This is a genomic window from Micromonospora sp. CNZ296 (genome assembly GCF_007827635.1).
Window position 1 is genome coordinate 337,212 of the sequence record NZ_VISW01000004.1, and the last position, 56,219, is coordinate 393,430.

General features: G+C 73.5%; 58 protein-coding genes (2 of these 58 cut by a window edge). 28 read left to right on the top strand and 30 right to left on the bottom strand.

Annotated elements, in window-relative coordinates:
• The 5 genes from FB455_RS09595 to FB455_RS09615 all read right to left on the bottom strand — a co-directional run.
• Positions 1-376: the 5' portion of a response regulator transcription factor gene (locus FB455_RS09595; RefSeq protein WP_030271847.1), read on the bottom strand. It extends 326 nt beyond the left edge of the window; 376 of the gene's 702 nt are visible here — the first part of the coding sequence; it begins with the start codon at positions 374-376; its stop codon lies off the left edge, out of view.
• A 64-nt stretch (positions 377-440) separates the two neighbouring features.
• Entirely contained in the window at positions 441-1,061 is a 621-nt protein-coding gene (locus tag FB455_RS09600) for a PadR family transcriptional regulator (RefSeq protein WP_114918753.1), read from the bottom strand.
• Positions 1,058-1,888 carry a DUF4097 family beta strand repeat-containing protein gene (locus FB455_RS09605; RefSeq protein WP_013475290.1) on the bottom strand — a complete coding sequence of 277 codons (831 nt, stop codon included), beginning with the start codon at positions 1,886-1,888 and terminating at the stop codon, positions 1,058-1,060. Before FB455_RS09605 ends, FB455_RS09600 begins: the two co-directional genes overlap by 4 nt.
• Before the next feature lie 124 nt (positions 1,889-2,012).
• Positions 2,013-2,897, bottom strand: coding sequence for a lysophospholipid acyltransferase family protein (locus FB455_RS09610; RefSeq protein ID WP_145753003.1), 885 nt, complete (start codon positions 2,895-2,897; stop codon positions 2,013-2,015).
• Positions 2,894-3,670, bottom strand: coding sequence for a GNAT family N-acyltransferase (locus FB455_RS09615; protein WP_145753005.1), 777 nt, complete (start codon positions 3,668-3,670; stop codon positions 2,894-2,896). The genes FB455_RS09610 and FB455_RS09615 overlap by 4 nt, the downstream gene beginning before the upstream one ends.
• A 173-nt stretch (positions 3,671-3,843) precedes the next feature.
• Between FB455_RS09615 and FB455_RS09620 the strand changes: the two genes are divergently transcribed.
• The 5 genes from FB455_RS09620 (at position 3,844) to FB455_RS09640 (ending at position 10,652) form a co-directional block, all read left to right on the top strand.
• Positions 3,844-4,500 (top strand): hypothetical protein, encoded by a 657-nt coding sequence (locus tag FB455_RS09620; RefSeq protein WP_145753070.1) that lies wholly within the window; start codon positions 3,844-3,846, stop codon positions 4,498-4,500.
• Positions 4,501-4,638: 138 nt separating this feature from the next.
• Positions 4,639-5,580 (top strand): ABC transporter ATP-binding protein, encoded by a 942-nt coding sequence (locus FB455_RS09625; RefSeq protein WP_013288338.1) that lies wholly within the window; start codon positions 4,639-4,641, stop codon positions 5,578-5,580.
• The gene (locus FB455_RS09630) at positions 5,577-6,404 is read left to right on the top strand and encodes an ABC transporter permease (protein ID WP_013288339.1); all 828 of its coding nucleotides are present in this window, start codon (positions 5,577-5,579) and stop codon (positions 6,402-6,404) included. Before FB455_RS09625 ends, FB455_RS09630 begins: the two co-directional genes overlap by 4 nt.
• A 258-nt stretch (positions 6,405-6,662) precedes the next feature.
• Positions 6,663-10,406 carry a multifunctional oxoglutarate decarboxylase/oxoglutarate dehydrogenase thiamine pyrophosphate-binding subunit/dihydrolipoyllysine-residue succinyltransferase subunit gene (locus FB455_RS09635; protein WP_145753007.1) on the top strand — a complete coding sequence of 1,248 codons (3,744 nt, stop codon included), beginning with the start codon at positions 6,663-6,665 and terminating at the stop codon, positions 10,404-10,406.
• Between the two features lie 66 nt (positions 10,407-10,472).
• Positions 10,473-10,652, top strand: coding sequence for a DUF6104 family protein (locus tag FB455_RS09640; protein WP_013288341.1), 180 nt, complete (start codon positions 10,473-10,475; stop codon positions 10,650-10,652).
• Between the two features lie 36 nt (positions 10,653-10,688).
• Here FB455_RS09640 and FB455_RS09645 read toward each other — a convergent pair whose 3' ends face one another.
• The gene (locus FB455_RS09645; protein WP_013288342.1) at positions 10,689-13,019 is read right to left on the bottom strand and encodes a bifunctional polysaccharide deacetylase/glycosyltransferase family 2 protein; all 2,331 of its coding nucleotides are present in this window, start codon (positions 13,017-13,019) and stop codon (positions 10,689-10,691) included.
• The gene (locus FB455_RS34230; RefSeq protein WP_176921721.1) at positions 13,012-13,545 is read right to left on the bottom strand and encodes a hypothetical protein; all 534 of its coding nucleotides are present in this window, start codon (positions 13,543-13,545) and stop codon (positions 13,012-13,014) included. Before FB455_RS34230 ends, FB455_RS09645 begins: the two co-directional genes overlap by 8 nt.
• A gap of 93 nt (positions 13,546-13,638) precedes the next feature.
• On the opposite strand from FB455_RS34230, the gene pta reads away from it, so the two are divergent.
• Both pta and FB455_RS09660 read left to right on the top strand, forming a co-directional pair.
• Positions 13,639-15,714: a phosphate acetyltransferase gene (pta, locus tag FB455_RS09655; protein ID WP_085985949.1), complete on the top strand. Its 2,076-nt coding sequence runs from the start codon at positions 13,639-13,641 to the stop codon at positions 15,712-15,714.
• A complete protein-coding gene (locus tag FB455_RS09660) occupies positions 15,711-16,823 on the top strand; it encodes an acetate/propionate family kinase (RefSeq protein ID WP_013288345.1) in 1,113 nt (370 codons plus the stop codon). The genes pta and FB455_RS09660 overlap by 4 nt, the downstream gene beginning before the upstream one ends.
• 60 nt (positions 16,824-16,883) lie before the next feature.
• Here the strand turns inward: FB455_RS09660 and FB455_RS34235 are convergent, their stop codons facing one another.
• Positions 16,884-17,057 carry a hypothetical protein gene (locus FB455_RS34235; RefSeq protein WP_013288346.1) on the bottom strand — a complete coding sequence of 58 codons (174 nt, stop codon included), beginning with the start codon at positions 17,055-17,057 and terminating at the stop codon, positions 16,884-16,886.
• A gap of 181 nt (positions 17,058-17,238) precedes the next feature.
• Between FB455_RS34235 and FB455_RS09665 the strand changes: the two genes are divergently transcribed.
• The 3 genes from FB455_RS09665 (at position 17,239) to FB455_RS09675 (ending at position 20,044) form a co-directional block, all read left to right on the top strand.
• Positions 17,239-18,321 carry an alpha/beta hydrolase family protein gene (locus FB455_RS09665; protein ID WP_145753010.1) on the top strand — a complete coding sequence of 361 codons (1,083 nt, stop codon included), beginning with the start codon at positions 17,239-17,241 and terminating at the stop codon, positions 18,319-18,321.
• 174 nt (positions 18,322-18,495) lie between these two features.
• Complete coding sequence (locus tag FB455_RS09670; RefSeq protein ID WP_013475281.1) at positions 18,496-19,038, top strand: nucleotidyltransferase domain-containing protein; 543 nt, start codon at positions 18,496-18,498, stop codon at positions 19,036-19,038.
• 40 nt (positions 19,039-19,078) lie between these two features.
• The gene (locus FB455_RS09675; protein WP_013475280.1) at positions 19,079-20,044 is read left to right on the top strand and encodes an alpha/beta hydrolase family protein; all 966 of its coding nucleotides are present in this window, start codon (positions 19,079-19,081) and stop codon (positions 20,042-20,044) included.
• A 73-nt stretch (positions 20,045-20,117) separates the two neighbouring features.
• Here FB455_RS09675 and FB455_RS09680 read toward each other — a convergent pair whose 3' ends face one another.
• From FB455_RS09680 to FB455_RS09690, 3 genes are all read right to left on the bottom strand, one after another.
• Complete coding sequence (locus tag FB455_RS09680) at positions 20,118-21,080, bottom strand: zinc-binding dehydrogenase (RefSeq protein WP_030271865.1); 963 nt, start codon at positions 21,078-21,080, stop codon at positions 20,118-20,120.
• Positions 21,081-21,156: 76 nt separating this feature from the next.
• Complete coding sequence (locus FB455_RS09685) at positions 21,157-22,332, bottom strand: NAD(P)-dependent malic enzyme (RefSeq protein WP_013288351.1); 1,176 nt, start codon at positions 22,330-22,332, stop codon at positions 21,157-21,159.
• A 157-nt stretch (positions 22,333-22,489) separates the two neighbouring features.
• Positions 22,490-22,828: a S26 family signal peptidase gene (locus tag FB455_RS09690; protein ID WP_145753012.1), complete on the bottom strand. Its 339-nt coding sequence runs from the start codon at positions 22,826-22,828 to the stop codon at positions 22,490-22,492.
• Between the two features lie 78 nt (positions 22,829-22,906).
• Between FB455_RS09690 and sodN the strand changes: the two genes are divergently transcribed.
• The 3 genes from sodN to FB455_RS09705 are packed head-to-tail and all read left to right on the top strand — an operon-like array spanning position 22,907 to position 24,272.
• Positions 22,907-23,311: a superoxide dismutase, Ni gene (sodN, locus tag FB455_RS09695; protein WP_013288353.1), complete on the top strand. Its 405-nt coding sequence runs from the start codon at positions 22,907-22,909 to the stop codon at positions 23,309-23,311.
• Complete coding sequence (locus tag FB455_RS09700; protein WP_013288354.1) at positions 23,308-23,832, top strand: GNAT family N-acetyltransferase; 525 nt, start codon at positions 23,308-23,310, stop codon at positions 23,830-23,832. The genes sodN and FB455_RS09700 overlap by 4 nt, the downstream gene beginning before the upstream one ends.
• A 32-nt stretch (positions 23,833-23,864) precedes the next feature.
• On the top strand, positions 23,865-24,272 hold the full coding sequence (locus tag FB455_RS09705; protein WP_013288355.1) for an ATP-binding protein: 408 nt from the start codon (positions 23,865-23,867) through the stop codon (positions 24,270-24,272).
• A 111-nt stretch (positions 24,273-24,383) separates the two neighbouring features.
• Here the strand turns inward: FB455_RS09705 and FB455_RS09710 are convergent, their stop codons facing one another.
• Positions 24,384-24,785 (bottom strand): hypothetical protein, encoded by a 402-nt coding sequence (locus tag FB455_RS09710; protein WP_041784529.1) that lies wholly within the window; start codon positions 24,783-24,785, stop codon positions 24,384-24,386.
• Positions 24,786-24,828: 43 nt separating this feature from the next.
• Between FB455_RS09710 and FB455_RS09715 the strand changes: the two genes are divergently transcribed.
• Positions 24,829-25,779 (top strand): diacylglycerol/lipid kinase family protein, encoded by a 951-nt coding sequence (locus FB455_RS09715; protein WP_145753014.1) that lies wholly within the window; start codon positions 24,829-24,831, stop codon positions 25,777-25,779.
• A gap of 447 nt (positions 25,780-26,226) precedes the next feature.
• Positions 26,227-26,484 carry a WhiB family transcriptional regulator gene (locus tag FB455_RS09720; RefSeq protein WP_013288358.1) on the top strand — a complete coding sequence of 86 codons (258 nt, stop codon included), beginning with the start codon at positions 26,227-26,229 and terminating at the stop codon, positions 26,482-26,484.
• Positions 26,485-26,546: 62 nt separating this feature from the next.
• Here the strand turns inward: FB455_RS09720 and FB455_RS09725 are convergent, their stop codons facing one another.
• From FB455_RS09725 to FB455_RS09740, 4 genes are read right to left on the bottom strand one after another with little or no spacing between them, the layout of a single operon-like run.
• Complete coding sequence (locus tag FB455_RS09725; RefSeq protein ID WP_186466387.1) at positions 26,547-27,296, bottom strand: CbiX/SirB N-terminal domain-containing protein; 750 nt, start codon at positions 27,294-27,296, stop codon at positions 26,547-26,549.
• The gene (locus FB455_RS09730) at positions 27,278-28,027 is read right to left on the bottom strand and encodes a phosphoadenylyl-sulfate reductase (protein ID WP_120573287.1); all 750 of its coding nucleotides are present in this window, start codon (positions 28,025-28,027) and stop codon (positions 27,278-27,280) included. Before FB455_RS09730 ends, FB455_RS09725 begins: the two co-directional genes overlap by 19 nt.
• A complete protein-coding gene (locus FB455_RS09735; RefSeq protein WP_120573286.1) occupies positions 28,024-28,182 on the bottom strand; it encodes an IS1 family transposase in 159 nt (52 codons plus the stop codon). The genes FB455_RS09730 and FB455_RS09735 overlap by 4 nt, the downstream gene beginning before the upstream one ends.
• Complete coding sequence (locus tag FB455_RS09740; protein WP_145753016.1) at positions 28,179-29,888, bottom strand: nitrite/sulfite reductase; 1,710 nt, start codon at positions 29,886-29,888, stop codon at positions 28,179-28,181. The genes FB455_RS09735 and FB455_RS09740 overlap by 4 nt, the downstream gene beginning before the upstream one ends.
• A gap of 612 nt (positions 29,889-30,500) precedes the next feature.
• Here FB455_RS09740 and FB455_RS09745 point away from each other — a divergent pair.
• Positions 30,501-32,372: a glycosyltransferase family 39 protein gene (locus FB455_RS09745; RefSeq protein ID WP_486481518.1), complete on the top strand. Its 1,872-nt coding sequence runs from the start codon at positions 30,501-30,503 to the stop codon at positions 32,370-32,372.
• Here the strand turns inward: FB455_RS09745 and FB455_RS09750 are convergent.
• Positions 32,347-33,939: a PAS domain-containing sensor histidine kinase gene (locus tag FB455_RS09750; protein ID WP_145753018.1), complete on the bottom strand. Its 1,593-nt coding sequence runs from the start codon at positions 33,937-33,939 to the stop codon at positions 32,347-32,349. The two genes, FB455_RS09745 and FB455_RS09750, sit on opposite strands and share 26 nt — an antisense overlap.
• Before the next feature lie 25 nt (positions 33,940-33,964).
• On the bottom strand, positions 33,965-34,993 hold the full coding sequence (locus FB455_RS09755; protein ID WP_030275110.1) for an SIS domain-containing protein: 1,029 nt from the start codon (positions 34,991-34,993) through the stop codon (positions 33,965-33,967).
• 184 nt (positions 34,994-35,177) lie between these two features.
• Between FB455_RS09755 and FB455_RS09760 the strand changes: the two genes are divergently transcribed.
• Positions 35,178-36,779, top strand: coding sequence for a tetratricopeptide repeat protein (locus FB455_RS09760; protein WP_145753019.1), 1,602 nt, complete (start codon positions 35,178-35,180; stop codon positions 36,777-36,779).
• Between the two features lie 87 nt (positions 36,780-36,866).
• Here the strand turns inward: FB455_RS09760 and FB455_RS09765 are convergent, their stop codons facing one another.
• Positions 36,867-38,456 carry an MDR family MFS transporter gene (locus FB455_RS09765; protein ID WP_013288367.1) on the bottom strand — a complete coding sequence of 530 codons (1,590 nt, stop codon included), beginning with the start codon at positions 38,454-38,456 and terminating at the stop codon, positions 36,867-36,869.
• Between the two features lie 119 nt (positions 38,457-38,575).
• Here FB455_RS09765 and FB455_RS09770 point away from each other — a divergent pair, with 119 nt between their 5' ends.
• Positions 38,576-39,151 (top strand): TetR/AcrR family transcriptional regulator, encoded by a 576-nt coding sequence (locus tag FB455_RS09770; protein ID WP_013288368.1) that lies wholly within the window; start codon positions 38,576-38,578, stop codon positions 39,149-39,151.
• Between the two features lie 6 nt (positions 39,152-39,157).
• On the opposite strand, the gene FB455_RS09775 is transcribed toward FB455_RS09770, so the two are convergent.
• A complete protein-coding gene (locus FB455_RS09775) occupies positions 39,158-39,670 on the bottom strand; it encodes a GNAT family N-acetyltransferase (protein ID WP_013288369.1) in 513 nt (170 codons plus the stop codon).
• The gene (locus tag FB455_RS09780; protein ID WP_013288370.1) at positions 39,667-39,882 is read right to left on the bottom strand and encodes a biotin/lipoyl-binding carrier protein; all 216 of its coding nucleotides are present in this window, start codon (positions 39,880-39,882) and stop codon (positions 39,667-39,669) included. Before FB455_RS09780 ends, FB455_RS09775 begins: the two co-directional genes overlap by 4 nt.
• 238 nt (positions 39,883-40,120) lie before the next feature.
• Between FB455_RS09780 and FB455_RS34740 the strand changes: the two genes are divergently transcribed.
• Positions 40,121-40,195, top strand: coding sequence for a 50S ribosomal protein bL37 (locus tag FB455_RS34740; RefSeq protein ID WP_369752275.1), 75 nt, complete (start codon positions 40,121-40,123; stop codon positions 40,193-40,195).
• Positions 40,196-40,274: 79 nt separating this feature from the next.
• Here FB455_RS34740 and rsrA read toward each other — a convergent pair whose 3' ends face one another.
• The 5 genes from rsrA to FB455_RS09805 form a co-directional block, all read right to left on the bottom strand.
• Complete coding sequence (gene rsrA, locus FB455_RS09785) at positions 40,275-40,562, bottom strand: mycothiol system anti-sigma-R factor (protein ID WP_013288372.1); 288 nt, start codon at positions 40,560-40,562, stop codon at positions 40,275-40,277.
• 2 nt (positions 40,563-40,564) lie between these two features.
• Positions 40,565-41,374: a sigma-70 family RNA polymerase sigma factor gene (locus FB455_RS09790; protein ID WP_013288373.1), complete on the bottom strand. Its 810-nt coding sequence runs from the start codon at positions 41,372-41,374 to the stop codon at positions 40,565-40,567.
• Positions 41,375-41,602: 228 nt separating this feature from the next.
• Positions 41,603-42,214 (bottom strand): alpha/beta hydrolase family protein, encoded by a 612-nt coding sequence (locus tag FB455_RS09795; RefSeq protein ID WP_013288374.1) that lies wholly within the window; start codon positions 42,212-42,214, stop codon positions 41,603-41,605.
• Positions 42,215-42,311: 97 nt separating this feature from the next.
• Positions 42,312-42,704 carry a WhiB family transcriptional regulator gene (locus FB455_RS09800; protein WP_013288375.1) on the bottom strand — a complete coding sequence of 131 codons (393 nt, stop codon included), beginning with the start codon at positions 42,702-42,704 and terminating at the stop codon, positions 42,312-42,314.
• A gap of 212 nt (positions 42,705-42,916) precedes the next feature.
• Complete coding sequence (locus FB455_RS09805) at positions 42,917-43,624, bottom strand: SOS response-associated peptidase (protein ID WP_013288376.1); 708 nt, start codon at positions 43,622-43,624, stop codon at positions 42,917-42,919.
• Positions 43,625-43,726: 102 nt separating this feature from the next.
• Between FB455_RS09805 and aroA the strand changes: the two genes are divergently transcribed.
• The 4 genes from aroA (at position 43,727) to FB455_RS09825 (ending at position 48,031) form a co-directional block, all read left to right on the top strand.
• Positions 43,727-45,028, top strand: coding sequence for a 3-phosphoshikimate 1-carboxyvinyltransferase (gene aroA, locus FB455_RS09810; RefSeq protein ID WP_013288377.1), 1,302 nt, complete (start codon positions 43,727-43,729; stop codon positions 45,026-45,028).
• Between the two features lie 162 nt (positions 45,029-45,190).
• Complete coding sequence (gene rsgA / locus FB455_RS09815) at positions 45,191-46,126, top strand: ribosome small subunit-dependent GTPase A (protein ID WP_013288378.1); 936 nt, start codon at positions 45,191-45,193, stop codon at positions 46,124-46,126.
• Between the two features lie 60 nt (positions 46,127-46,186).
• The gene (hisN, locus tag FB455_RS09820) at positions 46,187-47,005 is read left to right on the top strand and encodes a histidinol-phosphatase (RefSeq protein WP_013288379.1); all 819 of its coding nucleotides are present in this window, start codon (positions 46,187-46,189) and stop codon (positions 47,003-47,005) included.
• Between the two features lie 60 nt (positions 47,006-47,065).
• Positions 47,066-48,031, top strand: a complete 966-nt coding sequence (locus FB455_RS09825) for a hypothetical protein (protein WP_030275121.1) — start codon at positions 47,066-47,068, stop codon at positions 48,029-48,031.
• On the opposite strand, the gene FB455_RS09830 is transcribed toward FB455_RS09825, so the two are convergent.
• Positions 47,914-49,182, bottom strand: coding sequence for a glycosyltransferase (locus tag FB455_RS09830; protein WP_013288381.1), 1,269 nt, complete (start codon positions 49,180-49,182; stop codon positions 47,914-47,916). The genes FB455_RS09825 and FB455_RS09830 overlap by 118 nt on opposite strands.
• Positions 49,183-49,374: 192 nt before the next feature.
• Between FB455_RS09830 and FB455_RS09835 the strand changes: the two genes are divergently transcribed.
• The 3 genes from FB455_RS09835 (at position 49,375) to FB455_RS09845 (ending at position 51,753) form a co-directional block, all read left to right on the top strand.
• Positions 49,375-50,373: an SDR family oxidoreductase gene (locus FB455_RS09835; protein ID WP_013288382.1), complete on the top strand. Its 999-nt coding sequence runs from the start codon at positions 49,375-49,377 to the stop codon at positions 50,371-50,373.
• A gap of 56 nt (positions 50,374-50,429) precedes the next feature.
• The gene (locus tag FB455_RS09840) at positions 50,430-51,101 is read left to right on the top strand and encodes an ATP-binding protein (protein WP_083791369.1); all 672 of its coding nucleotides are present in this window, start codon (positions 50,430-50,432) and stop codon (positions 51,099-51,101) included.
• Between the two features lie 79 nt (positions 51,102-51,180).
• Positions 51,181-51,753 carry a DUF5709 domain-containing protein gene (locus FB455_RS09845; RefSeq protein ID WP_013288384.1) on the top strand — a complete coding sequence of 191 codons (573 nt, stop codon included), beginning with the start codon at positions 51,181-51,183 and terminating at the stop codon, positions 51,751-51,753.
• Between the two features lie 4 nt (positions 51,754-51,757).
• On the opposite strand, the gene FB455_RS09850 is transcribed toward FB455_RS09845, so the two are convergent.
• A complete protein-coding gene (locus tag FB455_RS09850; protein WP_030275127.1) occupies positions 51,758-52,390 on the bottom strand; it encodes a response regulator in 633 nt (210 codons plus the stop codon).
• 11 nt (positions 52,391-52,401) lie between these two features.
• A complete protein-coding gene (macS, locus tag FB455_RS09855) occupies positions 52,402-53,523 on the bottom strand; it encodes a MacS family sensor histidine kinase (RefSeq protein WP_013475260.1) in 1,122 nt (373 codons plus the stop codon).
• A 115-nt stretch (positions 53,524-53,638) separates the two neighbouring features.
• Here macS and FB455_RS09860 point away from each other — a divergent pair, with 115 nt between their 5' ends.
• Positions 53,639-54,106 carry an ATP-binding protein gene (locus FB455_RS09860; RefSeq protein WP_013288387.1) on the top strand — a complete coding sequence of 156 codons (468 nt, stop codon included), beginning with the start codon at positions 53,639-53,641 and terminating at the stop codon, positions 54,104-54,106.
• A gap of 14 nt (positions 54,107-54,120) precedes the next feature.
• Here FB455_RS09860 and FB455_RS09865 read toward each other — a convergent pair whose 3' ends face one another.
• Entirely contained in the window at positions 54,121-55,059 is a 939-nt protein-coding gene (locus tag FB455_RS09865; RefSeq protein WP_013288388.1) for a ribose-phosphate diphosphokinase, read from the bottom strand.
• A gap of 64 nt (positions 55,060-55,123) precedes the next feature.
• Between FB455_RS09865 and glpK the strand changes: the two genes are divergently transcribed.
• Positions 55,124-56,219, top strand: partial view of a glycerol kinase GlpK gene (gene glpK, locus FB455_RS09870; protein WP_222434131.1) — the 5' portion only. 389 nt of this gene lie beyond the right edge of the window; 1,096 of the gene's 1,485 nt are visible here — the first part of the coding sequence; it begins with the start codon at positions 55,124-55,126; its stop codon lies off the right edge, out of view.

Below are 56,219 nucleotides of genomic sequence, written 5' to 3' on the forward strand. Positions count from 1 at the left end.
TACGCCGCAGCACGGCCCGGATACGGGCGGTCAGCTCCTCCAGGCTGAACGGCTTGGTGACGTAGTCGTCGCCGCCCAGGGTGAGCCCGCGGATCTTGTCGTCGGTGGCGTCACGCGCGGTCAGGAACACCACAGGGGTACGCGTACCGCCCTCGCGCAGCATCCGGATGACCTCGAAGCCGTCCAGGTCGGGCAGCATCACGTCGAGCACCACCAGGTCGGGCCGGTGGTCCTTGGCGGCGTTGAGTGCGGCGCTGCCGCTGGTCGCGGTGGCCACGTCGAAGCCCGCGAAGCGCAGGCTCGCGGAGAGCAGTTCGAGGATGTTGGGATCGTCCTCGACGACGAGAAGCCGGGCCTCGGTCTGGGTAGCCGCCATGGCACCCATCATCCGTGCTCCGGCTGCGGCCGCGCTGGGTGCTCCCTGGAAACAACCTGTGAGATCAGCGGAGCAGCCGCCGCAGCCCTTCCAGCGCACCGTCGAGCAGCCGGATCGCGGTACGGAGCTGGTTGTCGCTGAGCCGCCGGGCCCGGACCAGCGCCCCGACCTCGACGGTGAACGCGGCGAGCCGCTGGTCGAAGTCGGCGAGCAGCGGCGACTCCTCCGGGCGGGCCGATCCCCCGTCGCCCGCCGGCCGGGTGGTCGCGGACGCCGTCCAGCCGCCCTGCCGGGTCTGCCGGGCCGCCTCGCGCAGCTCCCGCTTCAGGTCGCGCACCGATCCGCGTACCTCGGTGCGGATCTCACCGGCCAGCGCGGAGAGGTCCTCGACGGCGGCGCCGATGTCGCTCTCCAGCGTCGACAGCTCGTCGGCGCGCTGCCGCAGTTCGGCGCGGCCCGCCTCGGTGATCTCGTAGACCTTGCGCCCGCCCGCGGCGGTGTGCGTGACCAGCCCTTCCGCCTCCAGCCGTTGCAGGCGCGGGTAGATGGTGCCGGCGCTGGGCGCGTACAGGCCGAGGAAGCGCTCCTCCAGCAGACGGATCAGCTCGTAGCCGTGCTTCGGGCCGTCGTCGAGCAGCTTCAGCAGGTAGAGCCGGAGCCGGCCGTGGCTGAACACGGCGGTCACGGCACGTCCTCCACATGGTCGGCGGGCGCGACCGGGCGGGCGAGCAGCGCGATGCTGCCGGAGGTCGCGGAGGCCCAGAGCCTACCCGCACCCCCACCGAGCACACCGTGGCTGTCCTTGATCGAGCCCAGCCCGCGCCCACCGCCGTCCACCTGGGGGAAGCCGCTGGTGATCTTGCCGGAGGTGGTGTGCAGGTGCACTGTGAGGTCGCTGTCCTCGCGGACCCGCACGGTGATGCTGCCGGAGATGGCGCTGAGCCGGATCTCGCTGCCGCGCGGGTTGTCCAGGTCGCAGGTGATCGAGCCGGAGACGGCGTGCGCGCGGACCCGCTCGGGCGCGCTGTCGGCGAGGATCAGCTCACCGGAGACCGTCTCCAGGTCCAGGTCGCCGCCGATGCCGAGCGCCTCGACCGGCCCGGAGATGACCTTCGCGCTGGTGCGTCCCCGCAGACCGCGCAGCGTGACCTGCCCGGAGGTGACGTCGACCCGGGTCTCCCGGCGCAGCCCGGAGGCGACGAGCGCGCCGCTGACCACCGACAGGGTGGCGAGCACGTCCGGCGGAACGGCGACCGACACCTCGGCCCGGATCCGGTTGCCGAACCAGGAGAAGATGCCGAGCAGGCCGGGCTTGCGCTTGTGCCGGATCGTCAGCCGCCCGTCGCGTACCTCGACGAGAAGCGGCCGGCTGCTGATCCGGGTCACGTCGACCCGGGCCGGACCGTCGGCGCCGACCACGTTCAGCCGGCCGCTGATCAGCTCGGCGTCGAGCCGGGTGATCGGCTCGTCCAGCGTGATGCGCTGCGGGTTGTCGACCGTCCAACTGGCCATGACACGCTCCCCTCGTCGGCGTACCGGCCCACGGCACGCCAGGTGTTGCGAGGAGCATAACGCGATACATCGCGACTGAACAAGACACTATCGCGACTATGTCGCGTCTCCGACGGCTGAGCGGTCAGGCCGCCAGGTCGAGCTGGGTCGCGAGCACGGGACGCGGGGCCGGGCGGACCGCGGCCTCGGCGATCCGGGCCAGCGCCCGGCGGTCCGCGCCCTCGGCCGGGTGCAGCGCGGCGCTCACCGTCACCGACACGGTCAGGTCCCGGGCGGCGAGCACCCGGCGCATCGACGCCCAGAGCGTCTCCTCGCCGAGGAAGGCGGGCAGCGTGCTCGGGTCGCCCGCGTACCGGTAGCCGAGGCTCAACGGCACCACCGGCGCACCCGCCGCCACGGCGGCCTCGAACATCGCCGGACGGAAGCCGCGGCTCGGGCGGCAGTCCGTCGCGGCGCCGCACCAGGTCGTACCCTCCGGGAACACCGCCACCGACCGCCCGGACCGCAGCGCGCCGGCCACCCGCGCGACGGTGGTCGGCAGGTCACGCGGCCGGGACCGGTCCACGAAGACGGTGCCCGCCGCGGCGGCCAGGGCACCCACCAGCGGCCAGCTCCGGACCTCGCGCTTCGCCAGCATCCGGGCCGGCGACACGGCGAGCACCGCCAGGACGTCCAGCCAGGACACGTGGTTGGCGACCAGCAGCGCGCGCCCCCGCGGCACCCGGCCGCGGACCAGCAGACGCACCCCGAGGGTACGCAGCGTCCACCGCGCCCAGCCCCGCGACGCGGCCCGGCCCCGGGCGGCGGGCAGCACCGGCAGCAGCGCGACCAGACCCGTCCCGGCCAGGAGCATTCCGAGTACGCCGAGCAGCCGCCCGGCCCGGCGCAGCCACGACACGTCCGGGGCGGCGTGCGGCGGCAGACAGTCCGGCCCGCAGCCCGAGGCGGGCCGCCACAGGCCCTCCCCGGCAACCGGACCGGCCGCCCACGGCTCGGCGGCGGCGGTCACGACCCGGCCTCGCCGAGGAAGTGCCGCAGGTAGCGCGGGTTCATCCGGTCCAGCGAGAACAGCACGTAGAAGTCGGCGCAGCCGAAGTCCCTGTCGTACGCGGGCTCGCCGGCCACCCAGGCGCCCAGCCGCAGGTAGCCGCGCAGCAGCGGCGGCACGAGCGCCCGGCGTCGCGCCGGGGTGAGCGCGGCGAGGTCGGCGGCGGGCGCCTCGGCGAACCAGGGCCGGCGCGGGGTGACCCGCAGCAGCGGCGGGGCGAGGTGCCGGGCGGTGACCTCGGCCCACACCTGCGCGGCGGCGGTCCCGCCGTCGTCGACCGGCACCGAGGCGCAGCCACCGAGCCAGCGGGCGCCGCGCAGGTGCAGGTAGCGGCAGATCCCGGCCCACATGAGGTTGATCACGGCGCCGGTGCGGTGGTCCGGGTGGACGCAGGAGCGGCCCGCCTCGACCAGGTCGTCGCGGAGCGGGGCGAGCGGGCCCAGGTCGAACTCGGCGTCGGCGTACCGGCGGTCGGTGCGGCCGGGCGGCAGCAGCCGGTACGTGCCGACGACCTCCCCGGTCCCCTCGTGCAGCACCACCAGGTGGTCGCAGTACGCGTCGAACCCGTCGGTGTCGAGCCCGGTGGCGGCGGTCGGCAGGGTGGCGCCGAGTTCGCCGGCGAACACCTCGTGGCGCAGGCGTTGCGCGGCCGCGACCAGTGTCGGGTCGTCGGCGATCAGCAGGGTGTAACCGCTGGTCGTGAGCGGTGCGCCAGCGGCGTGCAGAACGGCCATGACTCCTGTGTAGGTGCCCCGGGTTGCCACCGGGCGGGATGAGGGGTGTCGATCCGGTGAACGCCGGTCGGCGGCGGCGTGCGAACCGGGACGGCCGGGACGGGACCGGCGTGTGCGAGGCTGCCGGGCGGACCGCCCGCGACGGCGCCGGCGGAGGGGAACCGGAGGTGCACATGCTGGTCGAGGCCCGCTTCCAGGGGCCGGACGGCTCCGGCAACGGCGGCTGGAGCGCCGGGATCTTCGCCGCGCTGATCGACGACCGGGGCCCGGTGGAGGTCACGTTGCGCCGGCCGCCGCCGCTGGACACGCCGCTGACCGCCGCCGACGGCGAGGTACGCGATCCGGACGGACACCTGATCGCCCAGGTACGCCGGGTCGAACCGGTCGACGCGGTGGTGCCGCCGGTGGACCGGGCGACGGCGGCCGACGCCGCGCGGGCGTACCCCGGTCTGGTCGACCACCCCTTCCCCCGCTGCTACGTCTGCGGCCCGGCGAACCCGGACGGGCTGCGGATCTTCCCCGGGCGGCTGCCGGACGGGCGGACCGCCGCGCCGTTCCGCGCGCCGGCCGACGTGGTGCCCTCGACTGTGTGGGCGGCGCTGGACTGCCCGGGTGGCTGGGCGGTGCTCGCGCCCGGCCGGCCGTACGTGCTGGGGCGGATCGCCGCGCAGGTCACGGCGCTGCCACGGCCCGGCGACGAGTGCGTGGTGACGGGCCTCGCGGTCGGCGGTGAGGGACGCAAGGCCGAGGTGCACACCAGCCTGTACGGTTCGGACGGCGCGCTGCTCGGCCGCGCCCGGGCCATCTGGGTGGCGCTGCCGACCCGGTGATCTCCTCCCTGAGGAGGACGGCGCGTACGCGTCCCGCCTGATTGACCCCCTTGCGCCGGGTTGGAAGGCTGTTGCCGGGTGCCCCCGCAACGGCGCCCCCACCGGCGCGCGACGAGCCCGCCGGGGCAGGAGAGGAGAATGATGTCCGACGGGCAGCCACGCCCCAGTGCCGGGACCGGCCAGATCATCGTGTCCGGCCTGACCAAGCAATACAAGACCGTCCGCGCGGTGGACAACCTGTCGTTCACGGTCGAGCCGGGCCGGGTCACCGGCTTCCTCGGCCCCAACGGCGCCGGTAAGACGACCACGCTGCGCATGCTGCTCAACCTGGTGACGCCGAGCGCCGGCACGGCCACCATCGGCGGCAGCAGGTACGCCGACCTGCCCGATCCGCTGCGTACGGTCGGCGCGGTGCTGGAGGCGTCCAGCGCGCACAAGGGCCGCACCGGCATCAACCACCTGCGGGTGATCTGCGCTGCGGCGGGCCTGCCGAAGGAGCGCGCCGACGAGGCGCTCGCCCTGGTCGGGCTCTCGCCCGCCGCCAAGCGCAAGTTCAAGGGCTACTCGCTCGGCATGAAGCAGCGGCTCGGCATCGCCGCCGCGATGCTCGGCAACCCGCAGGTGCTGATCCTGGACGAGCCGGCCAACGGCCTGGACCCGGAGGGCATCCGCTGGATGCGCGGCTTCCTCAAGGGGCTGGCCGCCGAGGGACGGACGGTGCTGGTCTCCAGCCACCTGCTCTCCGAGATGCAGCTGCTCGCCGACGACGTGGTGATCATCGCGGCCGGCAAGCTGGTCCGGCAGGGCCCGGTCGACCAGGTGATGGCGTCGATGACGCACGACGTGCGGGTGCGGGTGCGCACCCCGCAGGCCGACGAACTGACCGCGGCGCTGCGCGAGCAGTCGGCCGTCGTCGACACCGACCCGCACGGCGCGCTGCTGGTGACCGGCGTGGACGCGCCGGCTGTGGGCCGGGTCGCGCTGGCCGCCAAGGTCGAGCTGCACGAGCTGACCACCGAGCGCCCCGACCTCGAAGGGGTCTTCCTGGAGCTGACGGCCGGAAAGGCGGAGATCCGATGACGCTGGTCCGATCCGAACTGCTCAAGATCCGTACCACCAGCACCTGGTGGATCTTCGGGCTGATCAGCCTGGCGCTGTGGGCGCTCACGCTGTTCTTCAACTGGTTGCAGACCGAGGCGCTGGCCGGCGGGGACTTCGGCGAGGTGCCGGCCGACCAGTCCGACCAGTTGCAGGCCATCTCGGCCGCCGACAACCTGGCGGCCAACCTCTACACGAACGGCCAGTTCTTCGGGCTGCTCATCGTGCTGCTGCTGGGCATCGTGGTGGTGACCAGCGAGTTCTTCCACCAGACGGTGACCACCACGTTCCTCACCGCGCCGCACCGCACCGCTGTGATGCTGGCCAAGCTGGCCGCGGCCGGCGTGCTGGCGCTGCTGTTCTGGCTCGTCACCACGGTGCTGAACCTGGTCACCGCGCCGCTGATCCTCAGCTCGGTGGACGTCGGCTCGCAGCTCGGCAGCGGCGCCGTGTGGCGGGCGATCGCGCTCAACGGCCTGGCGTACCTGCTGTGGTCGGTGCTCGGCGTCGGGCTCGGCGTGCTGATCCGCAGCCAGATCGGCGCCACCGTGACCGGCATCCTGTTCTACCTGGGCGGCGCGATCGGCGCGGTCATCGTCCTCAGCCTCCTCGCGGCGCGGTACGGCGACTGGATCAACAAGCTCCAGCTGCTGGTCCCGTCGCTGGCCTCCGGGCTCATGGTCGGCGGTGACACGGACATCCCGGGTAACCCGCCGCAGTGGGCCGGCGCCCTGGTGCTGATCGGGTACGCGGTGGTGGCCGGCGCGATCGGCGTGGCCACGATCCGCAAGCGCGACATCTCCTGACCTCGCGTCGGGGACGGACCCCGGTCGGTGACGGACGTCATCGGCCGGGGTCTCGCTCGTCTAGCAGGAGTCGGCGGATCACGCAGCGTTTGCCGAACTTCTGGCATCTTCTGTGAAACGGACCACCAGCCGGAGGCGAGAATGCCTGCGCGCAGCGCACGGCGTAGCCTTGGCATCGGTTTACCCAGCGTCGGCAACCGGGGGTCACCGGGGGCCACCGTGACATTCACAACCGCGTGAAAGAGGCGATTAGCGGCCGTGTCGACCCAGCAGACTTCGCAGGAGAACCCACTGGCGGGTTTCGGCCCGAACGAGTGGATCGTCGAGGAGATGTACCAGCGTTACCTCGCCGACCCCTCGAGCGTCGATTCGGCCTGGCACGACTTCTTCGCCGACTACCGGCCGGCCCCGGGCGCCGCCACACCGCGCCCGGACGGGCAGGCCAAGCCGGCCGCGAAGCCGGAGCCGGCCGAGCAGCAGGAAGCGGTGGCGACCGTCACCGCGCAGTCCGCCAAGGCCGAGCCGAAGGCCGCCCCCAAGGCCGCGCCCGCTCCGGCCAAGCCCGCCGCCAAGCCGGCGGCGAAGGCGCCCGAGCCGGCCAAGAAGTCCGCCCCGGCCAAGCCGGCCGCCAAGGCGCCGACCGCGAGCGCCGCGGGCACCACGCCGCTGCGCGGCGTCGCCGCCAAGATCGTGCAGAACATGGACGCGTCGCTCGCCGTCCCGACCGCCACGAGCGTGCGCGCCGTCCCGGCCAAGCTGCTCGTCGACAACCGCATCGTGATCAACAACCACCTGACCCGCGGTCGCGGTGGCAAGGTCAGCTTCACCCACCTGATCGGGTACGCGCTCGTCCGCGCGGTCGTCGAGCACCCGGAGATGAACAACTCCTTCGCCGAGGTCGACGGCAAGCCGGCGATGGTCCGCCCGGAGCACGTCAACCTGGGCATCGCGATCGACCTGGTCAAGCCGGACGGCTCGCGCAACCTGGTGGTGCCGTCCATCAAGGGCTGCGAGCAGATGGACTTCCGGCAGTTCTGGCAGGCGTACGAGGACGTGGTCCGGCGCGCCCGCCGCAACGAGCTGACCATGGAGGACTACTCCGGCACCACGATCTCGCTCACCAACCCGGGCGGCATCGGCACGGTGCACTCGATCCCGCGCCTGATGCAGGGGCAGAGCGCCATCATCGGCGTCGGCGCGATGGAATACCCGGCCCCCTACCAGGGCATGAGCGAGGCCACCCTGGCCGAGAACGCGGTCAGCAAGGTCATCACGCTGACCAGCACGTACGACCACCGGATCATCCAGGGCGCACAGTCCGGCGAGTTCCTGAAGGTCATGCACGAGCTGCTGCTCGGCGAGCGCGGCTTCTACGACGACATCTTCACCTCGCTGCGGATCCCGTACGAGCCGGTGCGCTGGATGCGCGACGTGGCCGTCGACAGCGAAGGCCAGATCAACAAGACCGCTCGGGTGCACGAGCTGATCCACGCGTACCGGGTGCGCGGCCACCTGATGGCCGACACCGACCCGCTGGAGTTCAAGATCCGTAAGCACCCGGACCTGGACGTGCTCCAGCACGGGCTCACGCTCTGGGACCTCGACCGCGTCTTCCCGGTCAACGGCTTCGCCGGCCAGCAGCGGATGAAGCTGCGGTCGATCCTCGGCGTGCTGCGCGACTCGTACTGCCGCCGGGTCGGCATCGAGTACATGCACATCCAGGACCCGGAGGAGCGGCGCTGGATCCAGGAGCGGGTCGAGCGCAAGTACGAGAAGCCCAGCTCCGACGAGCAGAAGCACGTGCTGAACCGGCTCAACGCCGCCGAGGCGTTCGAGACGTTCCTCCAGACCAAGTACGTCGGCCAGAAGCGCTTCTCGCTGGAGGGCGGCGAGTCGCTGATCCCGCTGCTCGGCGAGGTGCTGGAGTGCTCCGCCGAGGCCGGGCTGGACGAGGTCGTCATCGGCATGGCCCACCGCGGCCGGCTCAACGTGCTGGCGAACATCGTCGGCAAGCCGTACGAGAAGATCTTCTCCGAGTTCGAGGGGCACCTCGACCCGCGGTCCACGCAGGGCTCGGGCGACGTGAAGTACCACCTCGGCCAGAACGGCAAGTTCACCACCCCGGACGGCGAGCACGCGGTCAAGGTGTCGGTGGTGGCGAACCCGTCGCACCTGGAGGCCGTGGACCCGGTGCTGGAGGGCATCGTCCGGGCCAAGCAGGACCGCATCGACCTCAAGCTGGAGGGCTACACCGTGCTGCCGCTGGCGGTGCACGGTGACGCCGCCTTCGCCGGCCAGGGCGTTGTGGCCGAGACGCTCAACCTGTCCCAGCTGCGCGGCTACCGCACCGGCGGCACCGTGCACGTGGTCGTCAACAACCAGGTCGGCTTCACCACCGCCCCGGAGTACAGCCGGTCCAGCCTCTACAGCACCGACGTGGCCCGGATGATCCAGGCGCCGATCTTCCACGTGAACGGCGACGACCCGGAGGCCGTGGTCCGGGTGGCCCGGCTCGCGTTCGAGTACCGGCAGGCGTTCAACAAGGACGTCGTGATCGACATGGTCTGCTACCGCCGGCGCGGGCACAACGAGGGCGACGACCCGTCGATGTCCAACCCGGAGATGTACAAGATCATCGACTCGAAGCGGTCCGTCCGGAAGCTCTACACCGAGGAGCTGATCGGGCGCGGCGACATCACCGTGGAGGACGCGGAGGAGCTGCTGCGCGACTACCAGGGGCAGCTTGAGCGGGTCTTCAAGGCCACCCGGGACGCCGCGACCACCCCGCGTCAGCTCAGCCGCCCGGCGCGGGAGGAGGAGCCGGAGCCGCAGGTCGACACCGCCACCGACGCCGCAGTGGTCAAGGCGATCGGCGAGGCGCACGTCAACCTGCCGGAGGGCTTCACCCCGCACAAGCGGATCCAGCAGCTGCTGGAGCGGCGCCGCAAGATGTCCGTCGAGGGCGGCATCGACTGGGGCTTCGCCGAGATCATCGCGTTCGGCACGCTGCTGCACGACGGGGTCACCGTCCGGCTCGCCGGGCAGGACTCGCGCCGCGGCACGTTCGTCCAGCGGCACGCCTCGGTGGTCGACGCCAAGACCGGCGAGGACTACCTGCCGCTGAAGTCGCTCACCGCCGACGGCGAGCGGTCGCGCTTCTTCGTCCACGACTCGCTGCTCTCCGAGTACGCGGCCATGGGCTTCGAGTACGGCTACTCGGTGGAGAACATCAACGCGCTGGTGGCCTGGGAGGCCCAGTTCGGTGACTTCGTCAACGGCGCCCAGTCGGTGATCGACGAGTTCATCTCCTCCGGCGAGGTGAAGTGGGGCCAGCGCTCCGCGGTGACCCTGCTGCTGCCGCACGGCCACGAGGGCCAGGGCCCGGACCACACCTCCGGCCGCCCGGAGCGGTTCCTCCAGCTCTGCGCCGAGGACAACATGCGGGTGGCCATCCCGACCACCCCGGCGAACTACTTCCACCTGCTGCGCCGCCAGGCCCTGTCGCCCAAGCGCAAGCCGCTGGTGGTGTTCACGCCGAAGTCGCTGCTGCGGCACAAGCTCTGCGTGTCGCCGGTGGAGGACTTCACCACCGGGACGTTCCAGCCGGTGCTGGCCGACACCGCGGCTCCGGCGCCGGAGCAGGTCAAGCGGGTGCTGCTCTGCTCGGGCAAGGTCTACTACGACCTGTTCCAGGCCCGGCAGGAGCGGGGCGTCACCGACACCGCGATCCTCCGGATGGAGCAGCTCTACCCGCTGCCCGTCGAGGAGGTCCGGGCCGCGCTGGCGCAGTACCCGAACGCCGAGGACTTCGCCTGGGTCCAGGAGGAGCCGGCCAACCAGGGCGCCTGGTCGTTCGTCGCGCTCAACCTGCTGGAGCACCTGCCCGAGGTCCGGCTGCGCCGCATCTCCCGCCCGGCCGCCGCCGCCCCGGCGGTCGGCTCGGCGAAGATGCACGAGGTCGAGCAGAACGCGCTGATCGAGGCGGCTCTCCCCCGCCCGTGACATCACCGGCAGCGGCCCGTCCCGACCCGGGGCGGGCCGCTGCCGTACGACGACGAGAGGAACACCGTGTACTTCACCGACCGTGGCATCGAGGAGCTGGTCGAGCGCCGTGGCGACGAGCAGGTCAGCATGGAGTGGCTGGGCGAGCGGCTGCGTGACTTCATCGATCTGAACCCGGAGTTCGAGACCCCGATCGAGCGGTTCGCCACCTGGCTGGCCCGCCTCGACGACCCGGACGACGACTGACCCGGGCGACGGACCGACGCGCCGCGCGGCCGGGTCTCAGCCGGTCGCGCCCCGCCCGGCGACCCGGAGGTCTCCGGTACGCCGCAGCTTCTGCCAGCCGAGCCGGCCGCCCGTCAGCGCGGTGCCGACGGCCTGGAGCAGCACCAGGTACATCACCTGCCGGTAGACGAACTGCTGCAACGGCAGCACCCAGAGCACGCCGAGCTTCTCCCGGTCCAGCCGGAAGGCGAGCACCGCGGTGAGGAACTGGAGCGCGAGCATCGCCAGCCAGGCCACCACCGTGTCGCTGCGATCCAGGAAGATCAGCCCGTAGATCGCGAGCAGGTCGATCACCGGGGCGGCCAGCGGCAGCAGCACACCGAACAGCGTCAGGAACGACAGGCACCGGCGGCCGAACCGGCCCGACCGGCCACTGTCGATCACCGAGCGCCGGTGCTTCCACATCGCCTGGAGGGTGCCGTAGCTCCACCGGTACCGCTGCTTCCACAGCTGGCCGACGGTGGTCGGGGCCTCGGTCCAGGCGCGGGCGCTCTCCTCGTACACGATGTGCCAGCCGGCCCGGCCGAGGGCGATGGTGACGTCGGTGTCCTCGGCCAGCGTGTCGTCGGTCATGCCGCCCACCTGCTCCAGCGCCTGGCGCCGGAACGCGCCGATCGCACCCGGGACGGTGGGCATGCAGCGCAGCGTCTCGTAGAGGCGGCGGTCGAGGTTGAAGCCGATGACGTACTCGATGTGCTGCCACTTGGCGATCAGGCCGCGGCGGTTGCCGACCTTGACGTTGCCGGCGACCACGCCGACCCCGGGGTCGGCGAACGGCTGGACCAGCCGGCGCACCGAGTCCGGCTCGAAGATCGTGTCGCCGTCGACCATGACGATCAGGTCGTGCCGGGCCAGCGCGACACCCGTGTTCAGCGCACTCGGCTTGCCGCCGTTGGGCTTGCGCACGACCCGGACGTTCGGCAGGCGCAGCGCCGCCACGATGTCGGCGGTTCCGTCGGTCGAGCCGTCGTCGACCACCACCACCTCGATGCCGCCGGGGTGGTCGCCCAGGGCCAGCGAGCGGACCGCCGCGGCGATGCCCTCCCGCTCGTTGTACGCGGGCACGATCACCGAGACCGGTTCGGTGACCGGCGGCCCCCAGGACCAGTCGCGGCGACGGCGGCGGGCCGCGTGCCGTGGTGCCATGACGAACAGCAGCAGGGTCCGGCCGACGGTGAGCACCCCGACGAGCACGAAGAAGACGCCGAGCATCCCGAACATGCCGTCTGCCACGCGTACCGCGCCGACCAGCACGTGTCCCCGCCACCGCTCGTCGAGCGGGGCCGCCGTCTGCCCGCCGACCGGGCCTGATACGCCTGCTGCCGCGAACGTCTGGTTGAGCCCTTCGCTGACCGTGGTGAAGCGGTAGCCGCGCTCCAGCATCATCGGGATGTACCGGTCCAGCGCGGCCACGGTGCCGGACCGGTCGCCGCCCGCGTCGTGCCAGAGCGCGATCGTGCCCGCCGTCCCGTCCGGCGTGGCGTTGGCGACCATCTCCTCGACCGACGGAAGCTCCCAGTCCCGGCTGTCGACGTCGTTGACCACTGTGAGGTAGCCCAGTTCGCCGGCCTGCCGCAGCATCGGCCAGTCCCGGTCGGTGTAGGCGTCCGCGCGGGACGAGTACGGGAACCGCAGCAGCGACGGCCGGACGCCTGTGGTGCTGGCGACGGCGAGCTGCGTCTGCGCGTACTCCAGTTCCCGCCGCCAGTCCGGCAGCGCGGCGAGGTCGGGATGGGTGAACGTGTGCACGCCCAGCTCGTGTCCCTCGGTCACCAGCCGGCGGGTCACCTCCGGGTTGCGGACGACCTGTGAGCCGATGACGAAGAAGGTGCCCTTCACCCGGTACTTGTCCAGGACGCGCAGCACCTCCGGCGTCCACCGCGGGTCGGGCCCGTCGTCGAAGGTGAGCGCGACGGTACGCGGCGGCAGCCGGTGCGACTGGGTCCGGCCCTCCGCGCCGACGTTGACGATCGGGCCGCCCCCGATGACCGAGCTGGGGACCTCCCGCTGGCTGCCGGGCGTCACCCGGTTGTCGGGCACGAACGCGGCGTTCGTGTACGCCTCGACGACCAGCAGACCGGCCAGGACGACCACGACCATGGTGACCAGGGCCCAGCTCGGCCGGGGCAGCAGACGCCGCCCACGGGACCGGCGCGCGCCGGGGATCTGCCGCGCGCCGGGGATCTGCCGGACGTCCAGCACGACTGTGGACGCGTCGTCCGGCCGCCGCCCGGCCCGGTGCCGGCGGGCGGCGTGCACGCGGCGGGGGTCCAGTGGGGCGGTGGGCTGGTCACCTGTCGACGGGCGGGCGGGTGCCTCGTCACTCATCGGCGGGATCGGCCGGCGCGACGGGGTCGGCGGGCGGGTCGACGACCGGCGGTGGATCGACAGCGGGTGGCGGCGGCACCTCGGCGGTGGGGGCGGTGGGCGGCGCGGTGGTGGCCGCCGGGGTGGTCCGCGGCACGGTCGGGGCGGTCCGGGTCGGCCGTGGGTACCGAGGGCTCGGCGAGGCCGTGGCGGCGGGGGCGACGGAGGTGGCCGGCACCCGCACCGGAGCGGTCCGGACGTCGGCGGGCGCGTCCGGCGTGGGACGGGTCACAGCGGGCGCGGGCGACGCCGGCGGGTTCGGCGAGGGCAGCCGCTGCTCGCTGGTCGGCTCGACGAACGGGATGACGCTGTCCGGGGTGATCGGCCCGCCGGCGAAGCTGACCCCGACCATGACCGTGTAGACCACACCCGCCGCGCCGGCGCAGTAGGCGAGACGGCGCAGCCGCCGGCGTCGCCGCCCGCTCGGGTCGACGAAGACGGGGGGCGATTCCGGTACGACGGGAATCAGTGCGGTCGGGCCATCCACGCGGCAAGTGTAGATGCGAAAAAATCCCGCTTTCTCCCCTGGCTAGCCGGTGTGACCAGGCAGAACGGGCAGCACTGACCTCGATCTTGTAGGTTGGGTGCCGTGGCGCGCAGCGTGTACCTGACCGGCGTTGGTTCGGGCGGGGGAAAATCGACAGTGGCGCTCGGCCTGGCCGAGTTGTTGTCCCGCCAGGTGGAACGGATAGGCGCGTTCCGGCCGCTCGTCGCCGGTGACGGCACCGACCCGATCCTCGCCCTGCTCACCGAGCGCTACCGGATGGAACTGCCGGTCGACGAGCTGTACGGCGCCACGTACGCCGAGGCGAGCGCGCTCGTCGCGGACGGCCGCCGGGAGGAGCTGATCTCCCGGATCGTCACCCGCTACCGGGAGGTCGAGCGGCGCTGCCCGGCGATAGTGGTGGTCGGCAGCGACTTCGCCTACGGCGACGGCACCGGCCCCCGTGAACTGGCCTTCAACGCCCGGCTGGCGACCGAGTTCGGCAGCGTCGTGGTGCCCGTCGTGGACGGGTTCGGGCAGACGCCCGACACGATCGCGGCGGCGCTGCGCGGCGCGTACCACGATCTGGCCGACCTCGGCGCGACGGTGATCGCGGCGCTGGCCAACCGCGTGCCGGAGCCGATGACGCTGCCCGAGCTGCCGGTGCCCGCGTACGCGATCCCCGAGGTGCCGACCGTGTCGGCGCCGACGGTGGCCGAGGTGGCGGCGGCGCTGCACGGCACGGTGCTCACCGGCGACGAGACCGCACTCGACCGCGACGTGCTCGACTACGTGGTGGGGGCGGCGCACGTGCCGACGCTGCTGGACCACCTCACCGACGGGGCGCTGGTGATCACCCCGGGCGACCGGGCGGACCTGCTGGTCGCCGCCGGCGCCGCGCACGTGGCCGGGCAGGTGTCGCTGGCCGGGCTGGTGCTCACGCTCGGCGAGCAGCCCGACCCGCGGGCCATGCGCCTGGTCGAGCGGATGAACACCGGGCTCCCCGTGCTGTCGGTGCCGAGCGACAGCTACGACACGGTGGCCGCGTCCAGCCGGATCGAGGGCCGCCCCAGCACCGCCAACCCGCGCAAGGTCGAGGCCGCGCTCGGCGCGTTCGAACGCTGCGTGGACACCGACGACCTGGCCCGCCGGCTGCGGGTCAGCCGGTCCGCGCGGGTCACCCCGCTGATGTTCGAGAACGACCTGATCGACAGGGCCCGCGCCCGGCGCCGCCGGCTGGTGCTGCCCGAGGGCGCGGACGAGCGGATCCTGCGCGCGACCGAGGTGCTGCTGCGCCGGGGCGTCGCCGAGATCACCCTGCTCGGCCGTCCGGACGAGATCGCCCGGCGGACCCGGGAACTCGGCGTCGACCTCGGTGACGCCCAGGTCGTCGACCCGGTGACCAGCCCGTGGCGGGACGAGTTCGCGCAGGCGTACGCGCAGTTGCGCGCCCACCGCGGCGTCACCGTGGAGCTGGCGCACGACATCGTGGCGCAGCCCAACTACTTCGGCACGATGATGGTGCAGACCGGCCACGCCGACGGCATGGTCTCCGGCGCCACCCACACCACAGCCGCCACCATCCGCCCGGCCTTCGAGATCATCCGGACCGTGCCCGGCGTCTCCGTCGCCTCCAGCGTCTTCTTCATGCTGCTCGCCGACCGGGTGCTGGTCTACGGCGACTGCGCCGTCAACCCCGACCCGGACGCCGACCAGCTCGCCGACATCGCCATCTCGTCGGCCGACACGGCGGCCCGGTTCGGCATCGAGCCGCGGGTGGCGATGCTGTCGTACTCCACCGGCAGCTCCGGCGCCGGCGCCGACGTGGAGAAGGTCGCGGCGGCCACCAAGCTGGTCCGGGAACGCCGGCCGGACCTGCTGGTCGAGGGTCCGATCCAGTACGACGCCGCGATCGACCCGCAGGTGGCGGCCACCAAGCTGCCGGACAGCCCGGTCGCGGGGCGGGCCACGGTGTTCATCTTCCCGGACCTGAACACGGGCAACAACACGTACAAGGCGGTGCAGCGGTCGGCCGGGGCGGTGGCGGTCGGGCCGGTCATGCAGGGCCTGCGGCGGCCGGTGAACGATCTGTCCCGCGGCGCCACAGTGCCGGACATCGTCAACACGGTGGCGATCACCGCCATCCAGGCCGCCGCGGAGGCGTCGGAATGAGCCGCATCCTGGTCCTCAACAGCGGATCCTCGTCGGTCAAGTACCGGCTGTACGACGGCGACGACGTCCTGGACAAGGGCACGGTCGAGCGGATCGGCGAACCCGGCGGCGGGCCGGCCGACCACGAGAGCGCGGTCCGGGAGATCATCGGCCGGCTCGACCTGACCGGGCTGACCGGCGTCGGCCACCGGGTGGTGCACGGCGGGCGGAAGTTCAGCGCGCCGGTACGCATCGACGACGCGGTCGTCGCCGCGATCGAGGATCTGGTGCCGCTCGCGCCGCTGCACAACCCGGCCAACCTCGCCGGCATCCGGGTGGCCCGGGAGGCATTGCCGGACGTCCCGCAGGTGGCCGTCTTCGACACCGCGTTCCACCACACGCTGCCCGAGGCCGCCGCCACGTACGCGATCGACAAGGCCATCGCCGAGCGGTACGGGGTGCGCCGCTACGGCTTCCACGGCACCTCGCACGCGTACGTCTCGCGTCGCGTCGCCGACCTGCTCGACCGCCCGTACGACCAGCTCAACACGATCACGCTGCATCTGGGCAACGGGGCTAGCGCGTGCGCCGTCCAGGGTGGGCGCAGCGTGGCCACCTCGATGGGCATGTCCCCGCTGGAGGGCCTGGTGATGGGCACCCGCAGCGGCGACCTCGACCCGACAGTCATCTTCCACCTGCGCCGCGAGGGCGGCATGGTCGTGGACGACATCGACGACCTGCTCAACCACCGCAGCGGCCTGCTCGGGCTGACCGGCGTCAACGACATGCGCGAGGTGCTGGCCCGCCGCGACGCCGGTGACCCGGACGCGACGCTGGCGTTCGACGTCTACTGCCGGCGGATCACCGGTTACGTCGGCGCGTACTACGCGCTGCTCGGCCGGGTCGACGCGATCGCGTTCACCGCCGGGGTCGGCGAGCACGCCGCGCCGGTACGGGCGGCGTCGCTGGCCGGGCTGGAGCGGCTCGGTGTCGCCGTCGACCCGGCGCGCAACGACGGTCACGGCGACCGGCTCGTCTCCCCCGACGACGCGGAGGTGGCGGTGCTGGTGGTCGGCACCGACGAGGAGCGGGAGATCGCCCGCGAGACCCGTGAGGTGCTCGGCGTCTGACCGCCCGGCCCTCCGCGCGGCCGGGCCGGATCAGCCACGGTCAGCCCGGGTCAGCTTGGGTCAGCCCAGAGCGATCCAGGCGACCAGGGCGACCACCACGACGGCGGCGACGGCCACGCCGGCGATCAGCGGCAGGCGGGACGGCGCCGACGCCGACGCGGCCGGCTCGGGAGAATCGACGAAAGCGCGGAACTGCGCGGTGTTGCCACTCGGGTCGGTGTAGTTCTCAGCCATGCGGCTGACCCTAGCGAAGCCGACCGGACCGGAATGTCCCGCCGGGCCGCCACCTGCGGATCCGGGTGGCGGGATCGGGCAAACCCGGCCACCCGGTGGAGGCGGGAGCCGCCCGGGTGGCGGCACCGACCGGCCCGGACGGCGGGCGCGGGCCGACCGCTCGGCTGCCTACCGTGCAGGTGTGAGGGGGCAGCGGCTGGTCGCCGCGCTGATGACGGCGCTGCTGGCCGGTTGCGGCCCGGCCGTGGCCACGCCCGACCCGGTCCCGGCCGCCGTCGGGCCCGCGCCGGAGCGCCCGTACTCGGTCGGGATGCGACAGTTCACGCTCGACCCGGACGGCAGGCGGCCGCTGCCGGTCACCGTCTGGTACCCGGCGCAACCGTCCCCCGCACCCCCTGACGTCGTCGACCCGCCGGTCGATCCCGCCGCCGGGTCCGACGTGTCCGGCCCGTCCGGGCCGCGCGCTGCGGCGGCCCTGCCGTCTCGCCCATCGGTCTTCGCGGCCCCCTCCGGCTCCGGCCGCGCCACACCGGCGAGCCCCGGCCCGGAGCGCGAACCGCGTGTGCGGCCGGGTGCGCCGTTCGCGGCCGGACGCTTCCCCGTGGTCCTCTACAGCCACGGGCTGCGCAGCCTGCCCGCCCTGCACGCCGCGCTGACCACCCGCTGGGCCGCCGCCGGGTTCGTGGTGGTCGCACCCACCTATCCGCGTACGAACCAGCGCGCCCGCGCCTACACCCGCGACGACGTCCGCAACCAGCCCGCCGACGCCTGGCGACTGATCCGCCATCTGGTCCGGCTGGGCGCCCGCCACGGGGATCCGCTCGGCGCGCACATGGCCGTGGACCGGTTCGCCGCCGCCGGGCACTCGGCCGGCGGGCACACCACGCTCGGCATGTTCGCCTCCGGGCAGCCGTCCCCGCTACGGGCCGGAATCGTGATCGCCGGTGGCCGGATGGTCGCCGGGCTCTCCCGCCCACTCGCACCGATGCTGTTCGTGCACGGGAGCGCCGACCGGATCGTGCCGGAGTCGATCGGCCGGGCCGCGTACGCCCGCTGCCTCGGGCCGGCCGCCTTCCTGAGCCTCACCGGCCAGGGCCACGGCGAGTACCTGACGCCGGGACGGCCCGGCTTCGCCCAGGTGCTCGCCACCACCACCGACTTCCTGCGCTGGACGCTCTACGCCGACCGCGCCGCCCTGCACCGCCTCCCCACCGACGCGACAGCGCCCGGCACCACCCTCACCACCCGCGCCCTCCCCACCTGAAGCGTCCCGCCCCCCACCTCCCGCCTCCCACCTCCCACCCTCCCCCTTGTCCCGTCGATCATGAAGTTGACGGCGTCCGCTGTCCGGTTTGTCGCCGCCAACTTCATGATCGACCGGGTCTGGGCGGGGGGTGAGGGTCTGGGCGGGCAGCGGGGTCCGGGCGGGGTGGGTAGCGTGCGCGGGGTGGACGGGGTGGCGGGCCGGCAGCTGGGGGCGATCCGGGAGGTCGTCGACGTCGCCGGCGCGTGCGGGATCGACGTGTGGCTGCGCGGGGGCTGGGCGATGGACTTCCACCTCGGCGAGGTGACCCGTCCGCATGTCGACGTCGACTGGTACTGCTGGCGGCGCGACGCCGAGACGCTGGCCGACCGGCTCGGCGCGCTCGGCTGGCGCCCCGATCCCCGGATGCCCGCCACGACGCAGCTCGACCTGCTGCGCGACGATGTCGAGCTGAGCTTCGCGTACCTCGACCGGGACGCGGACGGCCGGGTCGTCGTCGGCGCCGGACCGTGGGCGGGCACCGCCCTGCCGGAAGGCATGCTGGCCGGGCCGCCCGGCCGGATCGGCACGCTCGCGGCACCGGTGATCAGCGTCGCGGCGCAGATCGAGTTCAAGGAGATGTTCCCGGTCTGGATGCCGGAACGCCAGCGCCGGGCCAAGGACGCCGCCGACCTGGCTCGTCTCCGGGCGTCAGCGGGCGGTCACCCGCCGCGCTGACCGGGCCTGGTAGCCGCGATCGCGAGGCACAATCGAGTTCATGCGCCGTCGTCCCGCCGCCCTGATCACCGCCGCCGTGCTCGGCGCCGCCCTCACCGGCTGCTCGGAGCAGCCCACCGCCCCGGCCGGGCGGCCCGCCCCCGACGCCCCACCGACCAGTGCCACGCCGGCGCCGCGCGTACCCGCCGGCAAGGCGCCCACGGAGAGCTTCGCGGTCGGCGTACGCCAGGTGAAGCTGAACCGCGACGGCGACCGGCCGTTGCCGGTGACGCTCTGGTACCCGGCGGCGGGCGCGGCCGGTGGCGCGGTCGAACGTTCCGCCCCGGCGGCGGACGGGCGGTTCCCTGTGGTGCTGTTCAGCCACGGGCTCAGCGCCCGGCCGGAGGACTACCAGGCGCTGCTGACCCGCTGGGCGGCGGCCGGGTTCGTGGTCGCCGCGCCGCGTTTCCCGCACACCTCCCGGGGCACCGACGGCAACCCGCTGGACGTGCTCAACCAGCCGGCCGACGTGTCGTACGTGCTGACGCGCGTGCTCGCGCTGGGCGAGAAGGCGGGCGATCCGCTGCGCGGCCGGCTGGACCCGGAGCGGGTGGCCGCGACCGGGCACAGCGCCGGTGGCGTGACCACGATCGGGCTGTTCACCGCGGGCCGGGACGAGCGGCTGGACGCGGGCATCGTCTTCGCCGGCACCGCGCTCGGTGTGGGCACCGCGTTCGCCGGTGCCGCCGCGCCGCAGCTGTTCGTGCACGGCGAGGCCGACGAGGTGGTGTCGTACGCCGCCGGCAAGGCCGTGTACGACGTGGTGCCGTGGCCGAAGGCGATGCTCAGCCTGCCGAAGGGTGACCACGGCCGGGCGCTGCTCGGCGACGGCAAGGCGCTGGGCGTGGTCGCCGACACCACTGTCGAGTTCCTCCGCTGGACGCTCTACGGCGACCCGGCGGCGAAGAAGCGCCTCCCGGCCGACGCCGCCCGGGGCGGCCTGGCCACCCTCGACGACCGCCTGTAAGGAAGGGCCCCTTCTTAACGTCTCCGGTAGAGAAGGGCCCCTTCTTAACAAGCCGCGCCGGCCGCGCGGCGCGTCAGGCGGTGTGGTCGACGACCACCTTGCCGAAGACCTCACCGGAGTGCAGCCGGGCGAACGCCTCGGAGATCTCGCTGAACGGCACCACCCGGTCGACCACCGGGCGCACCTCGTGCTCGGCGCAGAACGCGAGCAGCTCGGTCAGCTCGTCCGGGGTGCCCATCGAGGTGCCGAGGATCTCCAGCTGCATGGCGAAGACCCGGCGCAGGTTGATCTTCGGCTCGTGCCCGGAGGTGGCGCCGGAGACCACGATCCGGGCCGTCGGGGCGGCCGACTTCAGCGAGTGGTCGAAGGTGGCCGCGCCGACCGTCTCGATCACCACGTCGACCCGTTCCGGCAGCCGCGCGCCGGGTTCCAGCGCGGTCGCGCCCAGCTCGGCGATCCGCTCCCGCTTGGCGGCGTCGCGGCTGGTCGCGTACACCCGCTTGCCGAGCGCGACGCCGAGCGCGACGGCCGCGGTGGCCACGCCACCGCCGGCGCCCTGGACCAGCACCGACTCGCCGTCGGCGACCCGGCCCTTGGTGGTCAGCATCCGCCAGGCGGTGAGCCAGGCCGTGGGCAGGCACGCCGCGTCGGTCGCCGTCAGGCCGTCGGGCAGCGGCAGCAGGTTCATCCGGGGTACGGCGACACGCTCGGCGAACGTGCCCTGGTAGTGCTCGGAGAGGATGGAGACCCCGCGCGGGTCACCGGGGGTGGGCACCACCGGGTAGATGACCACCTCGTTGCCGTCCGGGTCAGTGCCGACCGCGTCGCAGCCCAGGATCATCGGGAGCTGGCCGGCGGTCAGGCCCACGCCGCGCAGCGACCAGAGGTCGTGGTGGTTGAGCGAGCTGGCCCGGACCTGCACGGTGACCCAGTCGTCCTGCGGGTGGGTCGGCTCGGGACGGTCGCCGACGGCGAGCGCGGCGAGCGGGTTGTCGGCGTCGAAGGCCGAGGCATAGGCAGCACGCATGATCGGCACGGTAACAAGCTGAGCAGCAGTTAAGAAGGGGCCCTTCCTCTACCGGAGGCGTTAGGAAGGGCCCCTTGCTTACATCTCAGCGGCGGGCGACCCCGTCGCGGCGGGCGGCCTCCGCGACCGCCTCGGCCACCGCCGGGGCGACGCGCGGGTCCAGCGGCGACGGCACGATCGCGTCGGCGGTCAGCGACTCGGCCACCACGCCCGCGATGGCGTCGGCGGCGGCCACCTTCATCGAGTCGGTGATCCGGGTGGCCCCGGCGTCCAGCGCGCCCCGGAACACACCCGGGAACGCGAGCACGTTGTTGATCTGGTTCGGGTAGTCGCTGCGCCCGGTGGCGACCACCGCCACGTGCCGGGCGGCCACCTCGGGGTGCACCTCAGGGGTGGGGTTGGCCAGCGCGAACACGATGCCGCCGGGGGCCATGCCGGCCACCGCCGCCTCCGGGATCTGGCCGCCGGAGACGCCGACGAGCACGTCCGCGTCGCGCAGCGCCTCGGTGATGTCGCCCTGGCGGCCCTCGGCGTTGGTGAGCTCGGCCAGTTCGGCCTTGGTGCCGGTCAGCTCGCGGTGCCGGCCGATGATGCCGCGCGAGTCGCACACCACCACCCGGTCCGGGTCGACGCCGCCGGCGATCAGCATCTTGGTGACCGCCACCCCGGCCGCGCCCGCGCCGCTGACCGCCACCCGCAGGTCACCGAGCTTGCGGTTGAGCAGCGCCGCGGCGTTGCGCAGCGCGGCGAGCACCACGATCGCAGTGCCGTGCTGGTCGTCGTGGAAGACCGGGATGTCCAGCGCCTCGTCGAGCCGGCGCTCCACCTCGAAGCAGCGCGGGGCGCTGATGTCCTCCAGGTTGATCCCGCCGAACGAGGGCGCGAGCGCCTTGACCGTCGCGACGATCTCGTCCACGTCCTGGGTGTCCAGGCAGACCGGCACCGCGTCCACGCCGGCGAACTGCTTGAACAGCACCGCCTTGCCCTCCATCACGGGCAGCGCGGCGCGCGGGCCGATGTTGCCGAGACCGAGTACGGCGGAACCGTCGGTGACCACGGCGACGGTGTGCGACACCCAGGTGTAGGTGTCGACGAGCGCGGGGTCGGCGGCGATCGCCTCGCACACCCGGGCCACACCCGGGGTGTACGCGAGGGAGAGGTCCTCGCGGCTGGTCAGCGGCACTGTGGAGGCGACTGCCATCTTGCCGCCGACGTGCAGGCGGAAGACGGGATCGGCGGGGTCCGGGGTGGACGAAGACATGGTGACTCCAGGATCTGTCGAGCAGACGGACCGGCCGGCGTGGTCAGCGGTGGTCAGCGACCGGCGGCGCGGCGGTGCGGGGGTCACCCGGGCACTTTTCGAGCATAGTCACGCTTCGGCACCCAGTATGTGAGCGGGGTCATATCCGCTCCGGTCGTTACCGTCCCCTGACCCGTCCCGGACGCGGCCACCAGCGGGCCACCACCCGGCCCCGGACGTCGGCCACGCCGTACGCGCGGGAGTCGTCGGCGACCAACTCGTTGTCGCCGCGCAACCACCATCCGCCGTCGCGGGGTTCCACCGCCCGCTTGACGACGAGCAGGTCGGGGCGGCTGCGGAACACCGCGACGACGACGTCGCCGGGGCGTACCGGCCGGCCTGTCGTGCGGACCAGCACCCCGTCGCCGTGACGTAGCGTCGGGGCCATGGACGGGCCGGTCACCAGCACCGGCACCAGCGGGCCGCGCAGGGCCGGAGGTTCACCGGTGGGCGCCATGTCACCTCCCAGCCCCGGAGGGCGTCTCCAGGAGTAATGTCGTCTTGGATCATCGCAAACAACCCATGGAGGACCCTGATGCGCCTTCCCCGCATCCTCACGCCCCGGGTGACGGCCAGCGCTCACTGCGACCTGCCCTGCGGCGTATACGACCCGGCCCAGGCCCGGATCGAGGCCGAGTCGGTCAAAATGATCTGCGAGAAGTACCAGGCCAACACCGACCCGGAGTTCCGCACCCGCGCCATCCTGATCAAGGAGCAGCGGGCGGAACTGGTCAAGCACCACCTGTGGGTGCTCTGGACCGACTACTTCAAGGCGCCGCACTTCGAGAAGTACCCGCACCTGCACCAGCTGTTCAACGAGGCCACCAAGCTGGCCGGCGCGGCCGGCGCCAAGGGCGGCACCGACCCGGCCAAGGCCGACGAGCTGCTGGCGAAGATCGACGAGATCTCGAAGATCTTCTGGGAGACCAAGCAGGCGTGACGTCGCCCGACGGCACTCCGACGATCCGGCCGGTACGTCCCGAGGACGTACCGGCCGTCGTCGCCATGGTGCACGAACTCGCCGAGTACGAGCGCGCGCCCGAGCAGTGCCACCTCACCACGGCACAGCTCGACGCGGCGCTGTTCGGCCCGTCCCCGGCGCTGTACGGCCACGTCGCCGTCGACGCCTCGGACCAGCCGGTCGGCTTCGCGCTCTGGTTCCTCAACTTCTCCACCTGGGCCGGCGTGCACGGCATCTACCTGGAGGACCTCTACGTCCGCCCGGACGCCCGGGGCACCGGCGCGGGCCGGATGCTGCTCGCCACGCTGGCCGCGATCTGCGTGGAGCGCGGCTACCAGCGCCTGGAGTGGTGGATGATCCACTGGAACCCCGCGGCCCGCTTCTACGCCGCGATCGGGGCCACGCCGATGGACGAGTGGACGCCGTACCGCCTGGCCGGGCCGGCGTTGCACGAGCTAGCGACGCACGCGACGGCCGCGCCCACGCGCCCCGCCCGCTGACCGGGTAGAGTCCCGCACCGGGGGGAGGAGCCGTGACTCAACTGACCGGGCACCCGACGACCGATGACGACGTCGTCCACCTCACCGTGCCCGCCGACGGTGGTTACCTCGGCGTGCTCCGCACCGCCACGGCCGGCCTCGCAGCCCGGCTCCAGTTCGCCCTCGACGAGATCGAGGATCTGCGCATCGCCGTCGACGAGGCGTGCGCCATGCTGCTCGCCATCGCCACCCGCGACGCCGAGCTGGAGTGCCGGTTCGCGGTCACCGACGACGCGCTCACCGTCGAGGTGACGGTGCCGACGGTCCGGGGCGCCACGCTGCCGTCCGAGTCGTCGTTCGCCTGGAAGGTGCTGACCGCGCTGACCACCGGGGCGAACGCCCACGCATCAGGCGGCCGGGCCACCATCTCGCTGCTGACCCGCCGCGCCGGCGGCTTCTGACCGACGCGCGGCCACGGCCCGGCGGCGGCCACGGCCCGGCGGCGTCCAGACCCGGCTGCGCCCCAGGCCCGGCTGCGGTCCAGAACGGGCCGCGTCAAGACCGGGCGGCGCTCAGCCAGCCGGCTCGCCGAATCCCAGCGCGCGGTTCGTCGGACCGCTCACCAACAGCCCGACCATGCCGATCCCGAGCGCCATCAGCGGCACCCCGAGCCAGCCCATGCCGCCCTCGATCATGAACCAGCCGACCGGCAGCAGCATGAGCTGAAGCACGATGGCCGGCGCGCGGGCCCCGGCACGGCGGCGGGACAGCGCGCCGCCGAGCGCCCAGAGCGCCACCGCGCCGCCGACGGCGAAGACGGTCACCAGCAGTGCCGAGGTCAGATCCGTCGTGTCGGCGGTGAGGTCGGACCAGATGAGCCACACCGCGATCAGCCCCAGCGCCACCGCCTGGGCTCGTAGCAGGAGCACCGCGGCGCGCAGCGTGCCGGGGAGCGGGTCGGAGTCGATCGTCACGGGCGCCACGATACCGGTGGGTAGTCGCGGTACAGTGCCGCCCATGCGGGCCGTCCTGGTGGTCAATCCGAAGGCCACCACCACCAGCGAGCGCAGCCGGGACGTGCTGGTCCGGGCGTTGCGCAGTGAAGTCGACCTGTCGGTGCGGTACACCCGCCGACGGGGCCACGCCATGGACCTGGCCCGGGAGGCCGCCCAGGAGGGCGTCGACCTGGTCGTCACGCTCGGCGGCGACGGCACCGTCAACGAGGTGGTGAACGGCCTGATGGCGGCGGAGCCGCCGACGTTCCGCACCGGACACACCTCGGCCGAGCGGCTGCCCGCGCTGGCCACCGTGCCGGGCGGTTCGACGAACGTGTTCGCCCGCGCGCTCGGGCTGCCCCGGGAGTGGCCGGACGGCACCAGCATGATCCTGGAAGGGCTGCGGCTGGGCCGGTCCCGCACGATCGGGCTGGGCCGGGCCGACGACCGCTACTTCACGTTCTGCGCGGGCTTCGGGCTGGACGCGGCGGTGATCCGCCGGGTCGAACAGGCCCGCAAGAAGGGGCGCGTCTCCACCCCGGCGCTCTACTTCCGCTCCACCGCGAGTCAGTACTTCGTCGGCTCGGACCGCCGCCACCCGTCGATCACGCTGGAGCGCCCGGGTGAGGCGCCCGCGACGGAACTGGCCACCGCGATCATCCAGAACACCGCGCCGTGGACGTACCTGGGCGACCGGGAGATCAACCCGAACCCGGAGGCGTCGTTCGACCTCGGGCTCGACGTGCTCGCGCTGCGGCGGCTGCGGGTGGCCAGCACGGCCCGGACGGCGGTGCAGTTCTTCTCCCGGCAGCCGGATCCGCACGGGAAGCAGGTGCTGCGACTGCACGACGTGGCGGAGTTCACCCTGGTCTCGGACCGGCCGCTGCCGTTCCAGCTGGACGGGGACTACCTCGGCGAACGGGAGAAAGTCCGATTCACATCCGTTCCGGCCGCACTGAGAGTAATCTGCTAGGTCTCGGGTACCCCAGTCGGTTGACGCGGACCCCCCGCCGCGCGGGTGCGGTGGCCGCCACGCCGAGGAAGGGTGCCGGAAATGTCAGCAACGTCACGCAGACCGTACTACATTGATTATCGACTGTGGCACGCCGGGTAACCAGAGCCCTGGTAAACCCGGACAAATGGGTGGTGAGCCCGCTCACTGTTCGGAGTTTTTCCGAGCGTCACCCTTGACATCGCTGTAGTTCGTGAAAGTATTCACAAGCGAACTCGTGTTGCCGGGACATTGCCTGGATATGCTCGTTCGGTTGAGCTGTTCCAGCAGGTCCGGGCACCCCACAGCCTGCTCACGCTGCGCCGAATTGATGGATGCTGACCGTCACCATTCGGCAATGCGGACGCAAATAGAAATAGCAACGAAGCGTTATCTGGCCACCCACTAAGAATGAGGAGTGTTGCCGCCATGGACTGGCGCCACGATTCGGTCTGCCGCGACGAGGACCCGGAGCTGTTCTTCCCGATCGGGACGTCCGGCCCCGCCCTCCTGCAGGTGGAGCAGGCGAAGGCCGTCTGCCGGCGCTGCCCCGTGACCGACCAGTGCCTGCAGTGGGCGCTGGAGTCCGGTCAGGACGCCGGCGTCTGGGGTGGGATGAGCGAGGAGGAGCGTCGCGCGGTGAAGCGCCGCGGCGGCCTCCGGGTGCTGCGCGCTCACTCCGCCTGACCCGTACACGCTGATCGCCCCGGCCGGATTCCGGCCGGGGCGTTCTGCTGTCCCGGACCGGGTCAGCCCGTCACCGCCTCCACCCGCCGCCGGACCAGGTCCGCCAGCTCCGGCAGGTCGGTCAGGGGATCCGCCACCGCCACCGCGCCGGCCGACCGGGCCGACGCGCGTACCCCGTCGTGGAACCGGCCCGGGGCCAGGAAGTAGGCGGCCACCGCGACCCGGCGGGCGCCCGCCGCGCGCAGTCGCGTCACCGCGCCGCCGACCTCCGGGGGCGCCGCCGAGGCGTACGAGACGCGGCAGGGCACGCCCAGCCCGGTGCCGAACGCCGCGGCGACCCGTCCCACCGAGGCGCGCGCCGCCGGATCCCGGGTACCCGCCGCCGCCAGCACCACCGCGTCCAGCCCGCCCGGCCCGTCGCCGGTCGCCTCCGCCAGGCGGCGGCGCAGCCCGTCCAGCAGCCCGCCGTCCACCCCGCCGCCGGTCGGCCCCAGCACGTCGGTCACCCGTACCTCGATGTCCGCGTCGGCCGCCGCGACCGCCGCCGGGATGTCCACCTTCCGGTGGTACGCGGCGGTCAGCAGCAGCGGCACCAGGACCGCCCGGGAGTGACCGGCGGCGGCCAGCCCGCGCAGCACCTCGGCCGGCCCGGGATCGGTGTGGTCGAGCCAGCTCGGCAGCACCGGACGACCCGGGCAGGTGTCCGCCACGGCCCGGGCCAGCGCCCGGGTCGCCTCCGCCGCACGTGGGTCACGGCTGCCGTGGGCCACCAGCACCACCGGTGGCCCGGCGCTCAGGTGTGCAGGCCGCACTCGGTCTTCTCGAACATCGCCCAGCGGCCGGACCGGGGGTCCTCCCCCGCCTTCGTCCGCCGGGTGCACGGCCAGCAGCCGATCGAGCCGTAGCCGCGGGCGAACAACTCGTTCACCGGGATGTCGTACCGGGCCACGTAGGCGTCCACCTCCCGCTGCGTCCACGCCGCGATCGGGTTCACCTTGACCTTGCCGCGCCGCGCGTCGAAGCCGACCACCGGCGTGTTCGCCCGGGTCGGCGACTCGTCCCGGCGCAGCCCGGCGGCCCAGGCGTCGTACCCGGACAGTGCCCGCTCCAACGGCTCCACCTTGCGCAGCTGGCAGCAGTCGTCCGGGGACCTGTTGAACAGGCGCGGACCGTACTGGCCGTCCTGCTGGCCCACCGTCATCCGGGGCCGGATCGACCGCACCCGCACCGGCATCCGCCGGGCCACCTCGTCGCGGACCTTCAACGTCTCCGGGAAGTGCAGCCCGGTGTCCAGGAACACCACGTCGACGCCGGGCGCGACCCGGGAGACCAGGTGCGCCAGTACGCCGTCGGCCATCGAACTGGTCACGCAGAACCGCTCGCCGAACGTCTCCACCGCCCACCGCGCGATCTCCAGCGCGGGCGCGTCCGCCAGTTCCCGGCCGGCCTCCTCGGCCAGCGCGCGCAGCTCCTCCGGGTCGCGGCGGGCCGGCTCGGCCGCGCCGATCAGCCCGAGGCCGGCGGCGGAGACCAGGCCGGTCACCGGTTCACCGCCCGGCTCAGCAGGCCGGTGAACTTCACCGTGAAGACCCGCGCGCAGGCGTGGCACTCCCAGGCGCCGTGCCCGGCCTCGTGCGGCCGCAGGTCCTCCTCCCCGCAGTACGGGCAGTAGAGAGGCGCAGACCGAGCGTCGCTCATCGCAACTCCTCCTCGTCGGCTCTGATCACCCAGTTGGCGAACGTCTCACCCTCGGTCCGGCCGGCCAGGTAGCGGCGGGCGAGCCGTTCCACGTACTCCGGAAGCTCCTCGGCGGTGGTCTTCAGACCGCGCAGCTTGCGGCCGAAGCCGGCGGTCTGCCCCTGCGCCATGCCGAGGCCGCCGCCGAGGTGCACCTGGAAGCCCTCGACCTGCCGGCCGTCCGGGCCGACCACGAGCTGGCCCTTGAGCCCGATGTCGGCGACCTGGGTGCGGGCGCAGGCGTTCGGGCAGCCGTTGAGGTGGATGGAGATGTCCGCGTCGAAGTCGCGCAGCCGCTCCTCCAGGCGCGCGACCAGTTCCTCGCCGCGCCGCTTGGTCTCGACGATGGCGAGCTTGCAGAACTCGATGCCGGTGCAGGCCATCGTGCCGCGCCGCCAGGCCGACGGCCGGGCCTCCAGGCCGATCCCGCGCAGCGCCGCGACCAGCTCCTCGGTCCGCTCCGGCGCCACGTCCAGCACGAGCAGCTTCTGGTACGGGGTGAGCCGCACCCGGTCGCTGCCGTGCGCCTCGACCACGTCGGCGAGCTGCGCCAGCTGCGTGCCGGACACCCGGCCCACCACCGGGGCCGCGCCCACGTAGTTCGCGCCGTCACTCTGCTGGTGCACGCCGATGTGGTCGACCGGCTTCGCCGGCAGGTCGGCGGCCGGACCGTCGAGCAGCGTGCGGCCCAGGTACTCCTTCTCCAGCACCTCCCGGAAGCGCTCCACGCCCCAGTCGGCGACCAGGAACTTCAGCCGGGCCCGGTTGCGCAGCCGACGGTAGCCGTAGTCGCGGAAGATGCCGACCACACCGGCCCACACGTCCGGTACCTCGTTCAGCGGCACCCAGACGCCGAGCCGCTTGGCGAGCATCGGGTTGGTGGAGAGCCCGCCGCCGACCCACACGTCGAACCCGGGCCCGTGCTCCGGGTGCTCCACGCCGAGGAACGCGATGTCGTTCGCCTCGTACGGCGTGTCGACCAGCCAGGAGATCGAGGTCTTGAACTTGCGGGGCAGGTTGGAGTACGCCTTGTCGCCGACGTACCGGCGGACGATCTCGTCGATCGCCGGCGTCGGGTCGAGCACCTCGTCCCGGGCCACCCCGGCGACCGGGCTGCCCAGCACGATCCGGGGGCAGTCGCCGCACGCCTCGGTGGTCTGCAGGCCGACCGCCTCCAGCCGGCGCCAGATCTCCGGCATGTCCTCGACCCGGATCCAGTGGTACTGGATGTTCTGCCGGTCGGTGATGTCGGCGGTGTCCCGGGCGAACTCGCGGGAGATGTCCGCGATCACGCGGAGCTGGGCCAGGTTGAGCTGGCCGCCGTCCACCCGGACCCGGAGCATGAAGAACTCGTCCTCCAGCTCGTGCGGCTCCAGCACCGCGGTACGCCCGCCGTCGATGCCGGCCTTGCGCTGGGTGTAGAGGCCCCACCAGCGGAACCGGCCGCGCAGGTCCTGCGGGTCGATCGAGGCGAAACCGTTGTGGGCGTAGATGTTCTCGATCCGGTCCCGCACGTTCAGCGGGTCGTCGTCCTTCTTGATCCGCTCGTTGGGGTTGAGCGGCTCACGGTGTCCGAGCGCCCACTGCCCCTCGCCGCGTGGCCGGCGGGGCGCACGGGCGGCAGGCGCCGGGGTGTCGGGACGGGTCGGGGTGCTGCTGACCGCCATCGCGGCGTCCTCCATGGTCTGCTGCGGTGCCTGGAGCGCGGACGCGGCGGCCGGCCCTGGAGAGGGCCGTGGACGGCGATGTCGATGACGGCCGGCGCGAGTACGCGCCCGAGACGGAAAGGTCGGGCGTCGTCAGTGGGCCGGACAGATCGCGCTGCGCACGCGGCCGTAATCGACGTGGCGACGAGCCACGAAGCGGCGGACGACAGCGGCGGTCATGTGCCTCATGCTGCCACACCACGCCCCGCACGACCACAGCTCCGCACTGTGATCCCACATCACGGGCCCACCACCCCCACATCGACCCCCATCCCCCTCCCCGCCCTCTCCCCCTCCCCGCCCTCTCCCCACCCCCTCCCCGGTGATCAAGGAGTTAACGTCCCCCAACCCACCACCCCAGGCCGCAATCTCCTTGGTCAACAAGCTCAACCCCACCCACCCGCTCCATTGATCATGAAGTTGGCGGGGACAAAAGGGACGGTGCGTGCCGTCAACTTCATGATCGACCGGGTCCGGGCGTGGGGCCGGGGCGAGGGCCGGGTCGGGGGGCCGGGTGGGTGGGAATCGGTGGAGCGGACGGGCGGGAAGGGCTGGGCGTGTGAGGCTGCGGGGGTGAGGAGGTTCGCGCCCGCGTCCGTCCGCAGCCGGCCGGGTCCGGTGGTGTGGGTGATACCCGGACTGCTCACGCTCGCTGTGACACTGACCGGCATCGGGCACGCCCAGCCGTGGCGGGACGAGCTGGCGACCTGGAGCGCCGCCATTCGCCCGGTACCGGACCTGGTCCGGATGACCCGCACGATCGACGCCGCTACCGGGCCGTACTACCTGCTCATGCACGGCTGGACCGCCCTGGCCGGCGCGTCGCCGACCGCGCTGCGGCTACCCTCCGCGCTCGCGATGGCAGTGGCTGCCGCGCTCACCGCCCGCCTCGGCGCGATGCTCGTCGGCAGTCGCGCCGGGCTGCTGGCCGGACTGCTGTTCGCGGTGCTGCCGGTCACCTCGCGGTACGGCCAGGAGGCCCGCCCGTACGCCCTCGCCACGCTGTTCGCCGTGCTGGCCACGCTGTTGCTGGTCGAGGCGCTGCGCCGGCCGACCTGGCGACGCTGGGCCGGGTACGCCCTCGCCGTCGCCGCGCTCGCCCTGCTCCACCTGATCGCGCTCACCCTGCTCGCCGCCCACGCCGTGGTGGTGCTGCTGACCGCCGCACGTGGCCCCGCGGCGGTCGTCGATCCGCCCGGCCGGTCCCGAGCCGAGATGCCCGACGCGAGCCGGCCATGCCGCAGACACCCGTGGCGTTCCACCCAGCCACGAGATCGAGCGCCGGTGGAACGCCACGGGTGTCACGGCGCCCCGCAGACACCCGCGGCGCTCCACCCAGCCACGAGATCGAGCGCCGGTGGAACCCCACAGGTGTCACCGCATCCCGGGAGCAGGGAGCACGGCACGGACGCGCCGGAAGCGGAACGGCAGGACGTGACCGGCGAGGCTCGGGAGGGGTCGGCGCCCGGCCGACGGGTGCTGGCCGGGTGGCTGCTGGCGCTGGTGCCGGTCGTCGTGCTCGTCACCCCACTGGCGCTGGCGGCGCGGGGGCAGCGTGGACGGCAACTCGACTGGGTGGACCCGGCGCGCCTGCCCGACCTGGCGGCGTTGCCGGGCGCGCTGGCGCAGAGCGGTGTCGTCGGCGGGTTCGTGCTCGCGCTCGCGGCGCTCGGCGCGGCCCGGCTGGGTCGCCGGGCGCTGCTGCCGGTCGCCGCCGTGCTGCTGCCGGTGGTGCTGGTCTTCGCCGCCGGAACGATTGTGCCGCTGTGGGTGACCCGCTACCTCGTCTTCACCGTGCCGTTCGCCTGTGTACTTGCCGGCGCCGCGCTGGCTGCCGCGCGGGTCACTCCCGCGCCGGCCCGAACGCCGGGAACAGCGACGCCCGCCGAACCCGAGCGCACGGCGACACCCGCCGCAGCCGGCCGCACTGCCGCGCCCGCGGAAGCAGAGCAGGGACCGACGTCGCCGCGCGGACGGACCGCGGCGGGAATCGCGGTGGTGGTCCTGGCCGGGCTGCTCGGGCTGCCCGACCAGGTGGCCCTGCGCCGTACCCACGAGTGGCCGCGCAGCGCACCGGTCGACTACGCGGGCGCGGCCGGGATCATCCGCGCCGAGCAGCGGCCGGGCGACGCGATCGTCTACTCGCCCCGGGACGGGTGGCTGTTCCCGGATCTCGGCATGGCGTACCACATGGGGCGGAGGCTGCCGCGCGACGTGCTCGTGGTCCGCGACCAGCGGCAGGACGCGAGCCTCTGGGCCGTGGAGTGCGACGACCCGGCGCGGTGCCTGGCCGGGGTGCACCGGGTGTGGCTGGTGGTCACCGGCCGCCGCGCCGACCCGCCGGCGGCGGTGCCTGGCGCGAAGGGCGACGCGCTGCGCGCGGGCTACACGGTGCGGCAGGTGTGGCCGCGGCCGGGGATCACGGTGGCCCTGCTCGTCCGGTGAGGCGGTCGGTGGTGCCGCGGGCCAGCGGTACGACGATGGCCGCCTCGGTGCCGCCGTCGGCGCCGTTGCGCAGGTCGATGGTGCCGCGCAGCTCGCCGGTGACGAGCGCCCGGACGATCTGGAGGCCCAGGTTGCCGCCGCGTTCGGCGTCGAACTGCTCGGGCAGCCCTCGGCCGTTGTCGGTGACAGTGACGTGCAGTTGCTTGCGGGCCCGGTGCGCGGAGACCACCACTTCGGGCCGGGGCGCGGAGACCACGGCCTCGGGCCGGGCCGCGTCCGCGGGCGACGGGGCACCGGCCTCCTCGTCGGCCGGCGGGAAGCCGTGTTCGACGGCGTTGAGCAGCAGCTCGTTGAGCACCATCACCAGCGAGGTGGCGATCTCGGCGGGCAGTACGCCGAAGGTGCCGCGGCGGCGCATGCCGACGCTCACCTCGGTGGCGGCGACCTCGGTGGCGGCGCTGGCGACCCGGTCCACGATGCCGTCGAACTCGACCGCCTCGTCGCTGGACATGGAGAGCGTCTCGTGGACGAGAGCGATCGAGGCGACCCGGCGTACCGACTCTTCGAGCGCCACCCGCGCCTCGGGCATGGCAACCCTCCGGGCCTGGAGGCGCAGCAGCGCGGCGACGGTCTGGAGGTTGTTCTTCACCCGGTGGTGGATCTCCCGGATGGTGGCGTCCTTGGTGATCAGGGCGCGGTCGCGGCGGCGTACCTCGGTGATGTCGCGGACCAGCACCAGCGCGCCGATCGGCACTCCGGCGGGCATCAGCGGCAGCGCCCGGGTGAGCATGGTGGCGCCCCGCGCGTCGATCTCCCGGCGGGGTGGCGCCTCGCCGCGCAGCGCGGCGAGCACGGCGTTGCCCGCGTCGGTGCCTTCGAGGGGGTCGCCGGCGAGCCGGCGATGCAGCTTGGCCAGGTCCTCCCCGACGAGGTGGGAGGCGTAGCCGAGGCGGCGGTACGCGGACTGCGCGTTCGGGCTGGCGTAGGTGACCTTGCCGTTGGCGTCGAGCCGCACCAGGCCGTCGCCGACCCGAGGTGCCGAGGTGGTCTCGCCGGGGTGCCGGGGCGGCGGGAACGTGCCGTCGGCGATCATCTGAGCGAGGTCGTCGGCGGTGGTCAGGTAGTTCAGTTCGAGCTGGCTCGGGGTGCGCGCGGTGGACAGGTTGGTGTCCCGGCCCACCACGGCGATCACCTCGCCGGCTTCACCGTCGCCGGTGCGCAGCCGGACCGGGATCGCCTCGTGGCGGGCCGGGACGTCGCCGTACCAGACCGGGTCGCCCTCGCGCCAGATCCGTCCCTGCCGGTGGGCCACCTCCAGGTGGGCCACCTCGGCCCCGCCGACGATGCGCCCGACCTGGTCGTCCAGGTAGGCGGTCGGCGCGGTGGTGGGACGGACCTGGGCCACGCAGAGGAACGTGCCGTCACCGTCCACCGGCACCCAGAGCAGCAGGTCGGCGAAGGACAGGTCGGACAGCAGCTGCCAGTCGCCGGCGATCCGGTGCAGGTGGTCGATGTCGGCCGGGCGGAGCGCGGTGTGCTCCTCGGCGAGGTCACGGAGGGTGGACACGCCACACAGCGTGCCACGCCGGACCTCACATCGTCGCCGTGACCTTCTTCAAGCCGCGCGGCGCGTCCGGGTCCTCGCCCCGGGCCAGGGCCAGGGACAGCGCGAGCCGTTGCAGCGGCAGGATGTCGAGCAGCGGCGCGTACCGCTCGTCGACCTCGGGAACCGCCATCCGGGTCTCGCCGACCTCGGCGGAGCCGACCACGACCACGTCGGCGCGGCGTTCGCCGAGGCGGGGCAGCACCTCGCGCATCGACGTGCCGCCGGGGCCGGAGCCGACCACGGCGAGCACCGGGACGTCCGGGTCGGTCATGGCGAGCGGGCCGTGCAGCAGGTCGGCGCCGGAGAAGGCGAGCGCCGGGAGGTACGACGTCTCCATCAGCTTCAGCGCCGCCTCCCGGGCGGTCGGGTACGCGTACCCCCGGCCGGTGGTGACGAGCTGGGCGGCGAACCGGTAGCGCGGGGCGAGCCGGGCCGGGGTGTCGTCGGCGAGCGTCTGCGCGGCCAGCTCGGGCAGGCGGCTCAGGGCGGCGTGCTCCTCGGCGGGCAGCACGCCGTCGCCGGCGCGTACGCCCTCGATCAGCATGAGCAGCGCGAGCAGCTCGGCGGTGTAGGTCTTGGTGGCCGCGACCGCGCGCTCGTGGCCGGCGGCGATGTCGACGCTCAGCTCGGCGGTCTCCACCAACGGCGAGCCGGGGTTGTTGGTGACCGCGAGGGTGAGCGCGCCGGACGCGCGGGCGACCCGCAGCACCTCGGCCAGGTCGGGCGAGCCGCCGCTCTGGCTGACGCCGACGACGAGCGCGTCGGAGAGGTCGGGCCGGGCGCCGAAGACGGTGATCGCGCTCGGGGAGGCCAGCCCGGCGGGCAGTCCGAGGCGGATCTCGGTCAGGTAGGCCGCGTAGAGCGCGGCGTGGTCGGAGGTGCCCCGGGCGGTGAAGACGACGTGCCGGGGGCGGCGTTCGGCGACGACGGCCGCCACCTCGGCGATGGCCGCCGCGTGCTCGGTGGAGAGCAGACGCTCGTAACCGGCCGGCTGCTCGTCGATGTCGGCGGCCATACCGGCCCCTGCTTGCGTCACTCCGGAACCTCCTTCTGCGCGTTTCCCGCGCGTTCGATGCTCAGTCTTGCACGTTTCAGTAGCCTCAATCAACGCAACGAGCAGGAGTGCGCAGTGGATCACTAACTGACGGAAGATCCCCTAGGCTTGCCCGGCTGACCGACCCGACCGGCGAGAGGACGACGTGCCCGAGGACGACGCCGCGCTGTCGGCGGAGGAGGAACTCGCGCTGGCCCGGCTGGCGCTGGGCGAGGGCGACCTGCGGCACGCCGCCGACCACGTGGCCGCCGCGCTGGTCCGCTCCCCCACGCTGCCCGAGGCGCACGAGACGCTCGCCCGGCTGAACGCGGCCAGCGGCGGCGACCTGGACCTCTTCCCGCTCGGTCAGCAGGCGTTCGTCGGCGCCGTGGTGGCCCGCGCGCATCTGCTCGCCGCCGCCGGCCGCCCCGCCGAAGGGCTCGACCTGCTCGCCGCCGCCACCGGCTACGCGCCGGCCGCGCCCTGGGCCGCCGTACCCTGGGTGACCGCCACCGACCTGCCGGAACGCCTCGATCCCGAGCGCACCGCCCGGATCCTCATGCAGGTCTGCGCGGCGGCGCCGGACCCCGCGCCGCGCCGGCTGCGCGAGCCGCTCGCGCCGTACCTCACGCTGGCCCGCAACGCGATCACCGTCCATCCGGCCCATCCGCTGCTGCTGGGCGCGGCGTCCGCGCTGGCCCGGCGCCTCGGCGAGGTCACCCTCGCCGTCACCTGGGCCACCCGGGGGGTACGCGCACAGCCCACCAAACTCGGCGAGGTGTGGCTCGGGTACGCGTACCGCGGCGCCGGCCGGACCGCCGAGGCGCTCGCCGCACTCGAACGCGCTGTCGCGCTCGACCCCGACGACCTCGCTGTCTACGCGGACATCGCCGGCACGCTGGCCGACAACGGCCGGCTCGACGCGGCGCTGGGCTGGATCGACCGGGCGCTGGCGAAGGACCCCACGTTCGACTGCGCGGTGCACACCGCGCACCGGCTGCGCTACCTGCGCGACGGCGACGTGGACCACCTGGTGGCGCTCGCCGACTTCGTCCGCGACCACCCGGACGACACGCACGAGCACGGTGACCTCGCCGAGTGCTGCCGGGGCCGCCCCTGGCTCGGGCAGGTGACCCCGGCCGGCGACGACACCCCGGCCCTCGACGGTCCCGCCCCCTCGGCGGCAGCGGTACGGCGGCTCCAGCAGCTCGCGCACCCGGCGTGGGCGCACCCGCCGGCCGCGTACGACGCCGCGGTCGGGCTCGCCACACTGGACCTCGCCGACCTGCTCGCCCTGCTGGCACACCCGCCGGAGGCACCGGCGACAGCGCTGGGCCGGGTGCTCGGCGGGCAGGATCCGGCACTGTGGACGCGCTGCGCGCAGGTCTGGGCCTGCCTCGGCCTGCTGCACCACCGCACCGACGAGCCGTGGGAGCTGTCGACCCGGCGTCGGGTGCTGGGGGAACTGGCCGCCGGTGATCTCGGCCCGGCCGCCGAGGCGGCGCTGTTCGCCCTGGTCACCGCCGCCTGGGTGCACCCGGACACCCGCGCCGACGTAGCAGCGCTGGTGTCCGGGCGGATCGCCGAGGTGGCGGCCGGGCCGATGCGGCGCACCCCGGTGGCGGTGTCGCTGGCGTACCTGGCTCGGGCCACCCCGGCCCTCGACCCGGCCGCACGTGCCACCGCCGACTCGCTCATCGCCGGCGCCGCCGGCGGTCCGCTGCGCCGTCTCTGGCGACGATTCACAGCCCTGTTCCGCCGGAACTGACCGCCGCCACTTCGCCGAAGTGGCGCGATCAACTCGCCCTCGAACCCGCCACTACCCCGAGCTGGCGAGCAGCGGGCGCGAGGCACGTCAGGCGACGGGGGCCTTGCCGAGCGCGGCCTCGGCCTCGTCCTCCGGTGTGGCGCCGGCCGGCGGTACGTCGTTCGTCGCGCGCAGCGGCACCTCCTTGATGAACCAGGCGAGCACCGGTACGGCCACCGTGAAGAGGACCGCCCAGAAGAAGACGTGCGAGATGGCGTCGGAGAGGCCGCCGAGCACCGCCTCGCGCATCGGGCCGGTGAGCTTCTTGAGTGCCTCCAGGTCCATCGCGCCGCCCTCGCCGCCCGAGCCCGCGAACGCGGAACCGGCGGCCGAGTCGGCGAGGCGGTTGGCGAAGATCGCGCCGAAGAGGGAGACGCCGAACGAGCCGCCGATGGACCGGAAGAAGGTCGCAGCGCCGCTGGCCGCGCCGAGGTCCTTCTGTTCCACGCTGTTCTGCGCGATCAGCATCGAGGTCTGCATGAGGAAGCCCATGCCGACACCGAGCACGATCATGTAGATCGAGGACTGCGCCTTGCTGGTGTCCACGTCCAGCAGGCTGAGCAGGCCCATGCCGGCGACCATCACCACGCCGCCGACGATCGGGAAGACGCGGTAGCGGCCGGTCCTGGTGATGGTCCGGCCGACCACGAGCGACACCACGAGCATGCCGAACATGAGCGGGAGCAGCAGCAGGCCGCTGTTCGTGGCCGACGCCCCCTGCACGGTCTGCTGGTAGAGCGGCAGGAAGTTCATCGCGCCGAACATGGCGAAGCCGAGCAGGAACCCGATCACCGAGATCAGCGCGAAGTTGCGGTTGGCGAACAGGCTCAGCGGCAGGATCGGCTCCGGCACGCGCCGCTCCACCACCGCGAACGCGCCGAGGGCGAGCACCGCCAGCACGGCGAGGCCGAGGATCTGTGGCGATACCCAGTCGTACTCGTTGCCGCCCCACGTGGTCACCAGCACGATCGCGGTGATGCCGACGGACAGCAGCGCCGCACCCAACCAGTCGATCTTGTGCTCGGTGCGGTACTTGGGCAGGTGCATGGTGGTGGCGAGGATCAGCAGCGCCGCGCCGCCCAGCGGCAGGTTGACGTAGAACGCCCAGCGCCAGGAGAGGTTGTCGGTGATGAAGCCGCCGACGAGCGGGCCGGCGACCATGGCGATGGCCATGATCCCGGCGATCATGCCCTGGTAGCGGCCCCGCTCGCGCGGCGGGACCAGGTCACCGATGATCGCCATGACGCCGACCATCAGGCCACCGGCGCCGAGGCCCTGGACGGCACGGAACGCGATCAGCTCGGTCATGCCGGTGTCGGCGCCGCCGAAGACGCCGGAGCCGGACATGCCGCAGAGCGCGGAGCCGACCAGGAACACCACCACAGCGGTGAGGAAGACCGTCTTGCGGCCGTAGAGGTCGCCGAGCTTGCCCCAGATCGGCGTGGAGACCGTCGTGCCCAGCACGTACGCGGTGACCACCCAGGTGAAGTGGTCGGCGCCGCCGAACTCGAAGACGATCCGCGGCAGCGCGGTGCTGACGATCATGTTGTCGAGCATCGCGAGCATCATCGCGATCATCAGACCGAACAGGACGACCCGGACATTGGGTCTCGTGGTCACCTGGGCTGGTTGACTCATCGGTAGGCTCCCCCGCAGATCGGATGATCGACTTACTTGCCGCCCGGCTAGTTTGCTTACTAGCCGGACGGTAAGCTGATGGCGGGCGCACGTCAAGCGGATTGGAAGGATGTCGGCCGGTGAGGGAGACCACAGGTGGCACGCGCGAGCGGATCCAGGCCGTCGCCTTGGAACTCTTCACCGAGCAGGGCTACGAGAAGACGTCGCTGCGGGAGATCGCCGAGCGGCTGGGCGTGACCAAGGCGGCGCTCTACTACCACTTCAAGAGCAAGGACGAGATCGTCACCAGCCTGGTCGACGACCGGCTGCGCCGGATGGACGAGCTGATCGCCTGGGCCGCCGACCAGCCGCCCACCCTGGCCACCCGGCGCGCCCTGATCGGCAGGTACGCCGACAGCATGTTCGCCGGCGACCTGCCCCAGGTGATGCGCTTCTTCGAGCAGAACCAGACCGTGCTCAAGAGCCTCGTCGCCGGCCAGCAGATGCGGGACCGGATGATGCGGCTGGCGCACGAGCTGTGCCGGGGCGACGACTCGCCCGCCGCCCAGCTCCGCGCCGCGCTCACGCTGTTCGCGGTGCACAGCAGCTGGTTCGCGGTACGCGTGCCGGGCATCACCGACGACGAGCGCAAGCGGATCGCGCTCCAGGTGGCCGACGAGCTGCTCGCCAAGATCGGCGAGACCGGCCAGGGCTGAGCCGGTTCAGCCCGCCGCGGTCAGATCCAGCCGCAGGCCGCGCAGGTCGATGCCGGGCAGCGGCGTCCAGTCCTTCTCCGGGTACCTGACGAAACCGAGCCGCTCGTAGAGGCGGTGTGCGTTCGCCGCCATCCCGGCGCGGACGCAGATCACCACGGCGGTGCAGCCCAACTCCGTGGCGCGCGCCACGCACGCGGCCGCGAGCGCGGCGCCCGCGCCCCGGCCCTGCGCGGCCGGATCCACAGCGAGCATCCGGAACTCGGCCTCGCCCGGGCCGGCCAGTTCGGCGTACGGGGTGCCGGGCAGCACGAACGTCACCGCGCCGAGCACCTGGCCGGTGGCGTCGTCGACGGCCACCAGCACCTCGCCGGTCTCGGCGCGGCCGGCCACGTCGGCGAGCACCGGCGCGTACCCGCTCTCGTCCTTGAGCTGGCCGTCCGCCTCGTACGCGGCGACTGTCAGCCGGGCCACGGCCGGGAAGTCCGCCGGCTCGGCGCGGCGCACCCGCAGGCCGGTCAACCGATCTCCGCGATCAGGTCGCCGTCCTGCACCACGTCGCCCTCGTTGACCGCCAGCTTCTGCACCACGCCGTCGGACTCGGCGACCACCGGGATCTCCATCTTCATCGACTCCAGGATGACGAGGGTGTCGCCCTCGGACACCGTGTCACCGGCCGACACGACGACCTTCCAGACGTTCGCCACCATCTCGGCGCGGATCTCCTCGGCCATCTCGGCCCTCCCTCTCCCCGACAGCTCCCCGACAATCCTGCGAACGGTATCCAATCATGACGCCGGTCACGCCGGGCCGCGCACCACCGCCGCGCGCGATCCGCCCCGCCGCGCCCCGACCGCCGGCGACGGCACTAGCATCGTGCGGGTCGGCCACCGGCGAGCCCGGAGGGCCGCACCGCGACCTCCGCCGCGCCCAGCCGCGGACGGAACCGTGACCAGCACAAGGAGGCAGAGCATGGCGAAGAAGGCCCGCAAGAAGAAGGCCCGCAAGAAGAGCAGCGCCAACCACGGCAAGCGCCCCAACTCCTGATCATCCGATCAGGCGGCGCAGTCGCCGGACAGCGCAACGGCCCGGGTCCGTGATCGGACCCGGGCCGTTGCGTCGCTTGTCAGTCGGCCAGTTCGCGGGACTCGGTGCTCTCGAAGACCACCAGCTCGGTCAGCCGCAGGCGCAACCGCTCACGCAGCTTCTCCGGGGCCGCCTCGTTGCCGCAGCACCGGGCCACGAGCGCCTTGACCTCCTGCTCGATGCCGTACTCGCGCAGGCACGGCCCGCACTCGTCCAGGTGGTGCCGGATCAGCACCCGGCGCTCCTCGGCGCACTCCAGGTCGAGGTAGAGGTAGACCTCGGCGAGCACCTCGCGGCAGTCCGTCTCGTGCGGTTGTCCACAGCTCACGGTCACACCTCCCGGCCGGCGGCGGCGGTCGAACCCTTCTTCGACGAGGCGGCGCTGAAACCCCGCTCCGCCGCGTACTGCTCCAGCAGCTTCCGCAGATTACGTCGGCCACGGTGCAGACGGGACATCACGGTGCCGATCGGCGTGCCCATGATGTCGGCGACCTCCTTGTAGGAGAAGCCCTCGACGTCGGTCAGGTAGACGGCCAGGCGGAACTCCTCCGGCAACTGCTGGAGGGCCTCCTTGACGTCGCTGTCCGGCAGCCGGTCGAGCGCCTCCGTCTCGGCCGAGCGCAGGCCGCTGGACGTGTGCGACTCCGCCTCGGCGAGCTGCCAGTCGGTGATCTCCTCGGTCGGCGCCTGGATGGGCTGGCGCTGCCGCTTGCGGTAGGTGTTGATGTAGGTGTTGGTCAGGATCCGGTAGAGCCAGGCCTTCAGGTTCGTGCCCTGCTCGAACTGGTGGAAGGCGGCGTACGCCTTCAGGTACGTCTCCTGAACCAGGTCCTCCGCGTCCGCCGGGTTGCGGGTCATCCGCAGTCCGGCAGCGTAGAGCTGATCGACGAAGGGCATCGCGTCCCGCTCGAAGCGGGCCCTGCGCTCGTCCGTCTTCTCGGTGGTCAACCGCACATCCCCTCGCGTCGGATGCTTTCCCGCCGAGGATACGCGTACCCACCTACCGGCAGATTCACTTCCGGAGTGTGTGCCGGTGCTCACGACCGACGCCGCCGCGGGCCACTCCGGCGCGTCGAGCAGCCGCCGGAGCTGACGCTCGTCCCGTTCGTCCCGTTCCCGGCTCCGTGTCTCGATCGGCACCGGTCACCCCCCTCGCGCTGGCTCTGTCGTCGTCCAAGGGGGATAACGCGAGTTGTGGGGCATGGCATTCCTCCGGCCCCACCCGATCCTGGTCCCGGCCTCGGCCGCGACCGACGCTGGGACCAGGAAGGGCCTGGGAGGGTGGCCCCGGCGCGCCCGAACCGGGCGGCCGGCACCAACCGGTGCAACGACCCGCCGCGGCGGACGGTCACGGCGCGCGCCGCCCGGTCAGGACGACCACCCGTGTACGCGCAGCCAGTCCCGCACCACGGCGGCCGTGCCGGCCGGGTCGCCGCGCAGGTCGTGGCGCTCCCCCGGCCGGACCACCACCTCTATGCCGGGGCCGGACTCGGGCACGCCGAACGGATCCCGGTCGCCGTTGACGACGAGCGTGGGCAGGCCGGTGAGCAGTTCCCCGGCCCGGGATCGCTCCGGTCGTCCCGGCGGGTGCAGCGGGAACGCCAGTGCGACGACTCCGGCCGCCCCGACGGCGGCGGCGGTACGGCACGCCACCCGGGCGCCGCTGGACCGGCCCCCGACCACCCAGTGGCGCACCCGCGGGGCACGCCGGCGCAGGTCGGCCAGCACCGCCGTCCACGCCTCGTCGAGGTGCCCGGCGGGAGCGGGCGCGCGTCGCCCGGCAACCCGGTACGGCTGGGTCACCAGGGCCACCCCGGCCCCGGCGGCGAGCACCGCGTCCCGGACGGCGGTCAGGTCGGGCGCGTCCACGTCACCGCCGGCGCCGTGACCGAGCACCAGCACCGTGGTGCCGTCGGCGGGTGGGTCGAACCGGAGCCGGGCGGGCCCCCGTGGTGTGTCGATCTCGTCGTCGTGCCGCACCGGCTCATTCTGCGCGGCCGGCCGGCCCGCCGGTGATCGGGCGCGGAAACGGACGTCGCCCGCGGCCTGCCGGAGCGGGCCACGGGCGACGTCGGGATCAGCTCAGCGGGACCAGCGTGAGCAGGCGGTCGCGCACCGGCGGACCGGCGTCGTCGAGCGCGTCCGGATCCGGCTGCACCTCGCTGCGCCAGGCCACCAGCATGGCGCGCCGCTCACGCGGCGTGGTGCCGCCCCAGACGCCGTGACAGTCGCCCACCTCCAGCGCCCAGGCCAGGCAGGAGCCCTGGACGTCGCAGGTGCGGCAGAGCGCCACCGCCGCGTCGGCCGGTTCGTTCGGTGCCGGAAAGAACGTCTCCGGATCGACGTTCTGACAGGTGCCTCTGGTGCGCCACGCGTCGTCCTGGCGTCGTTCGCTCAGCGCCCGCAGCAGTCGCGGATCGCGCCGCGCGGCGGCTACCTCGTGCGGACGCGGCATACGTGCCCGTGTCAATACACCCACCTCCCCCGTGGGAACCGGCGTAGATCTTTACAAGATCGATGGGTGTCATCCGCCCCGTGCGAACAGACGCCCATCACCGGCGCTGTGTTCTATCGCATTCGAATACGTAAGGACAAGAGTCTTCAATGAAACTGACTGAACGTCCGGGCGACTTTTCCGGCCCAACCCCGGCAAACGGGGCACGCAAATGTGGCGGAGCGTGATCAGAAGAGCGTCGGTCCGGCGGCCGTCCCGACACCCGCCGGAGCCACCGCGGCGATCAGCTCCGGGCCGTCGTTGCGGACGTCGCCGACGGCCCGGGACACGGGCCGGATCTCCAGCCCGGCGAGCAGGCCGGCGTCCGGCGGCGCGAGCAGTTCTGCCGGCTCCTCGGCCGGGCCGAGCCATTCCGCCCAGCGCTCCGGCGACAGCAGCAGCGGCATCCGGTCGTGCACCTCGGCCAGCTCGCCGACCGCAGCGGTGGTGAGCACGCTGAACGTGAGCCGGGCCGCGCCCGCCGACTCCCACACGGACCAGATGCCGGCGAAGGCCAGGACCGAGCCGTCCCGCGGGGTCATGAAGTAGGGCTGGCGTCCGCCGTCGGCGAGGCGGACCCACTCGTACCACCCGTCGGAGGGGACCAGGCAGCGGCGGCGGGCGAAGGACGGCGCGTACGCCCGGCTGGTGGCGACCGTCTCGGCTCTCGCGTTGATCATGCGGGCGGCCCCGGCGGCGCTGCGCGACCACTGCGGGAGCAGGCCCCAGCGGCCGAGGGAGAGCAGCCTGTGCCCCTCCGGGGCGAGCCGGACCAGCGGCACCGGGTCGGTCGGCGCGACGTTGTAGTCCGGCGCCACCCCACCGGTCTCGTCGGCCGACTCGAACAGCGCGCTCAGATCGGCGGCGCTCCGGGTCGTGGCGTACCTCCCGCACATGGCGCCCACGCTAGCCGCATCCGGACGTTCCGGCTGTCCCGCCCAACGGGAGCAGCGGCGACGGGCGGTTCCACCGGCCCGTGAGCTTGGCAGAATGTAACGGTGAGCAATCCGACCGCGACGAGTCCGCCGCAGCCGTGGACCGCGCCGACCGCGAGCGACCCGGTCGCCGCGACGCTGCGCCTGCCCGGTTCCAAGTCGATGACCGCCCGGGCCCTGGTGCTCGGCGCGCTCGCCGGCGGGCCGTCGACACTCGCCCGTCCACTGCGCGCCCGGGACACCGAACTGATGGCCGGTGGCCTGCGCGCACTCGGCGCCCACATGTCGATCTCGGACGACGACCGCTGGCTGGTCCGTCCCTACCCGCTGGCCGGCCCGGCGCACGTCGACGTCGGCCTGGCCGGCACCGTGATGCGCTTCCTGCCCCCGGTGGCCGGGCTGGCCGCCGGGCGGGTCACGTTCGACGGCGACCCGCACGCCCGGACCCGGCCGCTCGGGCCGCTGATCGGCGCGCTGCGCACGCTCGGCGTCCGCATCGACGCGCCCCCGGCCGGCAGCCTGCCGCTCGTCGTGCTCGGCGCGGGGCGGGTGACCGGCGGTGACGTGGTGATCGACGCCTCCGCGTCCAGCCAGCTCGTCTCCGGTCTGCTGCTCGCCGCGCCGCGTTTCGACAGGGGCGTCGTGGTCCGGCACGAGGGGCCGCCGGTGCCGTCCGCGCCGCACCTGCGGATGACGGTGCAGATGCTCCGCGCCGCCGGCGCCGCCGTCGACGACACCACGCCCGACGTCTGGACGGTCGAGCCGGGCCCGCTGTCCGGGCGCGGGTGGGAGATCGAACCGGACCTGTCCGGCGCCGCGCCGTTCTTCGCCGCCGCGCTGGTCACCGGCGGCGAGGTGACGCTCCAGGGCTGGCCGCGCAGCAGCCTCCAGCCGGTCGAGCAGCTCCGCGAGCTGCTGCACCGGATGGGCGGCGAGGTGAGCCTCGGCACCGACGGCCTGACGGTGCGGGGCACCGGCACCGTGCGCGGGCTGGACGCCGACCTCTCCGACGTGGGCGAGCTGACCCCGGTGCTGACCGCGCTCACGCTGCTCGCCGACGGCCCGTCCCGGCTCACCGGCATCGGCCACATCCGCGGTCACGAGACCGACCGGGTCACCGCCCTGGCCAAGGAGTTCACAGCGCTCGGCGCGGACATCACCGAGACCCGCGACGGCCTGGACATCCGGCCCCGGCCGCTGCGCGGCGGGACGTTCCGCACGTACGCCGACCACCGGATGGCGCACGCGGCGGCGGTGGCCGGGCTCGCCGTCCCCGGCATCGAGGTCGACGACGTGGCGTGCACCTCCAAGACCATGCCGGAGTTCCCGGCACTATGGTCGGGGATGGTGACAGGCAAGAACTGACAGCGGGGGGACGTCCTGACGACGAAGCGGCGCGAGTACGACGAGGACGACGTCCGGGTACGACCGGGCCGGTCCTCGCGCCCGCGTACACGCACCCGGCCCCGGCACGCAGACGCCGTCGACGGCTTCGTCATCGCCGTCGACCGGGGCCGCTACACCTGTGTGATCCCCGGCGCCGGACCGGACGCGCCGCTCGTGACCGCCATGCGCGCCCGCGAGCTGGGACGCAAGTCGGTGGTGGTGGGCGACCGGGTGGGGCTGGTCGGGGACACCTCCGGTGCGCCGGGCGCGCTGGCCCGCATCGTGCGCATCGCCGAGCGGACCTCGGTGCTGCGGCGTACCGCCGACGACGACGAGACCACCGCCGAGGGGCGGCTGGAACGGGTGGTGGTGGCGAACGCCGACCAGTTGGTGATCGTCAGCGCGCTCGCCGACCCGCCGCCGCGTACCGGGTTCATCGACCGCTGCCTGGTGGCCGCGTACGACGCCGGCATCGAGCCGCTGCTCTGCCTCACCAAGGCCGACCTCGCCGGCCCGGAGGCGGTGCTCGGCTACTACACCGAGCTGGAGCTGCCGTACGTGCTGATCCGCCCGGACTCCGACCTGGCCGCGCTGCGGGCGCTGCTCGCCGGCCGGGTCTCGGTGATGGTGGGCCACTCCGGGGTGGGCAAGTCGACGCTTGTCAACCGCCTCGTCCCGGAAGCCGAACGGGCGGTGGGCACGGTCAGCGCGATCGGCCGGGGCCGGCACACCTCGACCAGCGCGGTCGCGCTGCGCCTGCCCGCCGAGCCCGGCGCCGAGGGCGACACCGGCTGGATCGTCGACACCCCGGGGGTACGCAGCTTCGGGCTGGCCCACGTGTCCGCTGAGAGCCTGCTGCACGGCTTCCCCGACCTGGTCGAGGCGACAGTCGACTGCCCGGCCAACTGCCCGCACACCGCCGACGAGGCGGACTGCGCGCTCGACGCCTGGGTGACCGCCGGGAAGGCCGACGCGCGCCGGCTCGCCTCGTACCGCCGGTTGCTGGCCTCCCGCAGCGGCGAGGGCGACCCGCGCGAGCCGGAGCGCAACCCCGGCGACCCGCTCGCCGGGTCCTGAGCGGCGGACCGGCGGCGACCCGCCGTCGAAGGCCGGGCCGCCGCCACTAGCGTGTCAGTCATGACCGGGTACGCCGACGACCTCGCCCTCGCCCACCTGCTCGCCGACGCCGCGGACGCCGTCTCCTCGGCCCGGTTCCGCGCGCTCGACCTGCGCGTCGAGTCGAAGCCGGACCTGACGCCGGTCTCCGACGCGGACACCGCCGTCGAACGGGAGATCCGGGCGCTGCTGGCCGAGCACCGTCCCGGTGACGGCCTGCTCGGCGAGGAGTACGGCGAGCAGCCGCCGGCCGGCCCCGACGGGCGGCGCTGGGTGATCGACCCGATCGACGGCACGAAGAACTTCGTCCGGGGCGTACCAGTCTGGGCCACCCTGATCGCGCTGCTGGAGCACGACCGGCCGGTGCTCGGCCTGGTCTCCGCCCCGGCGCTGGGCCGCCGCTGGTGGGGCGCGCTCGGCGCGGGCGCGTTCGCCGGCACCGGTCCGGCGGACGGCACGCCGATCCGGGTCTCCGGCGTGACAGCGCTCGGCGACGCGAGCTTCTGCTACTCGTCGCTGACCGGGTGGGAGCAGGCCGGGCGGCTGGACGCGGTGCTCCAGCTCATGCGCGACACCTGGCGCAGCCGGGCGTACGGCGACTTCTACGGCTACATGCTGCTGGCCGAGGGGGCACTGGACGTGATGGTGGAGCCCGAGCTGTCGCTGTGGGACATCGCCGCGCTGGTCCCGATCGTCACCGAGGCGGGCGGAATCGTCACCGACCTGGCCGGGCGGCCCGCCCCGGCCGGCGCCGACTCCGCCGACATCAGCGCCGTGGCCAGCAACGGGGCGCTGCACGACGACATCCTGGCCCGGCTCGGCCGTCCAGCCGAGCGCTGACCCGGGGGAAGCCTCTATCCTCGCCAGGTGGTTTCCTCCGGTTGGTGCTTCCTGGCGGCGATGATCATCGCGTACGGCTTCGCCAACCTTCTCCAGTCGGTCGCAGCCGCGCGGACCACAGTGCACCACACGTTCGATCCCGGGCTGCTGCTGCGCCTCGCCGGGCACCGGACGTACCTGATCGGCCTGGCCTGCCAGGTCGTCGGCTTCGTGCTGGCCTTCCTGGCCCGCCGTGACCTGCCGTTGTTCCTGGTCCAGGCCAGCGTGGCGGCCGGGCTCGGGGTGACCGCCGTCCTCGGCGTGCTGGTGCTCAAGTGGCGGCTGCCCGCAGCCGAGGTGGTGCTGCTGGTGCTGCTGTTCGCCGGCATCACCGCGCTCGTCCTCTCCGCCCAGCCCGCGCCGTCGCGGCAGCTCGGCACCGCCGGGCTGGTCGGCCTGGCGGTGGCGGTGGTCGCGATCGCCGCTTCCGGCTTCTTCGCCGCCCGGCTGCACGGCGCGCTCGGGTCGGTGGTGCTCGGCTCACTGGCCGGGATGGCGTTCTCCGCCGCCGCGGTGGCGGCCCGCCCGCTCGCCTCGGCCGGGTCGGTGGAGGCGTTCGTCCGTGACCCGCTGCTCTACCTGCTGATCGTCCACTCGGTGATCGGCCAGCTGCTGCTCGGGCTGGCCATGCAGCGCGGGTCGACCACGGCGGCGGTGGCCGCGATGGACGCCGCCGGCGCGGTGCCAGCGGCGATCGTCGGCCTGCTGCTGCTCAACGACAAGATCTGGCCCGGCCGGGAGTGGCTGGCCGGGCTCGGCTTCCTGGTGACGCTCGCGGCGGTGGTCGGCCTGACCCGGTACGCCGAACCGCAGCACCACCACGCCGGCGCCCGCCAGAAGGCAATGGTGGGCGCCGGGATGGTGCCGGTTCAGGCCGCCTCGACCGGCCCGCGTTCGGAGACGACCACCTCGACCGGCGGCGTCACCTCGACCGGCGTCGGCTCGATCGGCGTAGCCGGGCGGCGCCGCCCGATCACCCGCTCGTAGAGACGCTCCAGCGCGGCGGCGGTCCGTTCCCAGGTGTAGCTGCACCGGACCCGGTCCACCGCGGCGTGCCCGTACGCGAACCGGCCGGCGTTGTCCGACAGCAGCCGGCGCAGCGTGACTCCGAGCATGCGCACGTCACCCGGCGGCACCAGCTTGCCGGTCACCTCGTCCACCACCGCGTCCGCGATGCCCCCCATGGCGTAGCCGACCACCGGCACGCCGCAGGCCATCGCCTCCAGCGACACCCGCCCGGCCGACGCGTAGTGCGGCGTGCAGGCCACCAGATCGGCGGAGCGGTACCAGGTGGCCATCTGGTCGTGCGGCACCGCGCCGACCAGCTTCACCTGCTCCGCCACGCCCGCCCGTTCGGCCAGCTCGCGCAGCCGGCGCGCCTCGGCGTGCCCGTCCAGCCGCTCGGCCGGCGGGCCGCCCGCGATCACCAGCTCCGCGTCACCGACCAGCCGCATCGCCCGGATCAGGTCGTCCTGGCCGTGCCCGGGCGCGAGCCCGCCGACGGAGAGGATCCGCGGCCGCTGGTCCCGCGGCGCCGCCTCGCCGTCCGGGTGGAACTGGCCGGTGTCCACCCCGGTCGGCACCATCGCCACCGACGTCCGTTGCAGGCCCATCCGGGTCAGCTCGTCGACCTCGTCGTTGCACTGGGCCACCGCCACGTCCACGGCCCGGGTCAGCGCCCGTTCCAGCGGGATGCGCTCCCCCGGCCCGCTGTACTCCCGGCCGAGGTGACGCAACTGCTCCACGCCGAGCGAGTGGAACGTCTGCACCACCGGGATGTCGGTCGCGCGTACCGCGTGGGCGGCCGCCAGCCCGCCGACCCAGTAGTGCCCGTGCACCACGTCGGGCGTCCAGTCCCCGGCCCACTGCCCGGCCAGCCAGCGGCCGTACTCGGCGACGAACGGGACCAGCTCGGCGGTGGAGAGCATGTCGGGCGGGCCGACCGGGACACGTTCCACCCGGTAGCCGTCGAGTTCGGTCAGGGCGGGCTGGGCGGACGCGGCACGACGCTCGTAGACGCGGACGTCATGGCCCCGGGCGGCGAGCTCCGCCGCCACGCGCGCAATGTGCTCCTGCGTCCCGACAGTGGGACCGTCGGTGGACGAGCCGGCGTGCGCGCATACAAGGCCGACGCGCATGGTGCACCTCCATGCGTTTCTCGCGAGCGGGGTCTCCGGTCAGAGCGTCCCATTAACCCAGGTCCGGTGCGTCCAAACCTGACAGATCGGGGTCACCCGGCCAGTGCGTCCCGTGGGCGGGACAGCCGACCGATGCCGATCACCGGCGAAAACGGTCGGCATGACCGCCCCGGCCCGGGGTACCGACGGGGAATGCCGCTGACCCGCAGCCTCTCCGACGCCACAGTCGTCATCACCGGCGCCTCCAGCGGGATCGGCGCGGCCACCGCGTACGCGCTGGCCCGCCGGGGCGCCGACGTGGTGCTGGCCGCCCGGACCGAGTCCGCGCTGCGCCGGGTCGCGTCGTTCTGCCGGGAACTGGGCGGGCGCGCCCTGGTGGTGCCCACCGACGTGACCGACCCGGAGGCGGTGGAGCGGCTGGCAGGGCGGGCGGTGGCCGAGTTCGGCCGGATCGACGCGTGGATCAACAACGCGGCAGTGGGCACCGTGGGACTGTTCGACGAGATCCCGGTGGCCGAGTTCCGCCGGGTGGTGGACGTGAACCTGCTCGGCGCCGTGTACGGGACGCGGGCCGCGCTGCCCTGGCTGGGCGCGGCCGGCGGCGGGGTGCTCGTCAACAACGCCTCGGTGCTGGCCGAGGTGGCGATGCCGTACCAGTCGGCGTACAACGCGACGAAGCACGCGATCCGCGGGCTGGCCGACACGGTGCGGCAGGAACTACGGGTGACCGGCCGGGGGAACATCTCGATCTGCACCGTGCTGCCCGCCACCATCGACACGCCGTTCTTCCGGCACGCGGCCAATCACTCCGGCCGGGAGCTGACCCCGCCGCCGCCGGTGTACCCGCCCGAGATGGTCGCCGAGACGATCGTCCGGCTGCTGCGCCGGCCCCGGCGCGAGGCGTACGCGGGCGGCGCGGCCCGGCTGATCGGCCTCCAGTGGCGGCTCGCCCCGGCATTGGCCGAGCGGGCGCTGGGCTGGTACACCGCGCGCACCCAGTTCGGTCCCGGCGTACGCGACGACTCCACAGGCGCCGTGTTCACGCCGGACTCGGCGGCGGAGCGGACCGACGGATGGTCCGGCCGGCGCGGGCAGGTGCTGCGGCTGACCGCGGCGGTCGGGCTGGCCGCCGGCACGGCTGTCGGCACGGTGGCGGCGCTCAGCCGCCGGTCCCGGGCCGGCCGGCCGTGAGTCCCGTCGACCGGACCGGTGCGCGGGCGCGGACCGACGTGCACAATGGGGCGATCATGCCGACGGATGCGCGTTGCCTGGTGGAGACCGACGAGTCCTCCCCGACGGTCCGGCTGACCGGGGTCCTCGACCGTTCCGAGGTGGAGGCCGTACGGGACGCGCTGCTCGCCCGGCTGTGGCGGCACCCCGGGGTGCTGCTCGTGGACCTGTCCGGGGTGCGGATCCCCGACCCGGTGGCACGCGACGCGCTGGACGAGGTCTGCCGGGCGGTCGACGACTGGCCCGCCGCGCGGCTGCTGCTCGACCCGCACGGGCCGCCACCGGACGCCCCGCCCGAGCCGCTCGACGCCGAGCTGCCCCCGGTGGCCGAGGCCGCCCGGGAGGCGCGGGTGCTGGTGGCCGGCGGCTGCGCCAGGTGGGGACTGCCGGAGCTGACCGAGCCGGCCTGCATCGCGGTCACCGAGATGGTCAACAACGTGGTGGCGCACGCGGTCACGCCGATGACGCTCCGGCTGGCCCCGCGCGGCGGCGCGCTGCATCTTGCGGTGCGGGACCACTCGACCGGGCGGCCCACGTACGGCGGTCCGGCGCCGGTGGACTCGGTGGGCGGGCGGGGGCTGCTGCTCATCGACACGGTGGCCCGGCGCTGGGGCAGCACGGCGCTGCCCGACGGCAAGGTGGTGTGGTGCGTGCTGTACGCCGAGGACGAGGCGGCGTACCGCAACTGAGGTGCTTTTCGCACTGTTTCTCCCGATCCACCCGGCCGGTCGCGGTTAGGCCGGGTAGCGCAGTGGGTAGTTCCCGGGCATGCGCGACGACGAGTACCCCACCCCCGTGTCCGATCCCGAGGCGGCGGGCCTGCCCGACACCGCCGACGACGACTCCACCGCGAACGACGACGTGCTGACCGGGCGCGAGGCGGACGGCCCCGAGCCGGCCCAGCTCCCCGGTGACCGCACGCCGGTCGCCGTGGACCAGTTCGGCACCACGGCGGAGGAGCAGCTCGACGGCGAGTCGCTGGACTACAAGCTCCAGCGCGAGCAGTACGAGCGTCCCGCCGACGACCCGCTCGCCGGCCCGGTCGACCCGGACATCGCCGCCGAGGCGGACAGCGAGGAGGCCGCCGCGCAGGCCCAGCTCGACGCCGACGTGATCGACCCGGGCCCGGTCTCGGACCCGCACTCCCCGGTGTCGGTGTACGACCACGGCCAGCTCGGTACCGTCGCCGACCACCAGGTGGGCCGGCTGGTCGAGCCGGACGAGGGCGCACACACCGACCAGGAGACCGACAACGTCGCGTACGACGCGGGCGCGGCCGGTGGCGGGGCCAGCGCGGAGGAGCTGGCGGTGCACGAGACCCGGCCGCCGGAGGCGCGCTGACCGCTCAGTCGTCCAGGCCCCGCTCGATGGCGTACCGGGTCAGCTCGACCCGGTTGTGCAACTGGAGCTTGCCCAGGGTGTTCTGCACGTGGTTCTGCACGGTCCGGTGGGACAGGCTCAGCCGGTCGGCGATCTGCTTGTAGGACAGCCCCTTGGCGACCAGACGCAGCACCTCGGTCTCCCGTTCGGTGAGCCGGGGTGCGTCGTCGTGCGGGGCGGGCGGCTCCGCGGCCAGCCGCCGGTACTCCCCCAGCACCAGCCCGGCCAGGCCGGGCGTGAACACCGGCTCACCGGCCGCCGTGCGGCGCACCGCGTCCAGGAACTCCGCCGGTGCGGCCGACTTGATCAGGTAGCCGGTGGCGCCGGCCTTGACCGCGTCCAGCACGCCCTGCGGTTCGCCGCTGGCCGAGAGCATGAGCACCCGCACGTCGGGCAGCGCGGCGCGCAGGCCCCGGATCACCTCGACGCCGGAGATGTCCGGCAGCTGGAGGTCGAGCACGACCAGGTCGGGACGGGCCGCGGCGGCCACCCGTACCGCCTGCCGCCCCTCACCACTGGTCGCCACCACCTGGTGGCCCGCCTCGGTGAGGTCACGGGCCACACCCTCGCGCCACATCGGGTGGTCGTCGACCACCATCACCCGGATGCTCACCCGCGGCTCCTCGGCACGACCAGCTCGATCTCGGTGCCGGCGCCGGGCGCGGAGACGATCCGCACCTCGCCGCCCAGGTCGGCCACCCGGCCCCGGATGGACTGCGCCACCCCGAGCCGCCCCTGCGCGGCGGCCTCCGCCAGCCGCCCCTCCGGGATGCCCGGTCCCTCGTCGCGTACCGAGACGGTCACCGTCTCCTCCTCGTCCTCGATCAGCACCCAGGCCCGCCCGCCGGCGTGCCGGGCCACGTTGTCGAGCGCCGCGCCGACCGCAGCGCCCAGCTCACCGGCGGCCCGCGCCGGCAACGGCACCGGTGTGGCGGGCGCGGACACCACGACGGTGGCCGAGGCGTACCTGTCGATCAGGTCGCGCAGATCCTGCTCGTCCCCGCCCGGGTCCGGCGGCGCGCCCGCCCGGCCGATCAGCGCCCGCAGCGCCGCCTCCTGCTCGCCGGCCAGCCGGGCCAGCTCGGCCGCCTCGCCGTCCAGGTCCGCGCCGCGCCGCCGGACCAGCGCGAGCACCTGGAGCACCGAGTCGTGGATGTCGCGGGCCAGCCGTTCCCGCTCGCGGGTGGCCGCCTCCAGCTCCACCGCCCGCTGCAACCGCTCCTCCGCCTGCACCGCCAGCCGGGCCACGTGCCCGACCACCACGCCGGCGAGCAGCATGAGGATCGCCCCGGTCAGCGCGGACGGGCTGATCCGGTCGCGGGTGGCGAGGTCGGCGCCGCCGAGGACGATCGCGGCCACCGCGCCGCGCCGCCGCCCGCCGGAGACCGCCCAGGCGAGCACCGGCCCGGCCAGCCAGGCGGCGGTCAGCATCGGCACCCCGGCGGCGAGCGCCGCGCGGCCCACCACCCAGGGCGTGACCAGGATGATCGCCAGCACCACGCCGAGGTCGGCCAGGAGCAGCGGCCAGCGCCGCCCGGCCGGACGGCCGTAACCGGCCGCCGTCACGCCGCTCCACGCCAGCATCGCCAGCAGGACACCGCCCGCGGCGACCGGGTGCGCGTAGCGGTCCGCGTCGCGCAGCACGACCAGTCCGACGTACGCGAGCGCGGCGAAGCGGAACACCGCTATCGATCGCCAGAAGGGGCCCTCGAGGCCGGAGGACGACGGCATGTGCGACACCCTGTCACAGCCGGTCCAGGGCACCCCGGGCGGTGCGGCCCGAGAAACCCTGACGTACGGTGGAAATGCCGCGAAAGTCGTCGAGAACCATCGTCGGGACGGGGTCATGACAGACGCAGAACTCCCCGCACCGCGTACGGTTGTGCCCATCGAACCTTCCCTGCTTCTCGCCACGGCCTTCGACCAGGCGCAGGTGACCGGGCTGCGGCACTCGGTCACCTCCTGTGCGCACGGCTCGGGCCTGTCCGGCCAACGGCTGGACGACTTCGTGCTGGCGGTCAACGAGCTGATCACCAACGCGGTCCGGCACGGCGGCGGGCAGGGCTGGCTGCGGCTCTGGGAGCGGAACGGCGAACTGGTCTGCGAGGTCGCCGACCACGGGCCCGGGATCAGCGAACGGCGGCTGCGCGACCGCGAGCGGCCCGCGCCGGACACCGCCGGCGGCTGGGGCCTCTGGCTGGCCCGGGAGCTGAGCGACGCGATGGAGGTGGAGACCGGCGACGCCGGCACCGTCGTCCGGATCACCGCCGCGCTCGCCACCCGCCAGCACGCCACCGGCCCACTGGACGGCTGACCCCGCCGCCGGCGTCAGGCGAACAGGGCGCTCACCGACTCCCCGTTGTGGATCCGCCGCATCGCCTCGGCCAGCGCCGGCGCCACCGACAGCACCTCCAGCTTCGGCACCCGCTTCTCGGCCGGGATCGGCACCGTGTTGGTGCAGACGATCTCCAGGACACCCTCCTGCCCGCCCAGCCGCTCCAGCGCCCCGCTGGAGAACAGGCCGTGCGTACAGGCCAGCCGGATCGAGCGGACCCGCCGCTCCCGCAGATGCGAGATCAGCTCGATCACCGTGCTGCCCTTGGCGATCTCGTCGTCCAGCACGATCACGTCCCGGTCCGCCACGTCACCGATGATCGTGCTGATCTGCACCCGGTCGTCGCTGTAGCGCTGCTTCGCGCCGGCCGCCACGGGCGTACCCAGCATCCGGGCGAACGCCGCGGCCTCCTTGGCGTTGCCCAGGTCCGGCGAGACCACCACCGCGTTGCTCAGGTCGTACCCCTTGAAGTGGGCGGCCAGTTCGCGCAGCGCGTGCAGGTGGTCCACCGGGACGCTGAAGAAGCCGTGCACCTGCGGCGAGTGCAGCGTCATGGCCAGCACCCGGTCCGCGCCCGCGGAGGTGAGCAGGTCGGCGACGAGCCGGCCGCCGATGGAGATGCGCGGCGCGTCCTTCTTGTCCGAACGCGCGTACGCGTAGTGCGGCAGCACCACTGTGATCCGCGCGGCCGACGCGCCGCGGGCCGCGTCGATCATGAGCAGCAGCTCGACCAGGTGCTCCTGCACCGGCGGCACCAGCGGCTGGATGAGGAAGACGTCGCGCTCCCGGCAGTTCGCCTGCAACTGCACCTCCAGGCAGTCGTTGGCGAACCGGGACACCCGTACCGGGTGCAGCGGGACGTGGAGGTGGGCGCAGATCTCGGCGGCGAGGTCGGGATGGGCTGATCCGCTGAACACGGCAATGTCACGCACGTCTGATGATCGTACGGGCCGCCGGAGGGAGACGGTGGACGCTCGCGGCGGGTACGGTGCTGCCGTGACCGCAGAGTTCGTCGCCGCCATCGACCAGGGCACCACGTCCTCGCGCTGCATCGTCTTCGACCGGGCCGGTGAGATCGTCGCCGTGGCCCAGCGCGAGCACCGGCAGATCTTCCCCCGGCCCGGCTGGGTGGAGCACGACGCCGAGGAGATCTGGACGAACGTCGAGCACGTGGTGCGCGAGGCGCTGGCCAGCGCCGACATCGGCACCGAGTCGCTGGCCGCGGTGGGCATCACCAACCAGCGCGAGACCACTGTGATGTGGGACCGGGAGACCGGCCGTCCGGTGGCGAACGCCATCGTCTGGCAGGACACCCGCACCGGTCCGCTGCTGCGGGAGCTGACCGAGGCGTACGACGAGGAGCGGCTGCGGACCCGCACCGGCCTGACCCCGGCCACCTACTTCGCCGGCCCGAAGCTGCGCTGGCTGCTCGACAACGTCGACGGGCTGCGCGAGCGGGCCGAGCGCGGCGAGGTGCTGTTCGGCACCATGGACAGCTGGCTGATCTGGAAGCTGACCGGCCGGCACGTCACCGACGTGACGAACGCCAGCCGCACCATGCTGATGGACCTGGAGACGCTCGACTGGGCCCCGGAGCTGCTCGACGCGCTGCGCGTCCCGGCCGCCGTGCTGCCGGAGATCCGCAGCTCGGCCGAGGTGTACGGCACCGCCCAGGGGGTGCTGGCCGGGGTGCCGGTGGCGAGCGCGCTCGGCGACCAGCAGGCGGCCCTGTTCGGGCAGACCTGTTTCCAGCCCGGCGAGGCCAAGTGCACCTACGGCACCGGCAGCTTCCTGCTGCTCAACACCGGCGCCAGCCCGGTGCCGTCGCGGCACGGCCTGCTCACCACCGTGGCGTACCGGATCGAGGGCCAGCCCGCCGTGTACGCGCTGGAGGGTGCCATCGCGGTCACCGGCTCGCTCGTGCAGTGGCTGCGCGACAACCTCGGCCTGATCTCCTCCGCCCCGCAGGTCGAGGAGCTGGCCCGCACCGTCGACGACAACGGCGGCTGCTACGTGGTGCCGGCCTTCTCCGGCCTGTTCGCCCCGCACTGGCGCAGCGACGCCCGGGGCGTGATCGCCGGGCTGACCGGCT

Excerpts from the sequence above, each read along its gene's own strand:
- FB455_RS09605 (WP_013475290.1), bottom strand. The coding sequence starts at position 1,888 with ATGGCCAGTTGGACGGTCGACAACCCGCAGCGCATCACGCTGGACGAG.
- FB455_RS09615 (WP_145753005.1), bottom strand. The coding sequence starts at position 3,670 with ATGGCCGTTCTGCACGCCGCTGGCGCACCGCTCACGACCAGCGGTTAC.
- FB455_RS09620 (WP_145753070.1), top strand. The coding sequence starts at position 3,844 with ATGCTGGTCGAGGCCCGCTTCCAGGGGCCGGACGGCTCCGGCAACGGC.
- FB455_RS09625 (WP_013288338.1), top strand. The coding sequence starts at position 4,639 with ATGATGTCCGACGGGCAGCCACGCCCCAGTGCCGGGACCGGCCAGATC.
- FB455_RS09630 (WP_013288339.1), top strand. The coding sequence starts at position 5,577 with ATGACGCTGGTCCGATCCGAACTGCTCAAGATCCGTACCACCAGCACC.
- FB455_RS09645 (WP_013288342.1), bottom strand. The coding sequence starts at position 13,019 with ATGAGTGACGAGGCACCCGCCCGCCCGTCGACAGGTGACCAGCCCACC.
- FB455_RS09660 (WP_013288345.1), top strand. The coding sequence starts at position 15,711 with ATGAGCCGCATCCTGGTCCTCAACAGCGGATCCTCGTCGGTCAAGTAC.
- FB455_RS34235 (WP_013288346.1), bottom strand. The coding sequence starts at position 17,057 with ATGGCTGAGAACTACACCGACCCGAGTGGCAACACCGCGCAGTTCCGC.
- FB455_RS09675 (WP_013475280.1), top strand. The coding sequence starts at position 19,079 with ATGCGCCGTCGTCCCGCCGCCCTGATCACCGCCGCCGTGCTCGGCGCC.
- FB455_RS09685 (WP_013288351.1), bottom strand. The coding sequence starts at position 22,332 with ATGTCTTCGTCCACCCCGGACCCCGCCGATCCCGTCTTCCGCCTGCAC.
- FB455_RS09690 (WP_145753012.1), bottom strand. The coding sequence starts at position 22,828 with ATGGCGCCCACCGGTGAACCTCCGGCCCTGCGCGGCCCGCTGGTGCCG.
- sodN (WP_013288353.1), top strand. The coding sequence starts at position 22,907 with ATGCGCCTTCCCCGCATCCTCACGCCCCGGGTGACGGCCAGCGCTCAC.
- FB455_RS09715 (WP_145753014.1), top strand. The coding sequence starts at position 24,829 with ATGCGGGCCGTCCTGGTGGTCAATCCGAAGGCCACCACCACCAGCGAG.
- FB455_RS09720 (WP_013288358.1), top strand. The coding sequence starts at position 26,227 with ATGGACTGGCGCCACGATTCGGTCTGCCGCGACGAGGACCCGGAGCTG.
- FB455_RS09735 (WP_120573286.1), bottom strand. The coding sequence starts at position 28,182 with ATGAGCGACGCTCGGTCTGCGCCTCTCTACTGCCCGTACTGCGGGGAG.
- FB455_RS09740 (WP_145753016.1), bottom strand. The coding sequence starts at position 29,888 with ATGGCGGTCAGCAGCACCCCGACCCGTCCCGACACCCCGGCGCCTGCC.
- FB455_RS09755 (WP_030275110.1), bottom strand. The coding sequence starts at position 34,993 with ATGGCCGCCGACATCGACGAGCAGCCGGCCGGTTACGAGCGTCTGCTC.
- FB455_RS09765 (WP_013288367.1), bottom strand. The coding sequence starts at position 38,456 with ATGAGTCAACCAGCCCAGGTGACCACGAGACCCAATGTCCGGGTCGTC.
- FB455_RS09780 (WP_013288370.1), bottom strand. The coding sequence starts at position 39,882 with ATGGCCGAGGAGATCCGCGCCGAGATGGTGGCGAACGTCTGGAAGGTC.
- FB455_RS09805 (WP_013288376.1), bottom strand. The coding sequence starts at position 43,624 with ATGTGCGGGAGGTACGCCACGACCCGGAGCGCCGCCGATCTGAGCGCG.
- hisN (WP_013288379.1), top strand. The coding sequence starts at position 46,187 with ATGACCGGGTACGCCGACGACCTCGCCCTCGCCCACCTGCTCGCCGAC.
- FB455_RS09825 (WP_030275121.1), top strand. The coding sequence starts at position 47,066 with ATGATCATCGCGTACGGCTTCGCCAACCTTCTCCAGTCGGTCGCAGCC.
- FB455_RS09830 (WP_013288381.1), bottom strand. The coding sequence starts at position 49,182 with ATGCGCGTCGGCCTTGTATGCGCGCACGCCGGCTCGTCCACCGACGGT.
- FB455_RS09835 (WP_013288382.1), top strand. The coding sequence starts at position 49,375 with ATGCCGCTGACCCGCAGCCTCTCCGACGCCACAGTCGTCATCACCGGC.
- FB455_RS09840 (WP_083791369.1), top strand. The coding sequence starts at position 50,430 with ATGCCGACGGATGCGCGTTGCCTGGTGGAGACCGACGAGTCCTCCCCG.
- FB455_RS09845 (WP_013288384.1), top strand. The coding sequence starts at position 51,181 with ATGCGCGACGACGAGTACCCCACCCCCGTGTCCGATCCCGAGGCGGCG.
- FB455_RS09850 (WP_030275127.1), bottom strand. The coding sequence starts at position 52,390 with ATGGTGGTCGACGACCACCCGATGTGGCGCGAGGGTGTGGCCCGTGAC.
- macS (WP_013475260.1), bottom strand. The coding sequence starts at position 53,523 with ATGCCGTCGTCCTCCGGCCTCGAGGGCCCCTTCTGGCGATCGATAGCG.
- FB455_RS09860 (WP_013288387.1), top strand. The coding sequence starts at position 53,639 with ATGACAGACGCAGAACTCCCCGCACCGCGTACGGTTGTGCCCATCGAA.